The sequence below is a fragment of the Cryobacterium sp. M23 genome (assembly GCF_002929655.1).
Lineage (GTDB): Bacteria > Actinomycetota > Actinomycetes > Actinomycetales > Microbacteriaceae > Cryobacterium > Cryobacterium sandaracinum.
In genome coordinates, this window is sequence record NZ_PJJV01000071.1 from 1 (window position 1) to 56,652 (window position 56,652).

At 67.8% G+C, this 56,652-nt stretch carries 52 protein-coding genes (1 of these 52 only partly in view); 24 read left to right on the forward strand and 28 right to left on the reverse strand.

Annotated features, from left to right (window positions below; all coding sequences use genetic code 11):
* Nucleotides 1-210 precede the first annotated feature (210 nt).
* Nucleotides 211-840, reverse strand: coding sequence for an RNA methyltransferase (locus CXY82_RS09150; RefSeq protein WP_104170658.1), 630 nt, complete (start codon nt 838-840; stop codon nt 211-213).
* Nucleotides 841-955: 115 nt separating this feature from the next.
* Here CXY82_RS09150 and CXY82_RS09155 point away from each other — a divergent pair, with 115 nt between their 5' ends.
* The 4 genes from CXY82_RS09155 to CXY82_RS09170 all read left to right on the forward strand — a co-directional run bounded on the left by CXY82_RS09155 (nt 956) and on the right by CXY82_RS09170 (nt 4,796).
* On the forward strand, nt 956-1,648 hold the full coding sequence (locus CXY82_RS09155) for a DedA family protein (protein WP_104170659.1): 693 nt from the start codon (nt 956-958) through the stop codon (nt 1,646-1,648).
* Nucleotides 1,649-2,041: 393 nt separating this feature from the next.
* Nucleotides 2,042-3,298 carry an Nramp family divalent metal transporter gene (locus CXY82_RS09160; RefSeq protein WP_104170660.1) on the forward strand — a complete coding sequence of 419 codons (1,257 nt, stop codon included), beginning with the start codon at nt 2,042-2,044 and terminating at the stop codon, nt 3,296-3,298.
* On the forward strand, nt 3,298-3,942 hold the full coding sequence (locus CXY82_RS09165) for a metal-dependent transcriptional regulator (RefSeq protein ID WP_104170726.1): 645 nt from the start codon (nt 3,298-3,300) through the stop codon (nt 3,940-3,942). Before CXY82_RS09160 ends, CXY82_RS09165 begins: the two co-directional genes overlap by 1 nt.
* Before the next feature lie 53 nt (nt 3,943-3,995).
* On the forward strand, nt 3,996-4,796 hold the full coding sequence (locus CXY82_RS09170; RefSeq protein ID WP_104170661.1) for an HAD-IIA family hydrolase: 801 nt from the start codon (nt 3,996-3,998) through the stop codon (nt 4,794-4,796).
* Between the two features lie 426 nt (nt 4,797-5,222).
* Here the strand turns inward: CXY82_RS09170 and CXY82_RS17290 are convergent, their stop codons facing one another.
* The 3 genes from CXY82_RS17290 to CXY82_RS18295 all read right to left on the reverse strand — a co-directional run bounded on the left by CXY82_RS17290 (nt 5,223) and on the right by CXY82_RS18295 (nt 8,150).
* Nucleotides 5,223-7,034, reverse strand: coding sequence for a hypothetical protein (locus tag CXY82_RS17290; protein ID WP_158252158.1), 1,812 nt, complete (start codon nt 7,032-7,034; stop codon nt 5,223-5,225).
* A gap of 392 nt (nt 7,035-7,426) precedes the next feature.
* On the reverse strand, nt 7,427-7,975 hold the full coding sequence (gene pyrE, locus CXY82_RS09185; RefSeq protein ID WP_104170664.1) for an orotate phosphoribosyltransferase: 549 nt from the start codon (nt 7,973-7,975) through the stop codon (nt 7,427-7,429).
* Nucleotides 7,976-8,027: 52 nt separating this feature from the next.
* A complete protein-coding gene (locus CXY82_RS18295; protein ID WP_255408580.1) occupies nt 8,028-8,150 on the reverse strand; it encodes a hypothetical protein in 123 nt (40 codons plus the stop codon).
* A gap of 137 nt (nt 8,151-8,287) precedes the next feature.
* On the opposite strand from CXY82_RS18295, the gene CXY82_RS09195 reads away from it, so the two are divergent.
* Complete coding sequence (locus CXY82_RS09195; protein WP_104170666.1) at nt 8,288-9,211, forward strand: LysR family transcriptional regulator; 924 nt, start codon at nt 8,288-8,290, stop codon at nt 9,209-9,211.
* Here CXY82_RS09195 and CXY82_RS09200 read toward each other — a convergent pair.
* The 5 genes from CXY82_RS09200 to CXY82_RS09220 all read right to left on the reverse strand — a co-directional run bounded on the left by CXY82_RS09200 (nt 9,208) and on the right by CXY82_RS09220 (nt 15,529).
* Nucleotides 9,208-10,707, reverse strand: a complete 1,500-nt coding sequence (locus CXY82_RS09200) for a CoA-acylating methylmalonate-semialdehyde dehydrogenase (protein ID WP_104170667.1) — start codon at nt 10,705-10,707, stop codon at nt 9,208-9,210. The two genes, CXY82_RS09195 and CXY82_RS09200, sit on opposite strands and share 4 nt — an antisense overlap.
* A 56-nt stretch (nt 10,708-10,763) precedes the next feature.
* Nucleotides 10,764-12,098, reverse strand: coding sequence for an aspartate aminotransferase family protein (locus CXY82_RS09205; RefSeq protein ID WP_233199276.1), 1,335 nt, complete (start codon nt 12,096-12,098; stop codon nt 10,764-10,766).
* A 106-nt stretch (nt 12,099-12,204) separates the two neighbouring features.
* Nucleotides 12,205-13,221: a TIGR03842 family LLM class F420-dependent oxidoreductase gene (locus CXY82_RS09210; protein WP_104170668.1), complete on the reverse strand. Its 1,017-nt coding sequence runs from the start codon at nt 13,219-13,221 to the stop codon at nt 12,205-12,207.
* 12 nt (nt 13,222-13,233) lie between these two features.
* Entirely contained in the window at nt 13,234-14,670 is a 1,437-nt protein-coding gene (gene hydA, locus CXY82_RS09215) for a dihydropyrimidinase (RefSeq protein WP_104170728.1), read from the reverse strand.
* 10 nt (nt 14,671-14,680) lie between these two features.
* Nucleotides 14,681-15,529 (reverse strand): nitrilase-related carbon-nitrogen hydrolase, encoded by an 849-nt coding sequence (locus CXY82_RS09220; RefSeq protein ID WP_104170669.1) that lies wholly within the window; start codon nt 15,527-15,529, stop codon nt 14,681-14,683.
* A gap of 473 nt (nt 15,530-16,002) precedes the next feature.
* Here CXY82_RS09220 and CXY82_RS09225 point away from each other — a divergent pair, with 473 nt between their 5' ends.
* The 5 genes from CXY82_RS09225 to cofD all read left to right on the forward strand — a co-directional run bounded on the left by CXY82_RS09225 (nt 16,003) and on the right by cofD (nt 21,161).
* Nucleotides 16,003-16,788: a (S)-acetoin forming diacetyl reductase gene (locus CXY82_RS09225; protein ID WP_104170670.1), complete on the forward strand. Its 786-nt coding sequence runs from the start codon at nt 16,003-16,005 to the stop codon at nt 16,786-16,788.
* 319 nt (nt 16,789-17,107) lie between these two features.
* On the forward strand, nt 17,108-18,145 hold the full coding sequence (locus CXY82_RS09230) for a putative F420-0 ABC transporter substrate-binding protein (RefSeq protein WP_104170671.1): 1,038 nt from the start codon (nt 17,108-17,110) through the stop codon (nt 18,143-18,145).
* Nucleotides 18,146-18,283: 138 nt separating this feature from the next.
* Entirely contained in the window at nt 18,284-19,306 is a 1,023-nt protein-coding gene (locus CXY82_RS09235; protein ID WP_104170729.1) for a putative F420-0 ABC transporter permease subunit, read from the forward strand.
* The gene (locus tag CXY82_RS09240) at nt 19,297-20,163 is read left to right on the forward strand and encodes an ABC transporter ATP-binding protein (RefSeq protein WP_104170672.1); all 867 of its coding nucleotides are present in this window, start codon (nt 19,297-19,299) and stop codon (nt 20,161-20,163) included. The genes CXY82_RS09235 and CXY82_RS09240 overlap by 10 nt, the downstream gene beginning before the upstream one ends.
* The gene (cofD, locus tag CXY82_RS09245) at nt 20,160-21,161 is read left to right on the forward strand and encodes a 2-phospho-L-lactate transferase (RefSeq protein WP_104170673.1); all 1,002 of its coding nucleotides are present in this window, start codon (nt 20,160-20,162) and stop codon (nt 21,159-21,161) included. The genes CXY82_RS09240 and cofD overlap by 4 nt, the downstream gene beginning before the upstream one ends.
* Before the next feature lie 160 nt (nt 21,162-21,321).
* Here cofD and cofC read toward each other — a convergent pair whose 3' ends face one another.
* The 3 genes from cofC to CXY82_RS09260 are packed head-to-tail and all read right to left on the reverse strand — an operon-like array spanning nt 21,322 to nt 23,800.
* Complete coding sequence (gene cofC, locus CXY82_RS09250; protein WP_104170674.1) at nt 21,322-21,975, reverse strand: 2-phospho-L-lactate guanylyltransferase; 654 nt, start codon at nt 21,973-21,975, stop codon at nt 21,322-21,324.
* On the reverse strand, nt 21,972-22,796 hold the full coding sequence (gene cofE, locus CXY82_RS09255; RefSeq protein WP_199180925.1) for a coenzyme F420-0:L-glutamate ligase: 825 nt from the start codon (nt 22,794-22,796) through the stop codon (nt 21,972-21,974). The genes cofC and cofE overlap by 4 nt, the downstream gene beginning before the upstream one ends.
* A 2-nt stretch (nt 22,797-22,798) precedes the next feature.
* On the reverse strand, nt 22,799-23,800 hold the full coding sequence (locus CXY82_RS09260; RefSeq protein ID WP_104170675.1) for a TIGR03557 family F420-dependent LLM class oxidoreductase: 1,002 nt from the start codon (nt 23,798-23,800) through the stop codon (nt 22,799-22,801).
* Nucleotides 23,801-23,965: 165 nt separating this feature from the next.
* On the opposite strand from CXY82_RS09260, the gene CXY82_RS09265 reads away from it, so the two are divergent.
* Nucleotides 23,966-24,802 carry an exodeoxyribonuclease III gene (locus CXY82_RS09265; RefSeq protein WP_104170676.1) on the forward strand — a complete coding sequence of 279 codons (837 nt, stop codon included), beginning with the start codon at nt 23,966-23,968 and terminating at the stop codon, nt 24,800-24,802.
* A gap of 447 nt (nt 24,803-25,249) precedes the next feature.
* On the opposite strand, the gene CXY82_RS17035 is transcribed toward CXY82_RS09265, so the two are convergent.
* Nucleotides 25,250-25,750 carry a hypothetical protein gene (locus tag CXY82_RS17035; RefSeq protein ID WP_146069094.1) on the reverse strand — a complete coding sequence of 167 codons (501 nt, stop codon included), beginning with the start codon at nt 25,748-25,750 and terminating at the stop codon, nt 25,250-25,252.
* 149 nt (nt 25,751-25,899) lie between these two features.
* Here CXY82_RS17035 and CXY82_RS09280 point away from each other — a divergent pair, with 149 nt between their 5' ends.
* Nucleotides 25,900-27,267 (forward strand): hemolysin family protein, encoded by a 1,368-nt coding sequence (locus CXY82_RS09280; protein WP_104170731.1) that lies wholly within the window; start codon nt 25,900-25,902, stop codon nt 27,265-27,267.
* A complete protein-coding gene (locus tag CXY82_RS09285) occupies nt 27,260-28,300 on the forward strand; it encodes a hemolysin family protein (protein WP_104170678.1) in 1,041 nt (346 codons plus the stop codon). Before CXY82_RS09280 ends, CXY82_RS09285 begins: the two co-directional genes overlap by 8 nt.
* A gap of 73 nt (nt 28,301-28,373) precedes the next feature.
* Here the strand turns inward: CXY82_RS09285 and CXY82_RS09290 are convergent, their stop codons facing one another.
* Nucleotides 28,374-29,060 (reverse strand): TetR/AcrR family transcriptional regulator, encoded by a 687-nt coding sequence (locus tag CXY82_RS09290; RefSeq protein WP_199180926.1) that lies wholly within the window; start codon nt 29,058-29,060, stop codon nt 28,374-28,376.
* A gap of 114 nt (nt 29,061-29,174) precedes the next feature.
* Between CXY82_RS09290 and CXY82_RS09295 the strand changes: the two genes are divergently transcribed.
* On the forward strand, nt 29,175-29,876 hold the full coding sequence (locus CXY82_RS09295; protein ID WP_104170680.1) for a DUF4386 domain-containing protein: 702 nt from the start codon (nt 29,175-29,177) through the stop codon (nt 29,874-29,876).
* Nucleotides 29,877-29,924: 48 nt separating this feature from the next.
* Here CXY82_RS09295 and CXY82_RS09300 read toward each other — a convergent pair whose 3' ends face one another.
* Nucleotides 29,925-32,825 carry an AMP-binding protein gene (locus CXY82_RS09300; protein WP_370443696.1) on the reverse strand — a complete coding sequence of 967 codons (2,901 nt, stop codon included), beginning with the start codon at nt 32,823-32,825 and terminating at the stop codon, nt 29,925-29,927.
* Between CXY82_RS09300 and CXY82_RS09305 the strand changes: the two genes are divergently transcribed.
* Nucleotides 32,814-33,512: a CHRD domain-containing protein gene (locus CXY82_RS09305; RefSeq protein ID WP_158252160.1), complete on the forward strand. Its 699-nt coding sequence runs from the start codon at nt 32,814-32,816 to the stop codon at nt 33,510-33,512. The two genes, CXY82_RS09300 and CXY82_RS09305, sit on opposite strands and share 12 nt — an antisense overlap.
* 225 nt (nt 33,513-33,737) lie before the next feature.
* Here CXY82_RS09305 and CXY82_RS17295 read toward each other — a convergent pair whose 3' ends face one another.
* Nucleotides 33,738-33,887, reverse strand: a complete 150-nt coding sequence (locus CXY82_RS17295; protein WP_158252161.1) for a hypothetical protein — start codon at nt 33,885-33,887, stop codon at nt 33,738-33,740.
* A gap of 395 nt (nt 33,888-34,282) precedes the next feature.
* On the opposite strand from CXY82_RS17295, the gene CXY82_RS09310 reads away from it, so the two are divergent.
* Both CXY82_RS09310 and CXY82_RS09315 read left to right on the forward strand, forming a co-directional pair.
* Nucleotides 34,283-35,098, forward strand: coding sequence for an alpha/beta fold hydrolase (locus CXY82_RS09310; RefSeq protein WP_104170683.1), 816 nt, complete (start codon nt 34,283-34,285; stop codon nt 35,096-35,098).
* Nucleotides 35,099-35,222: 124 nt separating this feature from the next.
* Nucleotides 35,223-39,926 carry an SCO7613 C-terminal domain-containing membrane protein gene (locus CXY82_RS09315; protein WP_104170684.1) on the forward strand — a complete coding sequence of 1,568 codons (4,704 nt, stop codon included), beginning with the start codon at nt 35,223-35,225 and terminating at the stop codon, nt 39,924-39,926.
* 9 nt (nt 39,927-39,935) lie between these two features.
* Here CXY82_RS09315 and CXY82_RS09320 read toward each other — a convergent pair whose 3' ends face one another.
* Complete coding sequence (locus CXY82_RS09320; protein WP_104170685.1) at nt 39,936-40,754, reverse strand: GntR family transcriptional regulator; 819 nt, start codon at nt 40,752-40,754, stop codon at nt 39,936-39,938.
* Between the two features lie 114 nt (nt 40,755-40,868).
* Between CXY82_RS09320 and CXY82_RS09325 the strand changes: the two genes are divergently transcribed.
* From CXY82_RS09325 to CXY82_RS09335, 3 genes are all read left to right on the forward strand, one after another.
* A complete protein-coding gene (locus CXY82_RS09325) occupies nt 40,869-42,263 on the forward strand; it encodes an MFS transporter (protein ID WP_104170686.1) in 1,395 nt (464 codons plus the stop codon).
* Nucleotides 42,264-42,319: 56 nt separating this feature from the next.
* The gene (locus tag CXY82_RS09330) at nt 42,320-43,450 is read left to right on the forward strand and encodes a nucleoside hydrolase (RefSeq protein WP_158252162.1); all 1,131 of its coding nucleotides are present in this window, start codon (nt 42,320-42,322) and stop codon (nt 43,448-43,450) included.
* 105 nt (nt 43,451-43,555) lie between these two features.
* Nucleotides 43,556-45,226: an ABC-F family ATP-binding cassette domain-containing protein gene (locus CXY82_RS09335; RefSeq protein WP_104170688.1), complete on the forward strand. Its 1,671-nt coding sequence runs from the start codon at nt 43,556-43,558 to the stop codon at nt 45,224-45,226.
* A gap of 429 nt (nt 45,227-45,655) precedes the next feature.
* Here CXY82_RS09335 and CXY82_RS17300 read toward each other — a convergent pair whose 3' ends face one another.
* The 5 genes from CXY82_RS17300 to CXY82_RS09355 form a co-directional block, all read right to left on the reverse strand.
* Complete coding sequence (locus CXY82_RS17300) at nt 45,656-45,802, reverse strand: hypothetical protein (RefSeq protein WP_158252163.1); 147 nt, start codon at nt 45,800-45,802, stop codon at nt 45,656-45,658.
* 116 nt (nt 45,803-45,918) lie between these two features.
* On the reverse strand, nt 45,919-46,593 hold the full coding sequence (locus tag CXY82_RS09340; RefSeq protein WP_104170689.1) for a hypothetical protein: 675 nt from the start codon (nt 46,591-46,593) through the stop codon (nt 45,919-45,921).
* A 247-nt stretch (nt 46,594-46,840) separates the two neighbouring features.
* Complete coding sequence (locus tag CXY82_RS09345) at nt 46,841-47,554, reverse strand: GAF and ANTAR domain-containing protein (RefSeq protein WP_104170690.1); 714 nt, start codon at nt 47,552-47,554, stop codon at nt 46,841-46,843.
* Complete coding sequence (locus tag CXY82_RS09350) at nt 47,547-48,266, reverse strand: GAF and ANTAR domain-containing protein (RefSeq protein WP_104170691.1); 720 nt, start codon at nt 48,264-48,266, stop codon at nt 47,547-47,549. The genes CXY82_RS09345 and CXY82_RS09350 overlap by 8 nt, the downstream gene beginning before the upstream one ends.
* Nucleotides 48,267-48,358: 92 nt before the next feature.
* Nucleotides 48,359-48,901 carry a MarR family winged helix-turn-helix transcriptional regulator gene (locus CXY82_RS09355; RefSeq protein WP_134542770.1) on the reverse strand — a complete coding sequence of 181 codons (543 nt, stop codon included), beginning with the start codon at nt 48,899-48,901 and terminating at the stop codon, nt 48,359-48,361.
* A 173-nt stretch (nt 48,902-49,074) separates the two neighbouring features.
* Between CXY82_RS09355 and CXY82_RS17305 the strand changes: the two genes are divergently transcribed.
* The 3 genes from CXY82_RS17305 to CXY82_RS09365 all read left to right on the forward strand — a co-directional run bounded on the left by CXY82_RS17305 (nt 49,075) and on the right by CXY82_RS09365 (nt 50,473).
* The gene (locus CXY82_RS17305) at nt 49,075-49,335 is read left to right on the forward strand and encodes a hypothetical protein (protein WP_158250226.1); all 261 of its coding nucleotides are present in this window, start codon (nt 49,075-49,077) and stop codon (nt 49,333-49,335) included.
* 227 nt (nt 49,336-49,562) lie between these two features.
* The gene (locus CXY82_RS17310; RefSeq protein WP_158252164.1) at nt 49,563-50,294 is read left to right on the forward strand and encodes a glycosyltransferase family 2 protein; all 732 of its coding nucleotides are present in this window, start codon (nt 49,563-49,565) and stop codon (nt 50,292-50,294) included.
* Nucleotides 50,273-50,473, forward strand: a complete 201-nt coding sequence (locus tag CXY82_RS09365; RefSeq protein ID WP_146067630.1) for a hypothetical protein — start codon at nt 50,273-50,275, stop codon at nt 50,471-50,473. The genes CXY82_RS17310 and CXY82_RS09365 overlap by 22 nt, the downstream gene beginning before the upstream one ends.
* Before the next feature lie 21 nt (nt 50,474-50,494).
* Here the strand turns inward: CXY82_RS09365 and CXY82_RS09370 are convergent, their stop codons facing one another.
* Nucleotides 50,495-51,025, reverse strand: a complete 531-nt coding sequence (locus CXY82_RS09370) for a pyridoxal 5'-phosphate synthase (RefSeq protein ID WP_104170695.1) — start codon at nt 51,023-51,025, stop codon at nt 50,495-50,497.
* Nucleotides 51,026-51,100: 75 nt separating this feature from the next.
* Here CXY82_RS09370 and CXY82_RS09375 point away from each other — a divergent pair, with 75 nt between their 5' ends.
* Complete coding sequence (locus CXY82_RS09375; RefSeq protein WP_104170696.1) at nt 51,101-51,994, forward strand: NAD-dependent epimerase/dehydratase family protein; 894 nt, start codon at nt 51,101-51,103, stop codon at nt 51,992-51,994.
* 45 nt (nt 51,995-52,039) lie between these two features.
* Here the strand turns inward: CXY82_RS09375 and rbsD are convergent, their stop codons facing one another.
* The 5 genes from rbsD to CXY82_RS09400 all read right to left on the reverse strand — a co-directional run.
* Nucleotides 52,040-52,423: a D-ribose pyranase gene (gene rbsD / locus CXY82_RS09380; RefSeq protein WP_104170697.1), complete on the reverse strand. Its 384-nt coding sequence runs from the start codon at nt 52,421-52,423 to the stop codon at nt 52,040-52,042.
* Nucleotides 52,420-53,343 carry a ribokinase gene (locus CXY82_RS09385; RefSeq protein ID WP_104170698.1) on the reverse strand — a complete coding sequence of 308 codons (924 nt, stop codon included), beginning with the start codon at nt 53,341-53,343 and terminating at the stop codon, nt 52,420-52,422. Before CXY82_RS09385 ends, rbsD begins: the two co-directional genes overlap by 4 nt.
* Nucleotides 53,340-54,284, reverse strand: coding sequence for a substrate-binding domain-containing protein (locus CXY82_RS09390; RefSeq protein WP_104170699.1), 945 nt, complete (start codon nt 54,282-54,284; stop codon nt 53,340-53,342). Before CXY82_RS09390 ends, CXY82_RS09385 begins: the two co-directional genes overlap by 4 nt.
* 74 nt (nt 54,285-54,358) lie before the next feature.
* Nucleotides 54,359-55,330 (reverse strand): ABC transporter permease, encoded by a 972-nt coding sequence (locus CXY82_RS09395; protein ID WP_104170700.1) that lies wholly within the window; start codon nt 55,328-55,330, stop codon nt 54,359-54,361.
* Between the two features lie 10 nt (nt 55,331-55,340).
* Nucleotides 55,341-56,652, reverse strand: partial view of a sugar ABC transporter ATP-binding protein gene (locus CXY82_RS09400; protein ID WP_104170701.1) — the 3' portion only. It continues 203 nt past the right edge of the window; 1,312 of the gene's 1,515 nt are visible here — the last part of the coding sequence; the start codon falls outside the window, past its right edge; the stop codon is at nt 55,341-55,343.

The following is a 56,652-nucleotide window of genomic DNA, read 5'->3' on the forward strand; positions in this document are numbered from 1 at the left end:
CACCCGAATCGTGCAGGCCAGTTCGGCCTCCGCGATCGCCTCGAAATGCTCCCCGAGAGCCTCTTGCTCTTCAATAAATGAAGGCTTCATGACACACACGCTACGGGCACCCACCGACATTGCCCGCGGCATCCGCCCACCTACACGCACCCTGTGGATAACCCGATCAGACCCTGATTGTGGAGGGATCGGGGGTGGTGAAACAACCGCTCAGAACCGGTGCTGCAACACCCAGTTGTGCATGGTGACAGCCGCGGCGGCCGACGCGTTGAGCGAGCGGGTGGAGCCGAACTGGCTGATCTCGACGACGGCATCCGCTGCCTCGATCGCTTCGGGAGAGAGGCCGGGACCCTCCTGCCCGAACAGGAGCACGCAGCGCTCGGGGAAGCGGAAGGTTTCGATGATCACGCTGCCGGGCACGTTGTCGATGGCGATGATCGGCAAGGTCTCGGCGGCGGCCCACTCGACGAAGCACGCGACATCCGGGTGGTGCAGCACGTGCTGGTACCGGTCGGTGACCATGGCCCCGCGCTTGTTCCACCGCTTGCGCCCGATGATGTGCACCGTGTCGGCGGCGAACGCGTTGGCGCTGCGCACGATCGAGCCGATGTTCATGTCGTGCTGCCAGTTCTCGATGGCGACATGAAACGGATGCCGCTTCTCGTCGAGGTCGGCGACGATCGCCGCCATACTCCAGTAGCGGTAGCGGTCGATCACGTTGCGCGTGTCGCCGCGCTCGAGCAGCTCGCGGTCGTAGAACGACTCCTCGGGCCACTCTCCGGCCCAGGGTCCGACGCCGTGGGTGGACAGTTCGGGCGTGGGGTTCTGCGGTTCTTGCACCGATCCACCGTATCCCGCCGGGCACCGCCGGGCGTGCCGGGCATGCCGTCGGGTATTCTGGCGTGCAGGGTTCGCGTTTCGCCGGCTCGCACCCCGCCCGGAAGGAACCATCACCATGCATCCCACGCTCTTCGGTATCGACTTTCTCGACTCGGAGTGGCTGATCGGCTGGTTCGGTTCGTTCGTGCTCCTCGGCGTGGCCACCATCGTGTTCGTCGAGACGGCTTTCATCGTCTTGTCGTTCCTGCCCGGCGACTCGCTGCTCTTCACCGTGGGCCTGCTCACCGCCACCGGGGATGTGCCCTTCCCGATCTGGGTGACCTGCCTCGTCATCTTCATCGCCGCGTTCGCCGGTGACCAGGTCGCCTATTTAATCGGCCGCAAGTCCGGCCCCGCCGTCTTCACCCGCGAGCAGAACCGCCTGTTCAACCCGAAGAACGTGGAACGCACCAACGCGTTCTTCGCCAAGCACGGCGGCAAGGCCATCATCATCGCCCGCTTCCTGCCCGTGTTCCGCGCCTTCGTTCCTCTCGCCGCCGGTGTGGGACGGATGCACTACCGCACCTTCGTGTCCTTCAACCTGATCGGCGCCTTCGCCTGGGGTGTCGGAAGCACCCTGATGGGCTACCTGCTCGGCCAGATCGAGTTCGTGGCGACGTACTCCGAATTCTTCATCATCGGCATCGTGCTGCTCTCGGGCGTGCCGATCCTGTCCGAGCTCTACAAGGCCGGCCGCGAGAAGAAGCGCACCCGCGGCAAGGCCCCGGTCCCCGTCGCCACGATTCCCGAGGACCTGCGCGAGGAGTAACCGCCCGGTTCAGAGGCGGCCGCGTCTCGGCACAGGGTCAGCGCAGCGTCAGACCGGCCGGCGGGCCGGTGACCAGGCTGGCGCCGGCATCCGTGAACAGGTCGATCGCCGCCGAGATCTGGTACTCCCCCGGCGAGCGCTGCGGACAGCGCGGCCCGGTGGGCGATCCGGCTCCATAGGGGTGCGTTTCCGGCCCTCGTCGAGGTAGCCGCTGAAGATGGCCCGCCGCACGTAGGCCTCGGCCCCACCGACCGTGAACCCGTTTCCTCCCTCTGCTTAGCTACTAAAACGTACGACCGCGCCGAAACGTTGGTGTGCCGGGCCGCCCACACAGGCACTGATCTTTCGGTGTGCCTAAATCCGCCCTATCCTATCGGTGTGGCTAAAAACAACATGCGCACGGATGCGAGGGGACCGGTCCCTGAGATCGCCACCGTGGCATCCTCTCACCTGCTCTGGTTGCTCGGCCCTGCCCTCGTCGCGGGCGTGGCCTACCTCGACCCCGGCAACGTCGCCAGCAATATGACGGCCGGTGCTCGCTACGGCTACCTGCTGGTCTGGGTGGTCGTGGCCGGCAACGTGATGGCCTGGCTGATCCAGTACCTCTCGGCCAAGCTCGGCATCGTAACCGGCACGAGCCTGCCGGAAATTCTCGGGGTACGTATTCGGCGCCCGCTCACCCGCCGCCTCTACTGGGTGCAGGCGGAACTGGTGGCCATGGCCACCGACCTGGCCGAGATCATCGGCGGCGCGGTCGCCCTGAACCTGCTCTTCGGCCTCCCCCTGCTCGCCGGCGGCGTGATCACCGGGGTCATCTCGATGATCGTGCTCACGGTGCAGACCCGGCGCGGCCCGCGCACCTTCGAACGCGTCATCGTGGCGCTGCTGCTCATCATCACCGTGGGCTTCGCGGCCGGGGTGTTCTTCGCTCCACCGGATGCCGGCAGCGTCGTCGCCGGCCTCGTGCCGCGGTTCGAGGGCGCGAATTCGGTGCTCCTGGCCGCGTCCATCCTCGGCGCGACGATCATGCCGCACGCCATCTACGCCCACTCCGCGCTCACCCGGGACCGATTCCCCGTCGTGGCGGACGGCGCAGCAACGCGACGCCTGCTCTGGGCCACCAAATGGGACGTCACCATCGCGATGGCCATCGCCGGCACGGTGAACCTGTCGATCCTGCTGCTCGCGGCATCCGCTCTGCAGGGCGTCGCCGGGACCGACACGCTCGAGGGCGCCCACGCCGCCCTCGAGGCAACCCTCGGGCCCGTGATCGCGACGGTGTTCGCGGTCGGGCTGCTCGCCTCCGGGCTGGCGTCCACCTCGGTCGGAGCGTACGCGGGAGCGGAGATCATGCACGGCCTGTTGCACGTGCGCGTGCCGTTGCTGGCGCGTCGCGTGGTCACCCTCATTCCCGCGCTGCTGATCCTAAGCGTGGGTTTCGACCCGACCGAGGCCCTACTGCTCAGCCAGGTCGTCCTGTCGTTCGGCATCCCGTTCGCGCTGATCCCCCTGGTCTGGCTCACCATGCAGCGCGGGGTGCTCGGCGAGCATGTTAACCGCTGGTACACGACGGTCGCCGGCGCCGTCTGCGCCCTGCTCCTGGTGGCCCTGAACGTGGTGCTGCTCGTGCTCGTGTTCACAGGGGCGTGATGAAACACCCCACACCCGCGGCCGAGGACTACCTCAAGACCATCTACGCGCACACCGAATGGCAGCCGAACCCGATCACGCCTTCGGTGCTGGCCGCGCGGCTGGGGGTGGCGCCGTCGTCGGTCACCGAGATGGTGAAGAAGCTCGCCGTCGGCGGCCTGATCGAGCACGTCCCCTACGGGCCGATCACCCTGAGCCGGACCGGTTTCCTGCGGGCGACCGCGGTGGTGCGCCGGCACCGGTTGATCGAGACCTGGCTCGTGCGGGAGATGGGCTACGACTGGCACGAGGTGCACGACGAGGCGGAGGTGCTCGAGCACTCGATCTCGGACCGGCTGCTGGCGGCGATCGACGATCGGCTCGGGCATCCGTCGGCCGACCCGCACGGGGACCCGATCCCGGCCGAAGACGGCAGCCTGACCCGGCCGGACGCCATCCTGCTGGCTGAGGCCGCACCCGGCCACGTCGGGGAGGTCGTGCGCATCAGCGACCGCGACCCGGACATCCTGCGCGACCTTGCCGTGCACCGGGTCGGCCCGGGAACCCGGCTCACCGTTCTCGAACCCGGCGTGGTGCGGCTGCCGGGCGGCGGCATCCGTCGGCTGTCGTCTGCGGCGGCCCGATCGATCTGGCTCACCTCGTAACCGTCCGGAAACCTCGCGCCGCTAGGCTTATTCCCGAACCAAGGGAGCACCCAATGACACGCCGCGAAGACATCGAATGCTGGCTCACCGATATGGACGGCGTGCTCGTGCATGAAAACAGCCCGTTGCCGGGCGCGGCGCAGCTGCTGCAGCAGTGGAGCGACGCCGGCACGCCGTTCCTGGTGCTCACGAACAACTCGATCTTCACCCCCCGGGACCTCAGTGCCCGCCTGCGCGCCTCGGGCCTGAACGTGCCCGAAGACCGCATCTGGACCTCCGCGCTGGCGACGGCCGACTTCCTCCGATCCCAGGCGCCCGGCGGCACCGCCTTCGTGATCGGCGAGGTCGGGCTCACGACCGCCCTGCACGAGGCGGGTTTCATCATGACCGAGACGAACCCGGACTACGTGGTGGTCGGCGAAACCCGCAACTACTCGTTCGAGGCCATCACCAAGGCCATCCGTCTGCTCTTGAACGGTGCCCGCTTCATTTCGACGAACCCGGATGCGACCGGCCCCAGTGCGGACGGCCCCCTGCCCGCCACAGGTGCGATCTCGGCCCTGATCACCAAGGCCACCGGCATGGAGCCCTATGTGGTGGGCAAGCCGAACCCGATGATGTTCCGCTCGGCGATGAACAAGATCGGCGCGCACTCGGAGAACACGGCCATGATCGGTGATCGGATGGACACCGACATCATCGCCGGGATCGAGGCCGGGCTGCACACCATTCTCGTGATGACCGGCATCAGTGACGACGCTGAGGTGCACCGCTACCCGTTCCGCCCGGACGAGATCCTCTCCGGCGTGCACGAGCTGGTCTCCAAGGAGCCCGTGGAGTCCGACGCGATCTAGGTTCCGCCGCTCCCGTCGCAGCCGCGCTCTGCCGCATCCGTCGCTCCAGCACCCCTACAGCCGCGCCCGCCGCTCCTGCTCCCGCTCCTCCCCCCTTCCGCCGCTCCCCCTGCTCCCGCTCTCGCTCCCGCCGCTCCCCCTGCTCCCCCTCCCGCTCCCGCTCCCTGCTCCCGCTCCCGCTCCCCCTCCCGCCAGGCCCTGACGAATTCGACGGAGATTTTGCGCCACAACCCCGTTTCCGACCCAGAACTGACCATTTTCGGCAAAATCTCCGTCGAATTCGTTCGAACATCGGGCATGGGGGGCGACGGCGGATCCCGGTTGCACGGCTGGGGTTCCGCTGCGCTACAAGACAGCCAGACAGCCAAGCGGCAAGGCAGCCGGACAGCCAGGGGGCAGACGTCGATGACGAATGCTCCGGAACGCTTATGCGGCGGGTACCGGTCCGGGGCCCGCGATGCTCGCGTTCATCGGCTCGCCGGAGGCCCGGCTCACGAAGCAGTAGTAGGAGCGGCCGCCATCGGACCACTGTTCCTCGGTGATCGGGTAACTACCCTGCACCTGCACGTCGCCGTAGGCCGAGGCCGCGGCCAGGTCGATGACGCCGGTCGCGCTGCAGAGCAGGTTGATCTGCCCGGCCAGCTCGGCCTCGCCAGGGAAGGCTGTGGCGGCATCCCCGGCGAACACTCCGCGGTAAACGAGCTGAGCCGCATGCGGGGTGGCACAGTCGGCGACCGTGAACTCCTCTTCCCAGGGTGTCACGTACGGCTGCAGGCATTCGCCGCCGAACAGGGTGTCCCACTGGTGCACGCCAACCGGCTGGGGGCCGGTGGCCTCGGGCGGCGCCGACGGCGCCACACTCGGGGTGGCGCTCGGGGCAGGTGTAGCGCTGGACGTGGCCACCGCAACGGGGGCAGCGTCGCCGCCGACCAGGCTCTGCCCGAGGAAGAACAGTGCCGCCAGCGCGAGCACGACCACCAGGCCGCCGACGCTCCAGATCAGAAGCCGGGGCCTGCCGGGGCGGCTGCCTCCGGGCGGGCGACCGGCCGAGGCCGGCCGCGCGGCATCGGCACCGGCACCGGCATCGGACGGCGCCGCGTCCACTGCGGAACGCCGGCCGTTCGCTGCGACCGGAGTGGCCACGCCCGACGAGGAGTTCGAACCCGACGCGGGGCGCGGGGATACCGCACCGAACATACTGGTCGTGCCCGACGCGGGCCGCGGAGTGGTGTCAGCAGCAGCATTCGCACCGGCGTGGGTACCGGCCCCAGCCCCGGCTGGTGCAGGTTCGGGGGAAGCAGTGACGGCGGACGCGGGGGCGGCGGACGCGGACGCGGGCGCGGCGGACAGGTGGGCCGGCGTTGCGGCCAGTGAAGGTGGAGTCGGGGCGGCGGTGGGCGCGGCGCGGGCCGCGGCCGAGGCCTGCGCCGCCGTCTCGGCCAGCCGTGTGCCTGCACGGGCATCCGGTTCGGGGACGGCTGCCTCCGGCGCCGGGATGGCTGCCGCGGCTAACGGGGCACCTGAGGCGGCAACAACGGCCGCGGCTCCCGCCGCAACTCGGGCCTCGGCTCCAGCGATCCCGGCGGCGTCGCGGGCCTGGCCCGCGAGAGGGGCCGGAGCCGACAGTGACGCGGCCAGTCGTGCGCGCAGACGGCCGCGGGCGGAGACCGGAGCCGGCAGCGCGACCGGCTCGGGGTCGGGAGCAGGCGGCGTGCGCCCGGCCAGCAGATCGGCGGCCGCAACCTCCTCGGCGGTCAGCTCGAGCGGCGACTGCGTGAAGGTGGTCCACCACGGCGCCGGTGCGAGATCGGCTTTCTCCGAACGGATGCTGCCGCTCCGGTCAGACTCGTCCAGCCCGTTCCCGCCGGGCATCGGCAGGGGCGCGGGAGCCTCGACGGGTGCCAGAGGTGCCGGTGCCAACGCGTCGGGCGCCCACGGGGCGGGCCCCGAAGATGAGACCGAGCCTGTTTCGGCCGACGTCAGTTCCGAAGCCGAGTCATCCGTGAGCGCGGCGGACGAAGCCGCCGACCTGACAGCGGCCGAGGGCGCGAACGCGGCCGGCTGGAGCTCGGAAAACGCGGCCGCAGACGAGGACGCGGCCGCAGCCGCCGTAGCCGCCGCGACGGCAGCCGACTCAGCAGACGAAGCAGCCCCGGAAGCAGCGGCACCGACTGCAGAAACAGCACGCGCCGGGTTTGCGGGCGTCAGGACGAACAGGGCCGCGGTCGTGATCGGCACGGATCCTGTCACATTCGCTGGCCCCGCAGCCGAAGGCGTCGCTCCAGCCGAAGGCGTCGCTCCAGCCGATGGCGTCGCTCCCGGCGAAGGCACAGGAGCGGCAGGAGGCGCCGGAGCGGGACCAGCAGCGCCAGCCGCAGCAGCGGCGGCCCGAGCCGCGGCACCCTTGGCGAGCCGAGGGTCAGGCTGGGAGGTCGGCTTGAGCCCCCAGAGGAAGACGCCGGTATGGGTCGTCGGCTCGGCGGGTGCCGGTGGAACAATGCGGGAGGTTCTCGGCCACCGCGGCGACTGGCGGGGCGAATATTCGTCCGGCAGGGCCGGGCGCGCGCCGTCACCGAGCTGAGATGCCAGCCACTTCATTCCGTCCTCGCCGGGCACCTCGTCTGTGGGCACTAGTTCAGCCCCAGGTCCTCAAGACCGATCGCGGCGTAATAGGGGTAGCCCGCGGCTTCGATCACTTCGCGCGCGCCGGTGTTTCGGTCGACCACGACGGCGACGCCGGCGATGATCGCACCGACCTTGAGGAGCGCGTCGATCGCCGCCAGGGGCGAACCGCCCGTGGTGGACGTGTCTTCGAGCACGACGACGCGCTTGCCGGCGAGATCAGGTCCTTCGACCTGCTTGCCCCGGCCGTGGTCCTTGGGCTCCTTGCGCACGACGAAGGCGTCGTACGCGGCTCCGCGTGCCACGCCCTGGTGCAGGATGGCCGCCGCCACCGGGTCGGCGCCCATGGTCATGCCGCCGACCGCGGTGACATCCGGAATGTGCGCGATCAGGTCGAGCATGACCTGGCCGATCAGTGGAGCGACGCGGTGGTCGAGGCTGACCTTGCGCAGGTCGACATAATACGTCGCCTTCTTGCCGCTGGTCAGGGTGAAATCCCCGTGGAAAACGGCCTCGGCCGAGATGTGGGCGATGAGCTGCTGGCGTGTGTCCGTCACAGGACCAAGTTTAGGCCATCGGCCGGTCGGTGAACCTGAAGCAGGCGTTGCTCTAGAAGATGCGAACGAGCTTGCGCTCGGGAACGCGGCGGAATCCGTCCTTGTGCACGTCGACGACGACGGCAACGACGGAGGAGATGACGATGAGAACAAGAACGGCGAGAAGAACAAACACGGTCGTACCTTTCGGGAAATGGGGTTGAGTGTCGGGAAGACGGAGGCACCATTGCTCGAGTTCGACGTTCATAGTTCATCATCTTTAACTTTGCAGCACAATCGCATAGTTCTGCACGGAGTGTGTAGCGTTACTACATGGATGTCCAACGACTCGAACTTCTCCGCGAACTGGCCGAACGCCACAGCATCACTGAGGTTGCCCGCGCCACGCACCGCACGCCATCCGCTGTCTCGCAGCAGCTGAAAGTGCTCGAACGCGAGGCCGGCCTGCCGCTCACCGAGCGCAGCGGTCGCGGCCTCATTCTGACGGATGCCGGCCGCGCTCTGGCCCGCAGCGCGACGGATGTCGCGGTCGCCCTCGCCCGCGCCCGGGCGGTCTGGGACGAGTTCCGAAACGACGCCACGGGCGAGGTGAGCCTGGTCACCTTTCCGACTGCGGGCGAGATGCTGCTGCCGGGAGCGGTGAGAAGCATCGCCGCCGTGCCCGGACTCATCGTCAACTGCACCGACAAGGACCCGGAACTGAGCGACTTCCCCGCGCTCACGGCGGAGTACGACATCGTGCTCGCCTACAGCCTGCGCGGCCAGCTCCCCTGGGGCGGGCGCGGACTGACGGTGGTCCCGCTGATGACAGAGCCACTCGACGTCGGGCTGCCGGCCGACCACCGGCTGGCCTCCCGGTCGTGGATCACCCCGGCGGACGTGATCGGCGAGACCTGGATCGGCGCGCCGACCGGCTACCCGTTCGAGCGCATCCTGCACCAGATCGAGCAGAAGGCAGGCAGCCAGATCACCGTCGCCCAGCAGTTCGCCGACCTGCGGGTGATCGAAGCGTTCGTCGTGGCAGGCCTCGGCATCGCTCTGGTGCCCCGGTACACCTGGGGCGGCGACCAGCCGAGCCGCCTCGTGCTCAAGCCGCTCCGCGGGGTGGACGCCGAGCGGCAAATCGTGGCGCTGATGCGCCCCGATCGGGCCGAGCGCCTCGCCGTGCGCACCGTTCTGGAGGTGCTCCGCACCGAGGCCGCCCGCGTGCAGGCCAAGCACGCCCTCATCCCCTAGGCGTTCTGTGGGAAGCCCAGGTTGATACCGCCGTGGCTCGGGTCCAGCCACCGGCTCGTGATGGCCTTCTCTCGGGTGTAGAAGGCGATCCCGGCCGGGCCGTAGGCCTTGGCGTCGCCGAACAGGGAGTCCTTCCAGCCGCCGAACGAGTGGTAGGCCACGGGCACCGGGATCGGCACGTTGATGCCGACCATACCGACCTGCACCTCGTTCTGGAACCGCCTGGCCGCACCGCCGTCGTTGGTGAAGATGGCCGTGCCGTTGCCGTAGCGGCTGCGGTTGATCAGGTCGAGTCCCTCGGAGTAGCTGGCGACCCGCACGATGGAGAGCACCGGGCCGAAGATCTCGTCGAGGTAGACGTCCGAGTCCGTGCTGACCTTGTCGAAGAGGGTCGGGCCGAGCCAGAATCCGCTCGCGTCACCGTCCACCTCGATGCCGCGGCCGTCCACGACGACCTCGGCTCCGTCGGTCTGGGCGAGGTCGATGTAGGACGCCACCTTGTCACGGTGTACCTTCGTGATCAGAGGTCCCATGTCGCATCCGCGCATGCCGTCGCCCACCTTGAGGCTCTTCAGCCGCGCGGTGATCTTCGCGACCAGGTCGTCAGCGACCGGTTCCACGGCCACCACCACGCTGATCGCCATGCAGCGCTCACCGGCCGAGCCGAAGCCGGCGTTGACCGCGGCATCCGCGGCCAGGTCCAGGTCTGCGTCTGGCAGCACGAGCATGTGGTTCTTCGCGCCGCCGAGGGCCTGCACGCGCTTGCCGTGGTGGGCGGCCGTCTCGTAGATGTACTGCGCGATCGGCGTGGAGCCGACGAACGAGATCGCCTGCACGTCGGGGTGCACGAGCAGGGCGTCGACGGCTTCCTTGTCGCCGTGCAGGACGTTGAGCACACCGGCGGGCAGGCCGGCCTCGGTCATCAGGGCAGCCATCCAGTTCGACGCGGACGGGTCTTTCTCGCTCGGTTTGAGCACGACCGTGTTGCCGGCCGCGATGGCGATCGGGAAGAACCAGAGGGGCACCATGGCTGGGAAGTTGAACGGGCTGATGATACCCACCACGCCGAGCGGCTGGCGCAGCGTGTAGACGTCGACGCCCGTGGACACGTTCTCGGAGTACTCGCCCTTGCTCAGGTGCGGCATGCCGAGCGCGAACTCGACGACCTCGAGGCCGCGTGCGATCTCGCCGAGCGCATCCGAGGTCACCTTGCCGTGTTCGGCGGTGAGGATGTCGGCCAGCTCGCCTTTGCGCGCGTTCAGCAGTTCGCGGAAGTTGAACATCACGCCCTGGCGCTTGGCTTGGGATGTGTCGCGCCAGAGCGGATAGGCAGCGTGGGCGGAGGCGACGGCGGTGTCGACGTCGGTGGCACTGGCCAGGATTACATTCTTCGCGACGGCGCCGAGGGCGGGGTTGAAGACGGGCGCGGTGCGGGTCGAGGCTCCCCGGAGGGGAGCCCCGTCGACCCAGTGGGTGATGAGGGGCAGTTCGGTCATGGGCGTTCGTCTCTCTTCATTCTCTTCATCGAGTCGGGGTGAGGGTGCGCGGGGCGTCAGACAAGCCGGTCGAGGCTGAGGACCTCGTCATAGATAGTGAGCGCCTCGGCGACCTCGGCGTCGGTGACGACGCAGGGCGGCACCACGTGGATGCGGTTCTCGGCCAGGAACGGCAGCAGGTTGCGGGCCAGCAACTCCGATTTGATCCGGCCCATCACGGCGCCGCTGAGCGGCTGGCGGGTCTCCCGGTCGGAGACGAGTTCCATCGCCCAGAACACGCCGACCCCGCGCACCTCTCCGATGATCGAGTGCTTAGCCTGCAGCTCGGCGAGCCCGGGGGCGAGCACGTCGCGCCCGATCCGGGCGGCGTTCTCCACGATGCCCTCGTTCTTCATGGCGTCCAGGGCCGCCACGATCGACGCCATCGCCAGCGGATGTCCGCTGTAGGTGAGGCCGCCGGGATAGACCGTGGTGTCGAAGTCGTGGGCGATGGGGTCGGAGATGATCACACCGCCGGTGGGCACATAACCGGAGTTGACGCCCTTCGCGAAAGTGATCAGGTCCGGCACCACGTCGAAGCCGTCGAACGCGAACCAGTTGCCGGTGCGGCCGAAGCCGGCCATCACCTCGTCGAGGATCAGCATGATGCCGTACCGGTCGCAGAGGGCCCGCACGCCGGCGAGGTAGCCGGGCGGCGGCACGAGCACGCCGGCGGTGCCGGGGATGGATTCCAGCAGCACGGCCGCGATGCCCGCGGGTCCCTCACTCTGGATCACGTGCTCGAGGTGGCGCAGGGCCCGCTCCGACTCCTGCTCGGGGCTGGTCGCCCAGAACTCGCTGCGGTAGAGGTAGGGGCCGAAGAAGTGCACGTGCCCGCGGGCGAACTCATTCGGGATGCGGCGCCAGTCGCCGGTCGCGACGATGGCCGCGCCCGTGTTGCCGTGGTACGAGCGGTAGGTGGAGAGCACCTTGTCGCGGCCCGTGTGCAGGCGCGCCATGCGGATCGCGTTCTCGATCGCATCCGCCCCGCCGTTGGTGAAGAAGACCTTGTTGAAGCCCTCCGGCGCCCGTTCGACGATGCGCTGAGCGGCCTCGCCGCGGGTCAGGGTCGCCGTGGAGGGCGCCACCGTGGCGAGCCGACCGGCCTGCTCGATGATGGCCGCGGTGACGGCCGGATGCTGGTGGCCGATGTTCACGTTGACGAGCTGGCTGGAGAAGTCCAGATAGCTGCGCCCGTCATAATCCCAGACCCGGGAGCCCTGCCCGCCGGCGATCACCAGCGGCTTGAGGGCACCCTGGGCCGACCAGGAGTGGAAGACGTGCGCCCGGTCAAGGTCGTAGGCGAGCTCGTTGCGGCTGGCCGTGGCGCTTGGGGAAGTGATGTCATTCACAGATATCGGGTTCTTTCTCTCTGCGTTGAGATGGTGAGGCCGTGGATCGCCCACCTTCAGTGTGACCTCGATCGGCTTGAAGTCTGCACCATTCACCTGGATCGGGTCATTTCTTTGCCACGATGGGCTCGGTCATCGCCGGGATCACGGTCTCCCCGTAGACGCGCATCGTCTCTTCCTTGTTGTCGTGCTGCAGGTAGCCAGCGAACTGGTCGACGCCGATGGCGCGCAGGGCCTCGAGCTTTTCGATGTGGTCCTTCGCGGTGCCGAGCAGACAGAACCGGTCGACGATCTCGTCGGGCACGAACTCGGCGTGCGCGTTTCCGGCACGGCCGTGCTCGTTGTAGTCGTAATCCTGCCGGCCAATGATGTAGTCGGTGAGGGCCTTCGGCACATGAGATTCGGTGCCGTACTTGGCGACGATGTCGGCCACGTGATTGCCGACCATGCCGCCGAACCAGCGGCACTGGTTGCGCATGTGGCCCCAATTGTCGCCGATGTACATGGGCGCGGCCACGCAGAACTTGACCGCCATCGGGTCGCGGCCGGATTTCGCCGCGGCCTCCCGCACGGTCTTGATCATCCACTCGGCCACGTCGAGGTCGGCCATCTGCAGGATGAAACCGTCGCCGACCTCGCCCGCGAGCTTGAGCGCGAGGGGCCCGTAGGCCGCCACCCACACGTCAAGGGTGGAGCCGCGGCTCCACGGGAACTGCAGGGTCGCGCCGTTGTATTCGACCGACCGGGAGTTCGCGAGTTCCCGGATCACGTGCACCGACTCGCGCAGCGTCTTCAGGGTGGTGGGGGTTCCGTTGATGACCCGCACCGCCGAATCCCCGCGGCCGATGCCGCAGATGGTGCGGTTGCCGTACATCTCGTTCAGCGTCGCGTAGGTGGAGGCCGTGACCGTCCAGTCGCGGGTGCCCGGGTTGGTGACCATGGGTCCGACGATGATCCTGTCCGTCTCCGCGAGGATGCGGCTGTAGATGACGTAGGGCTCCTGCCAGAGCAGATGCGAGTCGAACGTCCAGACGTGGCTGAAGCCGTGCGCCTCGGCAAGTTTGGCCAATTGCACGGTGCGGGCGGATGGGGGGTTGGTCTGCAGCACTGCTCCGAAGTCCATCTGGGGTCCCGTCTAGATCAGGTACTGGCTCAGGCCGCGCTTGACGAACCGGCCGTCACCCTTGGAGCCGAGATAGGAGCTGTCGTCGATGATGACCTTGCCGCGGGACAGAACGGTGTCGACGTGACCGTCGATCTCGTAGCCTTCCCAGGCGGAGTGGTCCATGTTCATGTGGTGGATCTTGCCATTCCCGTTGACGGGCAGGCCGATCGAGGTGTGGCCGTTCGGGTCGTAGATCACGATGTCGCCGTCGGCGCCCGGCTGGATGACCCCCTTTTTGCCGTACAGCCCGAACATCCGTGCCGGGGTGGTCGCGGTGATCTCCACCCAGCGTTCGAGCGAGATGCGGCCGTTGACGACGCCCTGGTAGAGCAGGTCCAGGCGGTGCTCGACCGAGCCGATGCCGTTCGGGATCTTCGAGAAGTCGCCGAGGCCCAGCTCTTTCTGCCCCTTCATGCAGAACGGGCAATGGTCGGTGGAGACCATCTGGATGTCGTTGGTGCGCAGGCTCTGCCACAGGTGGTCCTGGTGGCCCTCGGCCTTCGAGCGCAGCGGCGTGGAGCAGACCCACTTCGCGCCCTCGAACCCCGGTGCCCCGAGATTCTCCTCGAGCGACAGGTAGAGGTATTGCGGGCAGGTCTCACCGAACACGTTCTGGCCGTGGTCCCGGGCGGCGGCGATCTGCTCCACGGCCTGCTTGGCGCTCACGTGCACCACGTAGAGCGGCGCCCCGGTGAGGTTCGCGAGCATGATCGCGCGGTGCGTGGCCTCCTCCTCCAGCTGCCAGGCGCGCGCGACACCGTGGTAGTAGGGGTCGGTCTTGCCCTCTGCGAGCAGCTGCGTGACGAGCACGTCGATGGCCGGGCCGTTCTCGGCGTGCATCATGGTCATCAGCCCGGTCTCGGCGGACTTCTGCATGGCGCGCAGCACCTGCGCGTCATCCGAGTAGAAGACGCCGGGGTAGGCCATGAACAGTTTGAAGCTGGAGATGCCCTCGTCCAGCAGCCCGTCCATCGCCTGCAGCGAGTCCTCGTTGAGGTCGCCGATGATCTGGTGGAACCCGTAGTCGATGGCGCAGTTTCCGGCCGCCTTCTCGTGCCAGGCCGCCAAACCGTCGAAGACCCGCTGGCCGTAGCTCTGCACCGCGAAGTCGACGATGGTGGTGGTGCCGCCCCAGGCCGCGGCCCGGGTGCCGGTCTCGAAGGTGTCGCTGGCCGCGGTGCCGCCGAACGGCAACTGCATATGCGTGTGCGCGTCGACGCCGCCGGGGATCACGTACTTGCCGGTGGCGTCGATCACACGGTCGACGGATGCGGCGAGGTCGTTCCCGAGGAGGGCCGAGCCAGGTGCCAGCACGGCGACGATGATCTCGCCGTCGATGAGGACATCCGCCTGCACACGGCCGGTCGCGCTGACCACGGTGCCGTTCTGGATCAGGGTCGTCACGATGCGCCCCTGGCTACGGCCGGGCGATCGGGCCGTAGGAGTCGGGACGGCGGTCCCGGTAGAACTGCCACGAGTTGCGCACCTCTCGGATGACGCCCAGGTCGAGGTCGCGGATGACGACCTCCTCGGTGTCGGTGGAGGCCACCTCGCCGACGTAGTTGCCGCGCGGGTCGACGAAGTAGGAGCTGCCGTAGAAGGTGACGGCGTCGGCGCCGAACTCCTCGGTCTCGGTGCCGATGCGGTTGTTGGCGCCGATGTAGTACTGGTTGGCGACGGCGGCGGCCGGCTGCTCGAGCTCCCAGAGCCGGTTCGAGAGGCCGGGCTTGGTGGCCGAGGGGTTGAAGACAATCTCGGCGCCGTTCAGGCCGAGCACGCGCCAGCCCTCCGGGAAGTGCCGGTCGTAGCAGATGTAGACGCCGATCTTGCCGACCATGGTGTCGAAGACGGGGTAGTCGACGTTTCCGGGGCGGAAGTAGAACTTCTCCCAGAACTGGGGCAGGTGGGGGATGTGGTGCTTGCGGTACTTGCCGAGGTAGGTGCCGTCGGCGTCGATCACGGCGGCCGTGTTGTAGAGCACGCCGGGCTGCTCCTCCTCGTAGACGGGGAGCACGATCACCATCGTGTGCTCGGCGGCGAGCTTCTGGAACCGCTCCACGAGCGGTCCCGGCACGCTCTGCGCGTAGTCGTAGTACGTGGAGTCCTGCACAATGCCGAAGTAGGGGCCGTGGAACAGCTCCTGGAAGCAGATCACCTGCACTCCCGCTTCGGCGGCGGTGCGTACGAATCCCTCGTGCTTCTGGATCATCGACTCCTGGTCGCCCGTCCACTCGGTCTGGGTGATTGCGGCCCGAACTACAGTCATCTTGTCTCCACATTCGCCAGTGACGGAACAACGTCAAGCCGAACGACAGCGTCCGGGCTTATTAGTCTTCGACGCAAACATTTGGTGCTGTTTTTCTGTGTGATTGACGCGTATATCATCCTGTCGAGCGAATCTGCCGGTGGCAAGGGTTCATGCAAACCGTTATCGTCGCGGTCGGGCACAGGGTCACTGGCCGACCGAATATCACTCGATCGCGCCTACAATGGGGGTAATGCCTCGTCAGCTGCTGGAGTTCTTAGGCAACATCGATACAGAAAACGGGGACGTCTCAGATTCACCCCGAGAGGTTCACCCTCGGGGCCACTCATCCACCGCGACGACGCCGGAAATTCTCGGTGCGCGCCGCGCTGCTGGCGCCGTGCGTATCGGATCAGTAAAACTCCTGTCCTGCTTTGACATGACGTCATCGACTCGCCGGCAGGTTGTGAATAATCGAGATTGGAATCAATACCATGACACGCACAGAAAACGGAAAAGTCGCACTCGTTACCGGTGGTGGACAGGGAATTGGTCAGGCCATTGCTGAGCGACTCCACGCTGACGGCTTCAAGGTCGCCATCGCCGACCTGAACCGTGCGACCGCAGGCGCGGTTGCCGAATCCCTGGCAGGCAAGGAGGGCGGAGCACTGGCACTGCACGTCGATGTCTCCGACCGAGACAGCGTGTTCGCCGCGGTCGAGCAGGCCGTCACGGAGCTCGGGGGCTTCGACGTCATCGTCAACAACGCCGGCATCGCCCCCACGTCTCCAATCGATGACATCACCCAGGAAAGCATCGCAAAGATATTCTCCATCAACTTCAACGGCGTGGTGTGGGGCATTCAGGCAGCCACCAAGGCGTTCAAAGATCTCGGCCACGGTGGAAAGATCATCAGCGCTGCGTCCCAAGCCGGTCACGTCGGGAACCCCGGCATCGCGTTGTACTCGGCCACCAAGTTCGCCATTCGTGGCTTGTCCCAGACAGCCGCCAAGGACCTGGCTCAATTCGGCATCACGGTCAACACCTTCGCCCCCGGCATCGTGAAGACGCCCCTCATGGAGGAGCTCGCGAAAAAGGTGGCAGCCGACGCGGGCCAGTCGGAAGAGTGGGGCTGGGATCAGTTCACGAACGGCATCGCCCTCGCCCGCCTGTCCGAAGCGTCCGAGGTCGCGGGGGTCGTTTCGTTCCTGGCTGGCCCCGACTCCGGCTACATCACCGGACAGTCGATTCTGGTCGACGGCGGAATGGTCTTCAACTAAGCAGAGGACGAAACTGACTCTCCCCGGCCCGGCGACTGGCCGCATCGTGTCCCGGGCGCGCCGGACATCCGTCCCCCATCGCCCCGCTCGCCCGGGATGGGCCGCGCCGAAGTTCTGGCCTAGGCTGAACGAAGACCGCCGGTTGGCTCTGACCGGTTGAGCCGGCCCCGACTTGGGCGGCAGGTCGCCGACACGTGCTCGGTCGCACCTTTCCTGCCCCGCAGTTCTCCCTGTGCTCGCCAGAGCGGGTGAATCGTCGCCATGGCGTGCTCATACCGACGATTTACCAGCTCTCGCGGCCCTGAACCGGATCGGTAACATGTCCCAATTACGTTCGTTCCGTGGTCCCCTGCTGGTGGTCGTTGCGGCGGCTGCCCTGCTGTCGAGCGGATGCGCTGCGGCGAGTCCCGTCGCCGCGCCCAGTGCCGCGCCCAGTGCCGCGCCGGGCGCGAGCGCCGGCACGGGTGGGGGCTACCCGATGACGATCGACAACTGCGGCACCGACGTGACCGTGGAGTCCGCGCCCGAACGGATCGTGACGATCAAGTCGTCGACGACCGAGCTGCTGCTCGCATTGGACCTCTCCGATCGCATCGTGGGCTCGGCGTTCCTCGATGGCCCGCTGCCGGCATCCCTCGAGAAGGCCGGCGCAGGCCTGTTCGTGGTCAGCGACTTCGTGCCCGGCCAGGAGGCCGTGCTCGGACTCACGCCCGACTTCGTCTACGGCGGCTGGGAGTCCAACTTCTCGGCCGAGGGCGTGGGCGAACGCCAGAGCCTCGCCGACCTCGGCATCGGCAGCTACGTTTCCCCCTCCGCCTGCAAGGGCGAGGGCTACATGCCTGACCCGCTCACTTTCGACTCCGTGTTCGCCGAGATCACCGAGGCCGGCGCGATCTTCGGCGCCGAAGAGGCCGCGGCCGACCTGGTCGCCGATCAGCAGAAGACCCTCGCGGCCCTTGACCCCGCCGCCGCGGAGACCACCGCGCTCTGGTATTCCAGCGGCACCGACACTCCCTACGTGGGCGCCGGCATCGGCTCGCCCAACATGATCATGGCGGCCGCGGGCCTGAATAACGTGTTCGCCGACGTGCAGGACACCTGGACCTCGGTGGGCTGGGAGTCGGTCATCGAGGCGAACCCGAGCGTGATCGTGCTCGTCGACGCCACCTGGAACACCGCGGAGTCGAAGATCGCGAACCTCGAGACGAACCCGGCCACGCAGCAACTCGACGCCGTGAAGAACCAGCGCTACATCGTGCTGCCGTTCTCGGCCACCGAGGCCGGCATCCGCAACGTCGAAGCCGCCGCGTCAACTATCGAACAGCTCGACGCGCTCGAGTCGACGACGGCCGGCTAGCGACCGGCGCCAGAGCACGACGCACGACGCAGGACACGACAGGACAGCACCAACGGGACAGACACGACGGAACAGGCGAGGCAGGTGGATCGGGTGGAGCTGCAGCAGCCGGAACGCACGGCGGCCCAGAGCCGTCGCGTGGCCGGGCGCGCGCGCTACCTGGGCTGGCTCGCCCTGTCGGTCCTGGCCCTCGTGCTCACGGCGGGGCTGGCCGTGACCATCGGTCCGGCCGACGTGAGCCTGACGGATGTCGCCGCGAGCCTCGCCGGGCACCTCGGCCTGCCGGGCGCCGCCGGGGTAGCCCCGCTGACCGACTCGATCGTGTGGCAGCTGCGCCTGCCGCGCGTGCTGACCGCGGCCGCTGTCGGCGCGGGGCTCGCGCTCTGCGGCGCGGTGATGCAGTCGGTGACCCGCAACCCGCTGGCGGACCCCTACCTGCTCGGGCTGTCGAGCGGGGCCTCTCTCGGCGCGGTCTGTGTGATCGTTCTCGGCGTCGCGGTGGCGCTGCCGGCCGCGGCGTTCCTCGGCGCGCTGGCAGCCCTCGTCGCCACGCTGAGCATCGCGCGGGTCGGCAACACGATCACGCCCGGGCGCGCGGTGCTCTCGGGCCTGGCCATCGCGCAACTGGGTGCGGCCGGTACGTCCTTCATCATCTTCTGGGCAGCCAAGGGCGACTCCTACCGGGAGATCCTCAACTGGCTGCTGGGCTCGCTGGCCGGCAGCTCGTGGTCGAGCGTCGTCATCTCGGGCACCGCCCTCGTGGTGGTCGGGGCCGGGATCGTGCTCTCGGCCACCCGTCTGGACGCGTTCACCTTCGGGGATACCGCCGCGGCATCCCTCGGCATCAACGTCAACGGCACTCGGTGGATGCTGCTCGGCGCGGTGGCGCTACTGACCGGCGCCATGGTGGCCGTGAGCGGGGCCATCGGCTTCGTCGGCCTGATCCTGCCGCACCTGGTGCGCGGCCTGAGCGGGCCCGGCCACCGCCGCCTGCTGCCGCTGACCGTGGTGCTCGGCGCCCTGTTCCTGATCGTGGCCGACACGGTCGCCCGCACGGTGTTCGACCCGCGCGAGCTGCCCGTGGGCATCATCACCGCGCTGATCGGCGTGCCCGTCTTCATCGTGCTGATCAAGAGCAGAAAGGCCGCCACATGGTCGTGATCCTCGACCGGGTGTCGTTCCAGGTCGACGGCACCCCGATTCTGACCGATGTGTCGGCGGTCGTGCCCACGGGCGCAGTGACCGGCCTGCTCGGACCCAACGGGGCCGGCAAGTCCACCCTGTTGCGCCTGATCGCAGGGCTGGAGACACCGGATGCCGGCGGCGTCGAACTCGACGGAGCGCGATCCGGCAGAGGGTCCGGTCTGTCGCGGCGCGAGACCGCCCGGCGGGTGGCGCTGCTCGAACAGAACGCCGCGCCCAGCGTCGACCTCACGGTGCGCGAGGTCGTGCTCCTCGGCCGGATCCCGCACCGCAGCCGGGTGCTCGGCAGCTTCGGCGGCGACGACGACCACCGGGTGGCCGAGGAATCGCTGGCCGTGGTCGGCGGCAGCGACCTCGCCGACCGGGCGTGGCATACGCTCAGCGGCGGCGAGCAGCAGCGCGCGCAGATCGCCCGAGCGTTGGCGCAGCGGCCGAGTCTGCTGCTGCTGGACGAGCCGAACAACCACCTCGATGTGAGCGCCCAGCTCGGGCTGCTCGGGCAGGTGCGCGGGCTCTGCGCGGGCCCGGCCGGTACGGGCCTGACCGCGATCATGGCCCTGCACGATCTGAATCTGGCCGCCGCGTTCTGCGACCAGATCCTGCTGCTGCACCACGGGCGACTGGTCGCGGCCGGCACCCCCGAGGCGGTGCTGCGGCCGGCGACCATCGCGGAGGTCTACGGCGTGGACTGCGACGTGATCCCACATCCGCGCGGCGGGCATCCGGTGATCGTGTTCGCTCCATCCACGCCGATTCCGGCCTTCCCGCCTCCCCGTGAACCCGAAGTCACCCAGCATGGAAGAGCGCACAGATGACGACCATCACCGTTCTGGCCGGCGGCATCGGCGGCGCCCGGTTCACCCGCGGGCTGCTGAAGCACCTGGCGGAAACCGAGCCGGAGGCGACGGTGACGGTGATCGTGAACACGGGCGATGACATGTGGCTGGACGGGCTGCGCATCTGCCCGGACCTCGACACCGTGATGTACACCCTCGGCGGAGGCATCAACGAGGAGCAGGGCTGGGGGCGGCCCGAGGAGTCCCGCCGCGCCTCCGCTGAGATCGCAGCCTACGGGCGCGGCTGGTCCTGGTTCACGCTCGGCGACCTGGATCTGGCCACCCACATCGTGCGCAGCGACCTGCTCCGGAACGGCTCCACGCTGAGCGAGGCCACCGAGTTCCTCTGCCGCCGCTGGCAGCCCGGGGCGCGCCTGCTGCCGATGAGCGACATCCCCGTCGAGACACATGCCCGACTGGCTATGGATGCCGATGAGCACCGGGCCGGCGAGCTGATCCACTTCGAGGAGTGGTGGGTGCGCTACCGCGCCGGCGTTCCGGCGACCGAGTTCGTGCAGGTCGGACTTGAGTCCGCAGTGCCCGCGCCGGGCGTCGTCGACGCCATCATGACGGCCGACCTGGTGATCCTGCCGCCGTCGAACCCGGTCGTTTCGGTCGGCACGATCCTCGCCGTACCGGGCATCCGGGACGCCCTTTGTTCCAGCGCCGCCGCGGTGGTCGGCGTCTCGCCGATCATCGCGGGCGCGGCCGTGCGCGGCATGGCCGACGCCTGCCTGCACACCATCGGCGTCGAGACTACGGCCGAGGCCGTGGGCCTGCACTACGGCTCCCGCGCCGCGGGCGGCGTGCTCGACGGGTGGCTGGTGGACGAGACGGATGCCGGCGCGCTGCCTGCGCTGGCGGCGGCCGGCATCCATTCGGTCGCCGTGCCGCTCTGGATGCGGGATGCCGCGACAACCATGCGGCTCGCGGCGGATGCGCTCGCCCTCGCTCGCGGCACCCTCTCCGTCGTCTGAGCGGCAGTAGCACAGCCGCGGCAGCTCCATCCATAGCGGCAACAGTTTCGACTCCCTGCCGCAACGGGCGTGCACGTAACCTCGGAGATTTTTGCGACACGCCGTTCACGGCGCTCACCCGGCGTTTTGCGAAAAATCTCCGACTGTAGCGACGCGCCGATCAGCGCGCGGCGTCCGACCCCGGGGCCTTGACGACCAGGAGGGTGTGCGGCCCGACGCCGAGACGCTGCGCCACCGCAAGGTCGGCGGCGGTATCGACGTCGTGACGGATCGAAACGGATGCCGCCAGCACGAGCGGCACATGGCCGGCGGCCTCATGGGCGGCCCGAGACCCAACCCCGAACCGAGGCTCGATCGGGACTCCGGCGAGCGCGAGCAGAGTCGTGGTGCCGGTTCCGGCCGCGTCGGGCACCAAACTGCGATCGTGCGCGGCGGCGAGGTGCAGAGTGCGCTCGACATCCGCGGGCGTCAGCGCCGGCAGATCGCCGGTCAGCACGGCCAGGTTCGCCTCCGGAAATGCCCCGCGGGCAACCATCAGTCCCTGCCGGATTGCCGCGTTCAACGGGTCTGCGGGCAGGATCGATTCGCGCACCGGGGCCTCGCGCACGATGTCGACCCCGAGCTCGGCCAGCCGACCCGAAAGTTCACCGTCGCCCGTGACGACCAGCACCCGGTCGACACCATGCGCCGCCAGCAGAGCCGCGACCGTGTCGAGAGCGAAGGCATCCGCCAGCCCGGCCCGATCGGGCCGCTCGCCCAGCCGGCTCTTCGCCCCGGGGTTGCCCTTGACGGGCACGATCGCCACCCAGCTCATTCGGTGACGGAAACGACGGATGCCGCGTCGACGGCGGCAGCGGCCAGCCCCGCCGCGTACCCTTCCGAGAAACCCTCGGCGTGCGCCTCGGCGCTCCCCAGCCGGAACATGTCGTTCTCGCTCGGCCGCAGCAGCCGGGTCGCTCCGCGCGCATCCGCTTCGTCGAGCTCGCCCACGAGGCGACCGAGCCCGCGCACGACCGCGACCGGGTTGCCGCTGGTCTTGCCCTTCACCAAATCGGCCGCGCCGGCGATCTCATCGGCGACCGCGGCGACGGTCACGTCGAGGCGCCGGCCGGACGCATCGGTCGTGCCGCGCAGGTCGTCGAGAACCGTGACTCCGGCGGCGCCGATCGCGATGTCGGTCTGGCCCTCACGCCACGGGCGCCCGACGGTGTCGGTGATCAGCACGCCGAGCCGCAGGCTGGTGCGTTCGTGGAGGGCTGTGCAGAGGGCGCGCGCGGAGGCATCCGGATCGACGGGAAGGAGCAGCACGAACCCGTCGGGGGTGTTGCTCGCGTCGACGCCGGCCGCCGCCATCACCAGGCCCTGGCGGTTCTCGACGATCCGCGTCATCCCGCCGGGAAAGGTGCGGGTCGCGACGACCCGCACCGTCTCGTCGGTGATCGCCTGCTCCCGATCGGCCGCCCGCACCTGGCGGCCCTCGGCCTTGGACACGATCTTGCTTGTCACCGCGAGAATGTCGCCGTCGCGCAGGCGGCTGCCTGCCGCGTCGGCGATGAGCGCAGCGAGGTCTGCGCCGGCCTCGACCTCACCGATGCCCTCCAGCACGAAAACGTGCAGGCCGGTTGGTTCTGGCACCACTAGCGCACGAGCTTCGGCAGCACGGATGCGCCGAAAACGTCGATCCACTGGCGCTGGTTGCGGCCCACGTTGTGCAGGTAGATGCGGTCGAAGCCGAGGTCGACGAACTTCTGGATGTAGGCCCGGTGGTCGTCGGGGTCGGCTGAGATGATCATGCGGCCCTCAAAGTCCTCGGGGCGAACGAGTTTGGCGATCTGCTCGAATTCGAACGGTGAACGGATATCCCCCTTCGGGAACTTCATCCCGCCGTTCGGCCACTCGACCAGGGCGTTCCGCATGGCCTCCTCGTCGGTTTCGGCCCAGCTCATGTGCAGCTGCAGCACCTTGGGCATAGCGGCCGGGTCCTTGCCGCCATCCCGGGCGCCGTCGTCGAACTTGCCGAACAGCATCGAGATCTTTTCCAGCGGGGCTCCGACCGTGATCAGGCCGTCGGCGTGACGCCCGGCGCGCTTGGCCGTGACCGGGCCGGCGGTGGCGACGAGAATCTCCGGGGCCACCTCGGGCATGGTCCAGAGCCGGGTCGACTCGAGCTTGTAGAACTGGCCGGAGTGCTTGACGTCCTTGCCTGCGATGGAGGCGGTGAACAGCTTGGAGATGATGTCAATGGCCTCGAACATGCGGTTGATGCGCTCGGGGGCTTCCGGCCAATATTGGCCGATGATGTGCTCGTTCAGAGCTTCGCCGGAGCCGAGGCCGAGCCAGTGCCGGCCGGGGTACATCGAGGCGAGCGTCGCGGAGGCCTGCGCCACCATCGCCGGGTGCCACCGGAAGGTGGGCGCGGTGACGCCGGGCCCGAGGTCCCCCTTCGTGCGCTCACCGATCGCCGCGAGCACGCTCCAGACGAACGAGGACTCACCCTGGGCGGGCACCCACGGTTGGAAGTGGTCGGCCGCCATCACCCCGGTGAACCCGTGTTCCTCGGCGTAGGCCGACAGGGCCACCGCCTCCGCGGGCGCGAACTGCTCCAGCATCGCCGCGTAGCCGATCTGCAAATCCGTCATGGGTACCGCCCTGCCTTTCGTTGTGGTTCGATCCTGTCACTCCCGGCTCCGAGAACTCCCCTCCCCACTTAGAAACGCCCGAGCGGCATCCGCCACGCGCGTAACGGCGCAGCACCGGCGTGGCCGGGAATCCGTCACAGCGCATCCGTCAAATAGGCTGGAAGCATGCGCATCGCCACCTGGAACGTCAACTCCATCCGTGCCCGAGTCGGCCGGGTCGTCGACTGGATGGTGCGCGAGGACATCGACGTGCTCGCGATGCAGGAGATCAAATGTAAGCCTCCGCAGTTCCCGGCGCAGGCGTTCGAGGACGCCGGCTACGAGCTCGCCGTCCACGGCCTCAGCCAGTGGAACGGCGTCGCGTTCGCCAGTCGCCTCGAGATGGCGGATGTCGCCACCGGCTTCCCCGGCATGCCCGGCTTTCTGAAGGGCCAGGAGGGTCCCGGCCTCCCGCTCGAGGCCCGGGCGCTCGGCGTCACGGTGGAGGACCTGCGGTTGTGGAGCCTGTACGTTCCGAACGGACGCAGCATCGACGACCCGCACTTCGCCTACAAGCTGGACTGGCTGGAGCGCCTGCGCGCGCACGCCCGGGACGAACTGGCTCGCGACCCGCACCTGGCCCTCGCACTGATGGGCGACTGGAACGTGGCCCCATTCGAGCGTGACATGGGTGACCCGAGCTTCGTTCCCGGCAAATCCACTCACATCTCCGAGCCCGAGCGGGCCGCGTTCCGCGCGTTCGAGGCGGAGGGCATCCTCGATGTGGTGCGCCCGCTGGCTCCGGAGGGTTACACCTTCTGGGACTACAAACAGCTGAGGTTCCCCCGCAACGAAGGCATGCGGATCGACTTCATCCTCGGCTCCCCCGCGTTCGCGGATCTGGTGACCGCGGCGAGCATCCACCGCAATGAGCGCAAGGGTGATGCGCCGAGCGACCACGTTCCCGTGGTCGTGGAGCTGGCCCTCGAGGGCGAAGACGACGACCGCCCGATGATCTTCTAACCGGCGCACCGAGCCGGAAACGTGCCGGCAACGGCGCGTGCGAGCGCGAGCGCGGCGGCGCTACTCGCACAATGTCTTCCGTACCCTGGGGGCGCCACAGTATCGCCACAAGATCGCCACAAGCGCGCCCAGCGACCTTCGTCACCGTCTCCGTCACCCGCCGCGTCGAGCCGACCCGCATCTCTGAGGCCACGCGCTGGGCTCAGCGGGGCCAGGACCTTCCTGGTCATGCCCCAGATCACCCGGATGCTGCACCCCTGGCTGCGACGGCGGCCCCCGGAGCTAGATGAGTGAGTCCGAATCGTTTGGTTGTGTCGCTTTCGCAAGGTCAGAGCTGACCGCACCGAGTGGCCTCGGTTCATCGAAGGCGGAACGCTGTGCCCGGCGTCGAACCAATTCGACGGAGATTTTAGGTCAAGCACCCGTTTTTGAGCCGAGACACGCTTTCTAAAGCAAAATCTCCGTCGAATTCGTTCGGAACGAGGCGCAGGGCCTCGGACTCAGCTCGGCCGGCATTCCCTCGCGTTGTGGTCCGGAGCCGTGTTCGGCTTCGAGCGATCGATGTCGTGCTCGGCCATCGGCCGGCCGGCCGCTAGATCGGGGCAGGCAGCGCCGCGACGGCCACCACCGCGAACAGCTCCGCAGCGTCCAGCCGGAGACGAACCGGCCGAAGATGTAGGCACCACCGGCATCACGACCCCCTTGATGACGGATGCCGCCGCCACGCGTTTGCGCCCCGACCCCGCCTTGAGCAGGCGCTCCCCGTGCAACGACATGCCGAACGTCAGGAGCAGCCGCACCCAGCACGGTTTCAGCCATCGGAGTGTGAAAGAACACCCGGTTGATGGCCAGCCCGGCGCCGACGCCGATGATGCCGAGGAGCTCGACGAGATAGCGTACCAGGATCACGAATCCGATGATGGAGAAGCCGACCAGAACACCGCCCACGCGACGAGCTTAGGGAGGCCGGAACCGAGAGTTTCCCAGCCACAGCCGGGCACCGCCCGATAGTCTTACCCTCCTCATGGACCCTGATAAACCCTCGCCCATCCAGCCACGCCTCGACATCCTGCGCCCGAATCTGAGAGGGCCACATGCTGTTTGAGTGGGCGATGGTGGGGGTCGGGCTTCTCCTCACCGTCGGAACGGGCATCTTCGTCGCCGCCGAATTCTCCCTGGTCACCCTGAACCGCAACGAGCTCGAGGCCCGGCAGGAACGCGGCGAGAAACGCCTCGGCCCGACCATCAAGGCCCTGAAGATCACCTCCACGCACCTGTCCAGCGCGCAGCTCGGCATCACGCTGACCACCCTGTTGACCGGGTTCACCTTCGAGCCCGCCATCAGCTCGCTGCTGACCGGGCCGCTCACGGGCGCCGGCGTGCCCGAAGGACTCGTGCCGCTGCTCGGCACCATCATCGCCATTTCGCTGGCCACCCTGTTCTCCATGGTGATCGGCGAGCTGGTGCCGAAGAACTTCGCCCTGGCTGTGCCGCTGGGCACGGCAAAGATCGTGGTGCCCCCGCAGGCCCTGTTCACCGCCGTATTCAAGCCCGTCATCCTGCTGTTCAACAACACCGCCAACGCCCTGATCCGCCTGGTCGGCATCGAGCCGAAAGAGGAACTCTCGGGTGCCCGCAGCGCCGAAGAGCTCAGCTTCCTCGTGCGCCGGTCCGCGACGGAAGGCGTGCTCGACAACGACCACGCGGCCATGCTGCACCGCACGCTGCGCTTTGCCAACCACACGGTCGACGACGTCATGACCCCCCGGGTACGGATGTCCTCGGTCAAGGTCACCGACTCTGCCGAGAGCATCCTGGCCCTGTCCACGGCCACCGGCTACTCCCGCTTCCCCGTGATCGACAGGGATTCCGACGACATCGTCGGGGTGCTGCACGTCAAGGCGGCCTTCGCCGTCGAGCTGGCGCAACGCGACCAGGTCACCGCCGACGAGCTGAAGGTGGAGGCACTGCGTGTGCCCGAGTCGATGGCCGTCGACACGCTCCTGGGCCTGCTGCGCAGACAGGGCTTCCAGATCGCGGTCGTCGCGGACGAATACGGCGGAACGGCGGGCATTGTCACTCTCGAGGACCTCGTCGAAGAACTCGTGGGCGAGCTGGAAGACGAGCATGACCGGGCGAAAGCCGGCGTCATCCGTTCGGGGCGTTCCGTGGTGTTCGACGCCGGCTGGCGGCCGGACGAGCTGTTCGATCGTACGGGCGTCACGGTTCCCGAGGACGGCGACTACGAGACCGTCGCGGGCTTCATCGCCGATCAGCTCGACCGCATTCCCGAACTCGGCGACGAGGTCCCCGTCGACGGGGGCATCCTGCGGATCGACCGAGTCGATGGCGTGCAGGTTCAGCGCGTGCGCTACACCCCGGAAGACCCCGAGCACGATCCGAGCCTGGCCACCAGACACGACCGAATCGTCACCCGAATCCAGAAGGACCTGACCCATGAGTGAGTACTGGCCGGGCCTGATCTGGCTCGTCGTGTTGTTGACCGTCAACGCGTTCTTCGTGGGCGCCGAGTTCGCTGTGATCTCGGCCCGCCGGTCGCAGATCGAGCCGCTCGCCGCCCGCGGCAACAAGGCGGCGAAGACCACCCTCTGGGCGATGGAACACGCGACCCTGATGCTGGCGACCAGCCAGTTGGGCATCACCGTATGTTCGCTGCTGATCCTGAACGTGTCCGAGCCGGCCATCCACGGCCTGCTGGAGTACCCGCTGGCCCTGACCGGACTCTCTGAGCGCGCGATCAGCGTGATCGCCTTCGCCATCGCGCTCGCGCTCGTGACGTTCCTGCACGTGGTGTTCGGCGAGATGGTGCCCAAGAACATCTCCTTCTCCGTGCCCGACCGCGCCGCGCTCATCCTGGCGCCGCCGCTCGTTCTCGTCGCCCGCATCTTCAGCCCGGTGATCGTCAGCCTGAACTGGCTGGCGAACGGGGTGCTGCGCCTGTTCAAGGTGCAGCCGAAGAATGAGGCGACCAGCGCATTCACCCTCGACGAGGTGGCCGGCATCGTGGAGCAGTCCACCCGAGAGGGCCTGCTGACGGATGCCTCGGGCACCCTCTCCGCCGCGTTCGAGTTCACCTCGAAGCGAGTCTCCGACGTGGAGGTGCCGATCGGCTCAATGGTCTGCCTGCCGGCATCCGCGTCACCCGCCGACATCCAGCGGGCCGTCGCCCAGCACGGCTACTCCCGGTACATCCTCACTGACGTCGACGGGCAGCCCACGGGCTACCTGCACCTGAAAGACGTGATGGACCTCACCTCCGGGAGCACGTTCACGGAGCCGGTGCCGGCCAAACGCATCCGTCGCCTGGCCTCCGTGTTCCGGGGCAGCGAGCTCGAGGATGCCCTGGCGTCAATGCGGCGCCTCGGTGCGCATGTCGCCACATCGTTCGACGCTGACGGAGTCGCCACGGGCGTTCTGTTCCTCGAGGACATCATCGAGGAGCTCGTCGGCCAGGTCGATGACGCCACCACCGTGTAGGTGACGGCCGGGGCGCGGCTGCCGCGTGGAATGTCAATGGGTGCCCGTCACGTGTGTCTCATGACGCCCTCATTCATTCAAAGGCCTGATCGGTGTCTCGCATGGTCTCGAGTCCGTCGAGCATGAGGTCGAGCCCGACCAGGAATTCATCCCCATAGGAGTATCCGGGCTTCAAGACGTGGTCGGCCGTGAGTTCAGCCAGGTACGGGTACTCGCTTGTGGGCAGCTGCGCCAGCATGATCGCGGCCATCACTGCCGTCTCTTCCGGCGTGCTGAAGGGCAGGCTCTTCTCCTGCATCGCGAACCCGTAGATATAGCTGTCGACAGCGGAGAACGCGTGGGCCGTCTTCTCGATCGAGAAACCGCCGTTGCGGAAGGTTCCGATCACCCGGTCGTGGTGCCGGAGGGTGCCCGGTCCCGGGTTCGTTCCGGAGTCACGAACGGTCGTAGCCCAAGCATGACGGGCGAGGACATCCCGGAATGAGATCGAGCGCTTTCGGATGGCCGGCTTCCACTCATCGCTGTGTGACGGCAATTCGATCTCGCTGAAGATCGCATCGGCCATGGCGTTGATGAGGTCATCCTTGTTGGCCACGTGGTTATAGATCGACATGGCCTTCACGTTCAGGTCCTCGCCCAGACGCCGCATCGTGAGTGCTCCAAGCCCCTCAGTGTCGGCGAGGCGAACGGCGGTAGCGATCACCCGCTCGCGGTTCAAACGAGCTCGGGGTGCGGGTGCTGCTTCACGTGCTGCTGCCAAGTTTCTCTCCTGCACTCATAGCCGTTGACAAACCTTACCACGTACATATATTTTACTTACATTATAAGCATACGTCGTAAGCTTTAGCCGCAGATACAGTAAGGATTGCGAGCCATGACCACTCACCTTCACCCCGCGCCCAGCACCACAGCGCCGGCTGTCACCCTCAACCCCTTCCGCTGGGCGCAGCGAACCGGGGCCCTCGTAACGGGCACCGCCCTCACGGCCATGGTGTTCCTCTCGATCTTTGGTTATTTCATCGCCATCAACGGCCTCGTGACCGCCGGTGATGCGGAAAAGACGACCGACGCCATTTCCGCCTCGCCGGCGCTGTGGCTCGCCGGGATCGGCGCACTGTGTGTCGTCGTCGTGCTGGACGTCGTCGCCGCCGCCGGCACCTACGCGCTCTTCAAGCCCGTCAGCCGTGTTGTCTCCGCTGTTGCCGGGTTGATCAGAATCGCTTTCGCCGGGTGGTTCATGGTCGCCCTCAGCCGGCTCGTGGTCGCCTTCAACAACCTCGATACCCCGGAAGCCGCGCTGGACGACATCGACTCGTTCTCGTCGATCTGGAACACCGCCCTGGGCCTGTTCGGGGTGCATCTCCTCCTGATCGCCTATCTGTCGATCCGCTCCGGCTTCATGCCGAAGGTCTTTGGAATCCTGATCGGTCTCGCCGGCATCGGTTACATTGCCGACCTCATCGGCCTGGTGGTGGCACCCGCTTTCACCCCGACCTTCGGCCTGTTCGGCTTCGTGGGCGAGACCGCCATGATCTTCTGGCTGCTCATCGGGGGACGACGTCTCCCGCGTTCCTAACCGCACCCGACCTCGCCCCGAACTATGCCCCGCTCATCCAGCCCAACGTCACCGCCGGCGACCGGCCGACGTTCTTGTCGCGAATACATTGGTCATAAGCGTGCGGGTTGCGACCGCGGGATGACGAGTCCACCAAGCGCTCAGTGCGTAATACCCTCGCCAGGCGAGGATACCCACCGCGAAGGAGGCGAGGGTGGCGAGCAGCGGTACGTCGTTCCCGAAAAGCGGGAAGACCTGCCAATGGACGAGATATACGAACAACGATGCCGAGGCCACGACGCTCAGCACCGGCACCAGAATCCGCGGGAGGGGCACGGCCGGAAGCCAGAGGAGAAGAAGCAGTCCCGCTATCGTGGTCGCCTCGCGGGCCGGGTCGCCGAAGAAGCCCGGAACGGAGAGCACGACGACCGCCGAGCTCAGCACCCGCCGCGTGACGTCCGTGGAACGTGCGATGAGCCAGCCGAGAGCGATGAGCCAGAGCACGATCGGCAGCGAATACCGTTCGGTCGGCCCGGCCTCGACCCCTCCGGTCAGCAGCAGGCGAAGCAGAAGCGCCCCCGCAAAGAAGGACGCCGCGAAGACGAAGGGGTATCGGCGCTCGATCCGGTCGAGCTGGGGCACGCAGAAGAGAAGCGCCAGGCCGAGGATCGTCCACACGACAGATTCCAGGAACCAGTACTGCCATTGCACCGTCCAGCGTTCGTCGCCGCCGAGCAGGTTGTGCAGCATGAAGACCGTCGCGGGTTCGTACATCCCTCCAATCAGGGCAACTCCACCGATCCACAGCACGGCCGGGACGAAGATCTGGACGGCGCTGCGCAGAAGCTTCCCGAGCCGCATCGGCCGAGGTACATCGGCGAACTGGAATCGGGCCAGGTTGTAGCCCAGGATTCCGAGCAGCAGGTGAGCACCGCCCTGTATGTGGAAGAGGTTGGCGTGCGTCCCCGTGATGAGCGCGATGGCGATAGCCCGCAGCAAGACGGATGTCTCCATGCGCGCCAGCGACCGTCGGGGTCGCGCCCCGGACGGTGCGGTTCGGCGGTTGGCCAACTCCCGGGCCGATTTCGCGGGCCAGTCCCTGGGGAGCGTGCCGAGCATCTGCTCGAGCCGCACCGAGACCTCGACGTAACTGAGCGAGTCGCCGTGCAGCGCGACGAAGCTGTCGTCCAGGACCGCATCCGGGCGGTCGAGGAGGGTTGAGTAGAGCGCCCGAATATTCTCCGCCGTCACGGTCCCTCTGCGATCCACCAGCGGGACTTTGCGCTCGAGGAGCGCCGCCTCCCGGAGCAGGCTCGCGGTGTCTGGCTTGCCGCTGGACGTCAGGGGGAACTCCGCGACAAGGTGCACCCGGACGCTGTGATCGGGCAAGCCAAGCGCCTCCGCGGCGATCGGCGCGACGAGCCCGAGGGCCCACCGCTCTCGCACGAAGACCACAAGGCGTTCCTCATGGTTCACCGCCCTCGCTTCGACACCGTCGTCGTCAAGGAGCCGTTCGACCCGGTCGAGGTCGATCCGCAGGCCGTATATCTTGACGAAGCGACTGCTCCGCCCGACGATTTCGAAGAGTCCGTCGTCGTGCTGGCGGGCTAGATCGCCGGTGCGCAGATCCCCCACTGTCGGTCCAGCGGCGAGTTCCTCCGGGCTCTCCGCGTATCCCATCATGACGTTCGGCCCGGTGTACACGAGGTCACCGACCGAGTGCTCGTCGGCGTCGTCGATGCGGAACTGCCCGCCCGGTATCGGGATTCCGATGGATTCAGGCCGGGTCGCCGCCAACTCCGGCGGCAGGTAGGCCATCCGTGCGGTCGCCTCCGTCTGTCCGTACATGACGACGAAATCGAATCCACGTTCCTGCCCCAGCCGGGCGTAATCGCGCACCCGGTCGGGGCCGAGCCGGCCGCCGGCCTGAGTGATGTAGCGCAGGCTCGAATGTTGGCGCCCAGCGAATCCGGTCGAATCGAGAAGGTCGAAGGTGTAGGGAACGCCGGCGAAGGAGGTGGCCCCTGCCGCGTCGAACTCGTTCCAGAATTCAGACTCGACCACCGAACGCTCGGTGAGGAGCAGGCTCGCCCCGGAGATCAAATGGCTGTTCACGACTGAGAGGCCGTAGCAGTAATGCATCGGCAGGGTTGTGGCCGCCCGGTCCTGCTCGGTCAGGGCGAGGTAGTCGGCGATGCTTCTCGCGTTGCTGCGCACATTCTCGCGTGACAGCCGAACGAGTTTCGGCGATCCTGTCGAGCCCGAGGTGCTGAGCAGCAGTGCCAGCTCAGGGTGCAACGTGTGCCGGCTTCCCTCGCGTCGCTCATCCAGACGCCATTCGCCGCCGACGGGCGCCAAAACCACGTCGGGGTCGTAACGCTCAAGGAGCCCGTTCCTGTTCCGCTCCTGGCTCGGCTCGTCCCCGTCGCCTGCGATGAGGAGAACTGGATGCCCCGCCGCGAGCGCGGCGAGATAAGTCACCAGGGGCTCCAGGGCGTTCGCGCACGACACCATGACAAGTCGGCGGCCGTCTCCCAATAATTCCCGCCGGTCACGGACCAGTTCGTCCAGTTCGGCGTAGTTTATGGTTCCATTCGCGGTCACAAGGGCAGTCGCGGACGGATCACCGGAGAGGAGTCGGAGGGCCTCAAGACCGCCCGCCGGGTCGCGTTGGGTGCTCCTCAGTGGTTCTACCGCACATATTTTTGCGGGCGGGAATGCATCGTATGTTTTGTCGGTGCGCACGGCTGTCTCTGGTCGAAGTTTTCCCCCGCAGTCAAACTGAGGCAAGGCTAACCTTAGTTCAAGAACCCTGTGGATGGACCGGCAAAACTGCGACCTGCTCGGATGACCGACACGCACCCGGCCTTGTCTACATGACCAAACCTCATTACTGTCCGCTCCGAACCACCCATGATCAACGGGATCTCCTCGTTGACCGCTGACCAAGGAGTAATCGTGAAACGACATTCCATCGGAATTCTCGGAGTTTCGACTGTTGCGTTGTTCGCCGCAGCCGTACTCGGGTCCGGAGCAGCTCAAGCGCAGACCACGCAATCCGAACGCACCCCCAAAACGGTGACGTTGACCGCGAACCTCACGGAACTCAACGGCTCCGGGGCATCCGGAACTGCAACCGCGACAGTTCGCAACCAGAAGATCAAGCACATTGAAGTGCACGCCTCCGGGCTGACGCCCGATGCCCCGCACGCTCAACATATTCACTACGGCAACCAGGCGATGAAGGAGTGCCCCACCATCGCACTGGACAGCAACGGTGATGGCCGCCTGAACACCGTGGAAGGGATTCCCGCCTACGGACCGGTCGTCGTCTCACTGACGACGACAGGGGACACCTCACCGGCCAGCTTCCTGGACGTCACCCGTTTCCCGGTGTCTGAGAGCGGCAGCTACCACTACAGCCGCGACAATCTCCACATCACCAAGGTGGCGGGAACCGGATACCCCGGCCCCAGCGAAACGGGAACGGCGAAAGAGATCGCTGATTCCATCCGCGAGGGCGAAGGCGTCGTCGTGATCCATGGCGTCGACTACAACGGCAACGGCGAGTATGACTTCAGCCAGGGTCCAAGCGAGCTCGACCCGAACCTGCCTGCAGAAGCAACGGATCCGGCCGCCTGCGGCATCCTGGAATAGACAACACCCTCAGCACGACTCTGGGTTGAAAGCGCCTATGGCCCATCCTGCCGGATGGGCCATAGGCGTGCCGGAATCACTGTCGCGGGGAGAATGGCCATGAGTTGCCTGGAACGGCGGGTCGGTCGGGCGCACGTTCGCGAGCGAACCGGCCAGGGTCATCCGGCTGGTCTCGGGGACAAGAGAGAGGCACCCGGTAGGGGCCCGGCGAACGTATAGTTCGTGTCAGCTGTGGGACGCGTATCGACCCTCGGTCAGGTCTGACCGAACGGTGCTCACGTATCCATTCGGTGCGACGATGCGGCCGCTTGATTCGGTCACGTAGGTACCGACAGGAAGGACCAGGTTGGTGGTGGTCGTGATGTACGCGTTCATGGTGTTCTTCGTATATTTCGGCCACGCGAAGCGAGCAGGAGTTCGCGGGGCAACCGGGACACAAGAGTCCTCGGACTTGCCCGCTCAGTCCCGGCGCAGGTGACGGGGCATTGATGGGGGCGTCGCGCGACTCTGGGGCGAGCGCCATGGGGTTGATCCGCTGGTCCCAGGTCGTGGGTCCAATTCATGGGGCCACGTCGTGGCCCAGAGCGGCAGACAATCAACTAATCGATCGGCGTCGATATATCGAGTGTGACTCTTGCCCCGATGGATGTCAATTTGTCCACCTGCACACCCGTCACCCGGGTTGGGGTCGCCGGCATTCAGCGGTCACAGATTCGTGCGCTGACGGTAATTCCCTTGCCGCGGCGCCCGCCGCACGCCTACGCTGAATCATGCCTCACCTCACCGTTCCGGGCGCGTCGCTCCACTACGAGACGGCCGGCCACGTATCGTCACCGGCACTCCTCTTGCTGCATGCCGGCATCGCCAATCTGCGCATGTGGGACCCGCAGATCGACGCGCTGGCTGCCGGCCACTTCGTCATCCGTTTCGATAGCCGCGGATGCGGCCAGACGACCACCGAGAACGTGGAGTTCTCGCCGCGCGCGGACGCCCTCGCGGTGCTCGACCACCTCGGGGTGGCGTCGGCCACGCTGATCGGGTGCTCTCGCGGAGGCGGGACCGCCATCGACCTGGCCACGGAGAGCCCCGACCGCGTGGACGGCCTGGTGACCGTGGGAGCCGGGCCCAGCGGGTTCCCCGAAGTTGAACTGACCGATCTCGAGGACGCCCGGTTCGACGAACTGGATGCCGCGTTCGACGCCCAGGACTGGCACCGTCTGGTGCGCCTCGAGGTGGCGCTCTGGGCGTTCGGCCCACTGCGCACCGAGGCCGACCTCGACCCCGAATTCGTGGCCACCGCCTACGCGCTGGGCCGTGTCAACGCCGCGCATGCGGAAGAGTCCCCGACGCCGATTCCGCTCGAGCCGCCCGCTTTCAACCAGGTCAGCGACATCGAGGTACCCGCGTTCGTCTCGGTCGGTGAGTTCGACATCACCCCGCATCTCGCCGAATATGAGTACGTCCTGTCGACGCTCCCTGACGTCACCGGCTTCACCTTCCGCGATACCGCCCACCTGCCGAGCGTCGAACGGCCGGCGGATTTCAATCGGGTGCTCGTGGATTGGCTGGCGGAGCACCGGCTCTAGTCCGGCGCTGCCGGGGCGCACGAAGGCCGCGCCGGCCGGGTTTTCCCCCGGTTGACCGCGCACGAACCGGTCGGGACGGCCGGCCAGTACCCTTGGGGGAGTTCTCATCCAGCGAGGGGCAACGATGTCACGGACCGATTCAGACGACTCCTTTGCGGAGTTCGCGGGCACTGTCATCTGGCCGCGGAGTGCGACCGAACTCACCGATACGACCCGGTGCCCGGCGTGCCGCGCCCTGCTGCATTCCTCCGTCTGTTCGAGCTGCGGGCTCGACCTCCGGCACCCGGCCGCGGTGCAGGTGCTGACCGCATCGACGGATGCCGCCGCCTCGCTCGACCGCCGCCGGGAACTGATCGGGCGTATCCGGTTCGACCTCGCCGAAGCGCGGACGGCTGCGCAGCGCCTGGCCGACAGCGCCCCGGCTGCCACCGCAGCGCTCAGCACTCCAGTCGCTCCGGCCACCCCGGTCACCCCACCCCGGCTCGCGATCCCGCCCGCCGCGCCCACCGCGCCCACCCTCACGCCTTCCCGACCGCCGGCCGGCGCGCGCTCGCCAGCCCCGGAGTCCGTTCCCGCCGCTCCGCGGCGCTCGAGCGTGCAGGTGCTGCTACTCCTGGTCGGTGTGACTCTGGTCTCGGTGGCCGCGATCTTCTTCCTCACGGTGGCCTGGATCTTCGCCGGACTCGAGGCGCGCTCGGCGATCATCGCGCTGTTCACCGTCGCCGCGCTCGTCACATCCGGCGTTCTGCGGCGCAGACGGCTCGTCGCCACGTCGGAGGGAATCGGCGTGCTCGCCGTGGTGCTCGTGCTCCTCGACGCCTGGGCGCTGCGTGCGAACGACCTGTTCGGTCTCGCCTCCGCGGACGGCCCGGCCTACTGGGGCGTCACGCTGACGGTCTGCACCGCGCTGTTCCTCGGCTGGCACGCGGTGTCCGGACTCCGGGTCGCCAGCGTGGCCGGTTTCGCCGTCGCCGCACCGGGACTCGGCCTGCTCGTCGCCGGTCTCGCCGCCGGACAGCCGGACGAAACCCGCCTCTACCTCGGGTTCCTGGGCGCCGCGGTGGGTGCGCTGCTCCACCGTTTCACCCTGCCGAGCCCGGCCGCCGTGCCGGCCGCACCGGATGCGCATACCGCACCGGCCGCACCGGCCGCTGGCGCGGGACACCGCTACTGGCCGTCGGTCGATCGTGCACCGGAGCGCCTGGCCCTCCTCGTGCTGACCGCGCTCGCACTGGTCGGTGCCGGCACCACCGCCCCGTTCGTCGACGAGGCCATCGTGCTCGCCCCGCTCTGGACCCTGGGCGCCGTCGCGGTCGCGGCCCTGCTGCACGTGCTCGTGATCCTGCCTCGGGTGGATGCCGCGGCGAGCTACCGCGGGTTCGCCTACGGCTTGGCCGCCCTCGCCGCCCTGGCCGTCACCACCATCGCCCCGATCGGGGCCGGCCGCGCCGAGAATCTGACCCTGATGCTGATCCTGCCGATCCTGATCGCGGCGGCGCTTTCGCTCGCCGCCGAACTCTACGCGCGGCGTCGTGCCGTGGGTCCGACCCGCCTGGCCGCGATCTGGGCCGGGGTGACCGCCGCCGTGGTCGCGGCAAACGCGGCGATCCTCGTCGTCGGCTATGCGGCCTGGCCGCTGGGAGTCGCACTTCTGAGCGGGCTTGCCGCCAGCGACGAGCCGATGGAAGTGAACGTGGCACACAACGCCTGGGCACTCGGCACCCTGGCCGCCGTCGGAGGGCTCACCGGTCTCACCTGGGCGCTGGGCGGCATCCTGAAACCCCGTCGAAGGGTGGTCGCCTCGCTGTTCATGGGTGTCACGGTGTTCCTGGTGCCCTTCATCGGCCCGCTCGCCGTGGTGACCGGGCTCTACGCGCTCCTCGGCACGCTCGCGCTGGTCGTGCTGCTGTTGAACCGCCGGGGTCGGCTGCCGCTCGGCACATTCCGGCCCGTGATCGTGCCCTTCCTGATCCTGGCCGAGACGTTCGGCTACATCATCAGCTGGCACAGCAGCAGCACCTGGTGGATCGGCTCCGTCTCGGCGATTCTGGCGCTGTTCGTCGCCCGGCTGCTGCTTGGTCGCGGCACGGCCGCCGTCGGCCGGGGCATCCTCCTGGCCGGGGCCGCCCTGCTCACGCTCGTCGCCGCCGTCGTCACGCCGTGGGCCCTGACGCTGGCGGCCCCACCCTCTGAAACGGCCCTCATCGTCGACGGCCTGCGCGCCCTCGCACTCGCGACCGCCCTGCTGCAGCTCGCGGTGTCATTCCCCGCGGGCCGCATCCTCACCGACACCGAGCGCCGCTGGGCATTCTGGGCGCTGCTGGCCCCGACCGTGGCGGCCGTCGCCCTACCGGTCACCGGTCTCGCGGAGACCCTGCCGGCCGGCGTTCGCGCCGCGCTGCTGCTGGGCTCCCCCGCCGTGGCGGTCGTGCCCACGGTGATCCTGCTCGGCGCCATCGGAATCTGGTGGCGGCTGCACGTCTACTCCGGCACCGCACGGATCGAGCGTGTCGTGGCCCTCGGCGCAGCCGCGCCAACGCTGCTCGCGCTGATCTGGTCCGTGCGGCAGACCACGGATGCCCCCGCGCCCGTGGACGGCATCGCCGTCGCGACCGCGGCATTACTCGTCTGCGCCCTCGGTCTCGTACTCGACACGGTGGGGGCACGTGACACGGCCTCGAACACCCAAGGGCGGACGGACCGGCTCGCCCTCGAGGCCGGCGCGGGCCTGATTCTGGTTCCCGGCACTCTCCTGACTCTCGCCGCCGGGAGCCCCCTCGCCTGGCTCGTGCTGCTGCTGGTCGGCGCGACCGCCCTCGTCACGGCGATCGCCCCGGACGGGCTCTTCGGCTCCCGGTCACCGCGACGCCATCTTGGCTGGCTCGCCCTGCTGCTCGGCACGGCCGGCCTCTGGGTCGGGCTGAACCACGTCGGCACCGAGGCCCCTGAGCCGTACGTGCTCCCGGTCGCCGGCATGCTGCTGGTCCTGGCCGTGCTGATCCGCCGGTTCGGCCGCACCCCTCGGGCTGCAGCGGCAAGCCCGGCCGCGGCGCTGCTCACCCTGGCCGGCCTGCTCGTGGCGATCGTGCCGCTGGCGCTCGCCTCGGCCTCCGGCTCGCCCGCGCGTCCGATCGTCATGGCCGCGGCGTGCGGCGTGCTGCTGCTGGGCTCTGCCGCCGCGCGCTGGGGGCCATCACGATCGGCGTACCTTGCCGCCGCCTGGACGAGCGGAGCAATCGGGCTCCTGGTGACCAGCATCGTGCAGCTGATGCGCGTGCTCGGCGCACCCGGCGCACCCGATGCGCGGCTCGAATGCTGGTTGTTCCCGCTCGCTGCCGCGGCGGCGGGGGCGTTCCTGATCGGCGCCCGCACCGACCCCGCGACCCTCCATCCGCGCACCATCGCGAGCATCACGCTGCTCGTGCTGGCGCTGGCGACCGTGACGACGGCCGAGATTGCCGCCTTCACCGGGGCCGATATGACCGATGACGCCGCCGTGACCGCGGTGCGTGCATCCGTTCTCGTGCTCGCCCTCGGGGTCGTGCACGTGCTGGCCGCGTGGCGGCTGCGCGCGCCCTTGACCATGGCCGTCGGCTGGGTTGCGGCGGGGCTGGCCGGGTTCGCCCTGGTGAGCGCCGTGGGGACGCAAGCCACCGAACCGTTCGAGTTCGTGACCGTGCCGCTCGGCCTCGCTATCGTCGTCGGCCAGGTGCTCGCCGGGCGCGCGCGACCGGCCGACACCGAGGCGCCGGTCGCCGTGCGGGCCGGCTGGATCACGGCCGGACTGGCCCTGACCCTGCTGCCCGGCGCGGTGGTCGGCGGCACGGGCGATCTCCTCCGCCCCGTGCTGGCCCTGACCATCGGCGGTGCGTTCGCCGTCAGCGGGGCGCTCCTCATGGTCCGGCCGCGCTGGGAATCCCTCGCCTGGCCGGCCCTCGGCGTCGGCGCGCTCACGGTTGTGCTCACGGCCGCATCCCGCATCCAGCCGCTGCTCGAGCTCGCGCCGAACGGCCCCGACACCCGGCTCGAGGCATGGCTGCTGCCCTCGGCGCTGATCCTGGCGGCCGTCGGCACAGGTCTCGTCACCGTCACCCGGCGCACCGATGAGGGTACCGGCCCGGGCCGCGGCGAAGCGACGGATGCCCCCACGCTGCGCCTCGGTTACGTCCTGTTGGTCCTGGCGATCGTCGGGGTTCTCGCGGCCGAGGTGGCCGCACTCGGCTACGAGCCGCTGGCGACCATCCGGGTGATCCTGCTCGTCTGGACTTTCTCCGCGCTGCACCTGGCGGCGTTCTGGTACGACGACAGCCGACTGGGCCGGATGGTCGCCTGGGTGGCAATCGGGGCTGGCGGCGGCGCCGTGGTCGCCGGGTCCGCGTACGCGGCGCCGGCCACGGTGGAGATCGTGAGCGTTCCTCTGGCCATCGCCCTGCTGGCCACCGGTTGGTTGCACCTCGACGTCACGCCGGCCGCGCGCAGCCGGCGCTGGCTTGCTCCCGGGCTGCTCGTGCTGCACGTTCCGTCTGTGCTGCTCGACATCACCGAGAGCCCGCTCTGGCGGGTGGTGGGCCTCGGCCTCGTTGCCACCGTGGTGATCGTGGTCGGTGCCGTGCGCAAGTTGCAGGCTCCGTTCGTGATCGGCGCGATCGTGCTGATGCTGCACGCGGTCGCGCAGCTCTGGCCCTGGATCTCGCTGGCCTACGGCGCGGTGCCGTGGTGGCTGTGGCTGGGCGTGGGCGGCGTCATCCTGATCGTGCTCGCGGCCCGCTACGAGCAGCGGATCGCGAACTTCAAGGCGATCTCGATGACTATCTCGGCGCTGCGGTAGCGGCCCGGCTCAGGACTGCACCGCGTGGCTGATCGTCAGCTGCACGAAGTCGGTGTTGATCAGGGCCTTCGAGAGATAGAACGGGCGCCCGTCGTGGTCGAGAGTCTGGGTGAGGATGAGCACCGGACTGCTGGCGGGCAGCCCGAGCAGCTTGCCGCGTGTGGCACCGGGAACACCGAGCGTGATGTCGGTTTCGCCGGGCCCGAAGATCGGACCGAGCACCGCGATCAGCGCGGCGAGCGCACTGTGTCCCGCATCTCCCGCGTCACCCTGTGCGTTCGCGTCGACGCCTGCCTCGGACACGGCCGCCACCGCCGCCTCGCCGAGCCGGCTCAGGCGATCTCCCGGCACGTGCTCCTGGATCAGGGCGATGGGTGCACCCTCCCGGGTGATGACGCTCTCGAGAAACCATGAGGCCTCGTCGGTGCGGATGCCGACGGCGTCCGCAGTGAACGCGGGCGACGCGGACTGCAGCGCAGTCTGGGTGCGGCGAACGTGCACGGTCGGTCCGGTCTCGCTGAGAAGCTCCTCGATCGGACGGATCTTCTGCAGCCCGAGGTGAGGCAGCCGGTCGGCGACGAAGCGCCCGATGCCCCGGCGCGAGCGCACGAAGCGGTCCTCCTCGAGAAGCATGAGGGCCTCCCGCACGACCGTGCGGCTGACGCCCATCGCCGTGCCGAGCTCGGACTCCGATGGGAGTAGGGAGGCGATCGGCAGGGATCCGTTGCGGATCGCCTCGGTGATGCGCGAGTACACCGCCACCCGCAGCGGCAGACTTCCATTGGTCTCGAGCGGACCTGCCAGGGCCGCGTCCGTGCGTCGATCCATTCGTTCTCCCCTGGTCGGTGAGTCGAGCCTATCGTGTGATCTCACGCACTTGTATAACAAGCATGTACACTGAGCGTGTCGACCTTGTGTTTGCTCCAATGAAGGAGTCATGTCATGCTCGTGCTTTCCTCCGAAGCCGCTCCCGTAATGGGGCGCGCCCGCGCTCCCCGGGCTCCCGGGGTGTTGATCGGCACGCTGGTCCTGGCGATCCTGACGTTCCAGCTGAATGCCACCCTCCTCTCCGCCGCCTTGCCAGCCGTCGGCGCCCAGTTGGGCGAGAGCATGCAGGATGTCGCCCGGGTGCAGTCGGTGTTCTTCCTTTCCGGCGCCGTTTTCGGCATGGTCTTTTCCCGCTGGAGCGATTTCCTCGGCCGCAAGCGCAGCCTCGTGATCGTACTGACGCTGCTGCTGATCGGCACCGTCATCTGCGCCCTCGCACCGAGCCTCCCACTGCTGCTGCTCGGCCGGGTGCTGCAGGGCGCGTCCAACGCCACCTTCACGATCTCCTTCCTCCTACTCTCGGAGCGCCTGAACAGCCGCCTGTTCGGCATCTCGGTCGGCATTATCACCTCGGTCAACGGCGGCCTGTTCGGCGTCGACGGCTTCCTCGGCGGCTTCGTGACCGACACCATCGGCTGGCGGTTCCTCTTCGTGATCACCCTCGGCCTCGGGCTGGTCGCAATCAGTTGCGTCGCACTCTTCATTTCGCAGGATGAGCCGCGCACCCAGGACGGGTCAATGGACTGGTGGGGTGCCGGCATCCTGTCCCTGTTTCTGGTGCTGCTCACGAGCCTGATCTCGCAGGCGTCGTCGTCAGGCTGGGCCGACCCGCTCACGCTCAGTTACCTCGTCGGGGCGGTCGTCAGCGCGGTCGTCTTCGTGCTCGTTGAGAGGCGCACCCGACGGCCGCTCATTCCCATCCACGCGCTGCGTTCCCGCCAGGTGTGGCCGCTCCTGCTGTCCACGGTGCTCACCCTGGGCGGGGTCTTCTCCGCGCTCAACTTCACCGTGGTCTTGCTCAGCCAGAACAATCAGGTGGGTTACGGGCTCTCCGCCTCGATGTCGGCGCTGCTCTACCTCACCCCGACCGCGTTCGTCGGCGTCACCGCGGCGATCTTCTCCGGCTGGATCGCCGTGCGGATCGGTTGGATCACCGCGCTGCGGCTGAGCAGCGGCGTCATCACCCTGATCACGGTCGGCCTGGCCGTGTTCGCGATGGACCGCTGGCTGGTTTTCAGCCTGCTCATCGTGATGGGCGTCTTCTACCTCGGCCTGTTCCAGAGTTCGGTCAACGGCGTCTCCGTGCTCAACTCGCCGCCCGAGGCCCGCGGGGCCCTGCCCGGCCTGAACGGCGCCTGCTTCGGCATCGGCATCGGCATCGGCATCGCCCTCGTCGCCCCGGTCGTGGCCGCGGGCACGGTCGCCGGCTTCCAGACGGCCCTGTGGATCTCCGCGGGCCTCACCCTGGCATCCTTCCTGGCCTCCCTGATTCTGCGCCCCGCCGCATGAACTCCCGCATCACTTCTGAACCCCTGAACCAGCACGATGAGAACGGATGGTCAACGATGACTCCCACGACGGCTCCCCACCCCCGCCCGATCTACCTCGACTGCGACACCGGGATCGACGATGCGATGGCGCTTGCGTTCTTGCTGGCGACACCGGGCATCCGTCTGGTCGGGATCGGCACGGTGAGCGGATGCGTCAACCCGGCCGTCGCCGCGGCGAACACCCTGAGCCTGCTCGCGACCGCCGGGCGTGACGATATCCCGGTCGCCGTCGGCGTCTGGGAGCCCGTCAGCGGGATCTCCCGGCGCGGGACCGCCCACATGCACGGCCGCAACGGGATCGGGGACGTGCTGCTGCCCCGCTCGCGGCGGCACCCAGTCGACGACAGCGCCACGGAGCTGCTGATCCGGCTGGCGCACGAGTATCCCGGCGAACTGGAGGTCATCGCGGTCGGCCCGCTGACGAACCTGGCCGAGGCCCTCTGCCTCGACCCGGAACTTCCCCGGCTCGTGCGTCGCGTCACCATCATGGGCGGCGCCGTCTTCGCGCCCGGCAACGTCGGCAAATTCGCCGAGGGCAACATCGCCGCCGACCCCACGTCCGCCGCGGACGTCTTCGCGGCCAGCTGGCCGGTGACCGTGGTCCCGCTCGACGCGACGGCGCCGCACACCTTCGACGAGACCCACCGGCGGGCACTCGCCTCGGCCTCGGGGCTGACCCAGCAGGCACTGGCCGCCATGATCGGCACCTGCCTGACGCAGTGCGGCACGCAGTTCAGCACGCGGCGTTTCGCCCTGCATACCTCCATCGCCGCGGCCTTCGCAACCGGCGCTCTTGAGGCCGAGCGGGCGCCGACACTGCGCATCTGCGTGGACATGAGCGCCGGCCCGCGCCACGGCCAGACCCACTTCGCCAAGGTGGAGGCGGGGGCCGGGGGGCCTGTCACCGCGGGGCCTGCCGGGCAGAATCCGCACGAGGCCCGGGTCGTGCTGTCCATCCGGCGAAACGCCGCGACGCTGCTCCTGGAACGAATCCTCACCCTCGCCCCCGCTGCGACTTCGGCTCAGGCTTTCGTGCCGGCTGCCGCTGACGCCGTTGTTGTTCCGGGTCAGGCTCAGGCTCCGTCCGGAGCCCGAGCACAGGCGCGCGCTCGGACCCGTAGGCAGGCGGAACCGGTACCAGCCTGAGCCGCCGTCTGCATCCGTCGGCATCCGTCGAGCCGCTCTTCTTGAAGACTTTCGCAACACGCCGTGACGCGCGCAACCGCAGTGCCAGTCTGAGAAAATAGACGAATGACCGCAACACTCGTGGCCAAGGGCCTGAGCGGCGGGTACGCGCACCGCACACTCTTCGATTCCCTCGACCTCACCGTCGCGCCCGGCGACGTCGTGGGTGTCGTCGGTGTGAACGGATCGGGCAAGTCCACGCTGTTGAGCTTGCTTGCGGGCCTGGCCGAACCGCAGTCCGGCACCGTCAGCCTCGCCCCGGCCGATGCCTTCGTCGGCTGCCTGCCGCAGGAGCACGAGCGTGTGCCCGGTGAGACCGTGGCCGGTTACATCGCCCGGCGCACCGGCTGCGCCCAGGCGACCCTAGAGATGGACGACGCGGCATCCGCTCTCGGCGATGCATCACCGAGCCCGCGACCCGACGGCCTCGACCCGGCCGACGCGTACTCGGCCGCCCTCGAGCGCTGGCTGGCCAGCGGCGCCGCCGATCTCGATGAACGGATGCCTGTGGTGCTCGCCGGCCTCGGTCTCACTTTCGCCACCGAGCTCGCCGAGCACACCCTGATGACGTCTCTGTCCGGCGGGCAGGCCGCGCGGGTCGGACTGGCCGCCCTTCTGCTGTCGCGCTTCGACATCGTTCTGCTCGACGAACCCACCAACGACCTCGACCTCGACGGCCTGGAACGCCTGGAGTCCTTCGTCACCGGCCTCCGCGGCGGCGTCGTGCTCGTCAGCCACGACCGTGAGTTCCTGGCGCGCTGCGTGACGCGCGTGCTCGAACTCGACCTCGTCCAGGGGGCAAACCGGGTCTTCGGCGGCGGCTACGACTCCTATCTGGAGGAGCGCGAAACGTCCCGCCGGCACAAGCGCGAACACTACGACGAGTTTGCCGAGAAGAAGGCCGACCTCGTGGGCCGGGCTCGCACCCAACGCGAATGGTCAAGCCAGGGCGTGCGGAACGCCATGAAGAATGCGCCCGACAACGACAAGATCCGACGCAAGGCATCCGCCGAATCCAGCGAGAAGCAGGCGCAGAAGGTGCGGCAGCTGGAGAGCCGCATCGCGCGCCTCGAGGAGGTCGACGAGCCGCGCAAGGAGTGGCAGCTCGACTTTACGATCGGGTCCGCGCCCCGCTCGAGTTCGGTGGTGTCCACGCTGAGCAACGCGGTGCTCCGCCAGGGCGATTTCACCCTCGGCCCGGTGTCGCTGCAGGTCAACGCGGGTGAGCGCATCGGCATCACCGGGCCCAACGGGGCCGGCAAGTCCACGCTGTTGCGCGCGCTGTTGGGGCATCAGGTTCCGGATGCCGGCACGGCCAGCCTCGGTGCCAGCGTCAGCATTGGCGAAATCGACCAGGCCCGGGCCCAACTCGATGGCACCCGGCCCCTCGCCACCAGCTTCGAGGAACTCGTGCCCGATCTGTCCACGGCCGAGGTGCGCACCCTGCTCGCAAAATTCGGCCTCAAGGCCGACCACGTCAACCGTCCGGCCGCGGACCTCTCCCCCGGCGAGCGCACCCGTGCCGGCCTGGCGCTGCTGCAGGCGCACGGCATCAATCTACTGGTGCTCGACGAGCCCACCAACCACCTCGACCTGGCGGCCATCGAGCAGCTCGAGCAGGCCCTCGAGTCCTACGAGGGCACGCTGCTGCTGGTCACCCACGACCGACGGATGCTGGCCAACGTGCACACGGACCGGCACTGGCGGGTGGACAACGGCCAGGTGACCGAGGCGTAGGTGAGTGGCCCCTATCCGATTGGCGGAGTCGCTCCCGGAAAGTCAGAGCTGACTGCACCGAGTGGACGCGGCTGAGCCTAGGCGGAGCGCCGTGTCCGGTGTTGAACCAATTCGACGGAGAATCTGCCGGAAAACTGCATTTTCAGGCTCTATGGGGGCGATTGGGCCAGAATCTCCGTCGAATTCGTTCGAGGAGAGTCACTGTCAGACCTCGCGGATAACCGCCGCGAACCCAAATCCGCGATCCCTCACGGCTGTCAGGCCCCTCGCATCAATTACTCAGTAGCCGTCGGCCGGTCCTACCGGGGTGGCGCCAGCGATGCTCCAGTGCCGACCGCTGTCGACTGTCTCAGCATCTTCCCAGTTTTCGTCACCGTCAGCGGCGTCTGCCAGGTGCAGGGCCGGTGGTCGCGACGCAGACGGATTTCTTCAGTATCCCGGGCGGGTACTGCCGACGTTCTTCGGCCGGCGGCGCGACGAGCGAACCTTCTGAATCGCGGCCTTCCCCTGCGGGCTGCGCAGGTACTTGGTGACCACGGTCAGGATTACGGGGATGTACTTAAGCAGGCGAGCCATGGCGGTCTCATTTCTGTTTAAAATTTTGGGTACGAGAGTGCGGTAGCGGCTGGGCAGACCTGCGCCCGCCCAGCCGCCCGGTGCAGGTGTTGGATATGGGTGTTAGGTGCTGGACGTCAGCGGCCGAGTGCTTCGCGGTCGACGCGGCGGTGGAACCGCATTCCGGCGAGTCCGCCGACGATTGCGCCGACGAGGCTAATCAGGACGATGACGATCGCGGTGATGATGCTGCCTGCCGTGAGACCGTCCGGATTGAGCGGGATGCTGGGCAAGCTGTTCAGGTTCCCCAGAACGTTGAGTTCACCGCCGGCAATGACCCCGAGGATCCCGGCGACGACAGCGATCACGATCGCCCAGACCCAGACCGCGATTCCCTGCTTGATTCCGTTGAAGCGGGCCATCCGACCGGCGACGTAGCCGCCGCAGAAATATGACACGAAGACCACAACCGCGAGCACAATCGCTCCGACCAGTGCCATGGTGCCGGCGTTCTCGGCAGCAGTTCCGGCAGCTTGGTCCGTGGAATCGGCCCCGTCCAGGCCGACTGCGGCTCCGACCGCAGCGAACAGGGCGGTGAGGATCACCGCGGTCCCGGTGGCGGTGAGCCAGCCGAAGAAGGCCGATCCCCACTTGATCCCGCCGAAGCGGGCCTCGTCGCGGCCGACGGCCTTATCACGGCCGGCGACCTCGTGGCGGTTGGTCGCCCCATCGCCCGCGGAGACCGCAGCATCGGAGCCGTGGTCGTCGATGTTTCGATTCATGTTCAAACCGGATGAGTCGTATGTTGCCATGTTGATATCTCCTCTACTGATACAGGTATGAACCTCAGAGAGTCAGGACGACTTCGCTCAGCCGCGTCACAGGAGAATCGATGGAATGGACGCGATCGGAGCGTGTCCCGCCGAGATAGAATCTGTCCTCAGCGAGAATCTCTTAACATGTAGTCGTATTTCAGAGGGTGTTCGTCACAGAAATCAAGCAGGGAATTTCGCGCTCCTGGAGGATTCAGGCGCTCTGAGAGGCGAGGGGGTCTCCCGGCTAGATGACAAGGGTCTGGTCGACCAGCCCCTGAGCAACCTGGGACAACAACAAGTGGTTACTGCGAGCGTGATTCCTCAGCAACGCGAATGCGTCCTCCATCGAGACGCCGCGGGAATGCGAGATCACGCCTTTGGCTTGCTCGATGAGGACTCGGGAGTTCAACGCAATCGTCAATTGCTCCCGCACCGAGTTGCTTTCTCGGAGCGTGCGTTCCTGCAGAATCCCGATCGTGGCCACATCGGCCAACGCCTGGGCCGCGCGCACATCCTGTTGACGCAGGGCGCCGGGAACAGTGGACAACAAGTTGAGGGCGCCGATGGTAGTCTCACGCAGCCGCAACGGAATCGCATGGACCGCAGCGAAACCCTGCTCCCTGGCGCTGTCCCGAAACCGCCGCCACGCGAGCGGGCTGTCCTCCACGTCCGTCAGGGACACGACCGACCCGGTAATGAAACACTCGACGCACGGGCCCGCCCGAGCGCTCAGTTGCATCACCTCGACAAGCCTGCTGGCTTCGCTGGTGGAAGCGACAACTTCGAGCTCTCCGTTTTCGTCGGCCAGGAGAATACCTGCCGCCGCAATATCGAAGAGCCCGGCGCAACTCTCCACCAGTGTCTGGAGGAGCTCCACCACGTCATAACCGGCAACCAGGGTGTCAGCTAGGGTCGCGAACGTTTCGATCAGGCGGTCTTCTCTCGTTTCATCAATCATGAGACCCTTCGATCTGGTTTTCATTCACCGCAAAAGTCAATCGCCGGTCGATGATCTCCTCCGCGATCTCCTGCACAGATCGGCCGACGGCGAAGGCATGGCCCTGGATGATCAGACGGGCGTCCAGGGCAGAAATCCCCAGTTGGGCCAGCACCATGCCTGTGGCCTGATGCACCTCACGTCGGGAGAATTGTTTGCGCGTGTCGGTTTCACCCTTAATCTCGCTCTGGGACAGCCGGATGGCACGAGCGAGAACGAGCCGGCTGACGACGGTCGCGAGGGCTGCAGTGTGCTGGATATTCAGATCACTGAGATGACTGGGCCGACTCGTGTACAGGTCGATCGCCCCGATGCGCAACGGCCCCAGCGACAAAGGAAAAGCAAAAAGCGCGCCCAGATCATCGGCGATGATTGCCTCCGAGAACGCCGGCCAAACCCGGTTCGGCCGTTCGCGAATGTTCGGCTCGAAGACCGGCGCCCCGGTTTCTAGAGCATCCCAACTCGGACCCTCGCCCAGATCGAATTGCAGCTCGTCCAGCCGCATCGATTGGGCGTCGCTCGCCGAGATTGTCTCATCAGGGAGAAAGTCACCGAACGTCGAGATTGACACCCCATCCACTGGCAGTACCCCCAGGAACGGCTCGAACAGACGGGACTCGCTACCTGCCAAAGCGGACAATGCCTTTTCGGCAACCGCGAATTGATCACGCATGGCAATCCCTCCTGCGATTCTCGCTGCTGCTCCTTTTCAGACGTGGCCAAGTCATCTTCCGAACGTACCCCGCCACGTCCGAAACGGGAGGCTCAAGAAGCCTTCACAACCGATATTTGAGTTCCAGCAAGTCTTTCTTCCAGGTCGTAGCCGAGCGCCGCAGCGATATTCAGCAGCTGCGCCTCGAGCAGTTCCTGTTCAGCACACGACATTTTCCTCTGAGCTTCGCCGATCCGTGCACGAAAATCACCGTAGATGCTATCCATCAACGTCCCGCCCGTCGCAGTCAGCTCCAGGAACAGGCTCCGCCGGTCATCCGGGTTGGCAACTCGGCGCACGACATCCCGGGCGACCAACCGGTCGGAGATCGCGGTGACCGCACCCATCGAGAGATCTGTGGAACCGGCCAAAATCTTCGGTGTCACCCGGCCCGCTTCCGAAATTCGAAAAAGAACCCGTATCTCAGAACCCGTGAAGCCATCCTTCGCCGCCATCCCGGCACGCGTCTTGTCCAGCGCTCGAAGCAGAACGACCACCGCAGCAGCAACACCCTCGAGAACCTGGACGGAGCCACTTTCCTTGAACATGGTTTCCTCCCGACAACAACGAAAAGTACTCAGCTGGATCTGCGGCACATTTCCGCCTCCACCCTATCGACGACGTGCATCATCTTCCAACATAAAATAGTTTGAAATTCAAACTGATCGCTATATATTACTTCCCGACGCCAATTCTTAGGGCATCGTCCGATCTCTGCTGAACCACCACGTGGCGCTTCAGGGTCCGCTGAGAGACAGGGTCTATTTCCATGAACGAGTACCGTCTGACCGTGAATGGCGACCGTTACGTTGTCGACACCGACGATGACCTGGCAGCATGGAAAACCTCCGTGGCCGACGCGGTGCAGCGCGGTGGAGGATTCATCAATGTGATCAATTCCGCCGGGTTCTTGACTACGCTTCTGATCACCCCGAACTCGACCGTCACGCTGCAACAAGTCCGCTCCCAACGACCGGAGCCCTGGACCCAGCTTCTCGCCGAGGAGGCCTTCACCTACGAGGACTTCTAGCTCTCCGAACTGGTGTCTTCGGCAACTCCTCAGCGGGCCCGTCGCGGCGTACGTTTGTAGTAACAACCCGGGGGCCAGATGCCGCAGCCGTGAGTCACACAGCTCGCACCTGGGGCTCACATGACCGCGCTCCAACCGCGCCGGCACCGCCGGCATCGCCGACAACGCGCGCTGAGCCCGCTGCCCTCCACCGGACGCCCGGGCGCCGGCTCTGTCTCCCCGTCGCCGTGAAGTTCTGGCTGTCCGTTCTGTTCGCGCTCAGCTGGACCGACGCATCCGTTTGGATCTCGCTACCGTGGATCCAGGACCTGACCCGCCTGACCGGCGAACCGCCGACGTGGATCATCGTCTCCCTGGTGGCATTCCTGCCTGGCTTCGTGGTGGCGTTTCTGAGCCTGTCGCTCCTGCTGGATCGCCAGCCGCCGTTCCGGGTCCCCGATCCGGTCACCCCCCTGACCATCATCGTGGCCGCCCGAAACGAGCAGGACGGTCTCCGGGAGACGATCCGCTGCATCGGCGGGAGCGATTACGCCGGCGAGGTGACGGTGATCCTCGCCGACAACGGCTCCGATGACGCTACGGCGCGGTTCGCCAACGTCGCCGCCATCGAATCCGACGTGGACCTGCTGGTCGTGCGGCAACCTGTCCCCGGCAAGTCGAACGCGCTGAACTCAGCACTGACCCACGTGACCACGCCCTATCTGATCACGGTCGACGCGGACACGCTGCTGCACCGGAAGGCCCTGCACCACCTGATCTCCCGGCTTGAATCCGCCCCGGCAGACACTGTTGCCGTGGCCGGCGCGGTTCTCGTGCGCAACTCCCGCATCAACCTGCTCACCCGCATGCAGGAGTGGACGGGCTGTTCTGGGTGCCCGGCCTCGTGCTGTTCGCCGTCTTCGGCAACACGGCCGTGGTCTCGATCTGGGCGCTGGCCGTGCTTCCGATCACCCTGGTGATCTACGGAAGTCTGCGCATGTTCCAGAGCCGCCGGGTCTTCGGTCCGCTCGGTCTGGAAGTACGACGCAACCGGTTCGGCTACCTGGCCTATCTGCTCGGCGACCAGGTGCTGTGCTCCTACGCGTCACTGGTTGGCTATGTGCAGTTCCTCACCGGGTCCGCCCGCCGCTGGAAGTAGTCCCCCTCAGCCCCAGCGCGCTCAGCCCTCGGCGGGAATCAGGTAGCGGTGGCGCACGTGCCGGCGGCCGGGGTCGGCCTGCCAGAATTCGACCTCGACCGGGCGCAGGGCGTACAGCTGCCAGGTGGGGTTCTCTGATCCGTCGGCGCCGGGCCGTTCGGACCAGTCGGCCGCCGAGGCATCCGTCGACAACTCGGTGACCGGGCCGACCACGCGCACCTGGCGGCCCAGCGCCGACCAGAAGAAATTCATCGCGGCCAACGGATGCTCCGTCAGCTCCCGGCCCTTGCGCGACGCCCGCGAGGTGGCAAAGTGCCAGCCCTCGGCGTCGAGATTCTTGAGGATGAGCATGCGCGACGACGGCATGCCCTCGGCGCCGACGGTCGCCAGGCTGAAGGCGTGCGGCTGGGAAACCCCGGCCGCCAGGGCCTCATCAAGCCAGGACCGGAACAGTACAGCCGGGTCGAGTGGCGCCGACGCCGGGTCGAAAATCGGCAGATCGATGGGGAAATCCGGCAGGGAACGCAGCATGCTGCGGAATAATTCGCTCACCCCCACGAGCCTACTGCGCCGACTGTCAGCGTTCAGAGAGTGCCGCTAGCGTTGGAAACAGACAAGAGGAGCGAGATGACGGTACTCATTGCAGGATGCGGGGACCTCGGCACGGAGGTGGGCCTGCGTTTCGCGGCGCTCGGGCACCGGGTGGTGGGGTTGCGCCGCAACGCGGCCGTTCTCCCCGCCGGTATCGAGGGCCAGTCCGTCGACCTCAGCGCGCACAAGCCGGTCGTGCCGGCCGACACCGAGATCGTGATCGTGGCGATCGCCGCGGGCAACCCCAGCCCCGCGGTCTACCGGGCGGCCTACGTCGACGGTCTGCAGAACCTCCTCGACGCGCTCGACGAGGCCGGCGTCACGCCCCGCCGCGTGCTGCTGGTGTCGTCGACCGCCGTCTACGACGTGTCCGACGAGAGCTGGGTCGACGAGCAGACGCCCGCCAACCCGAGGCCGGGCACCGACGCCATTCTGCTCGAGGCCGAACGGATGCTGCACGCCCGCATCCCCGCGGCCGTCGTCTTCCGCCTGTCGGGCATCTACGGCCCCGGCCGGGAGCGCCTGATCACCCAGGTGCGGAGCGGCCGCACCACCGCGTCGGCCTCGGCCCGCCACACGAACCGCATCCACCGGGATGATGCCGCGGCCGCGATCGTGCACCTGATGCTGCGGGAGGAAGCACCGGCGACCCTCTATCTCGGCGTCGACAGCGCGCCGGTGCGCCGCGGTGAGGTGCTGGCGTTCCTTGCCGAGGAGCTTGGACTGCCGGCCCCTAGGCCCGAGGCACCCGGCGCTCCCGGCGCAACGACTGCCGCGCCCACTCGGCCCGTCCCGCGGGACAGCCAGCGCGGAGGCGACAAACGCCTCCGCAACCAACTGCTGCTGGGCACGGGTTTCACGTTCAGCTATCCGACCTACCGCGAGGGCTACCGGGCCGTGCTGGCCGGCCGGGGCATCCGTCACCCGTAGCTCAACCGGGTTCGGTGTGAACCAATTCGTTCGGGAACGAGACGTTTAGAACGAGACGCCGCAGACCAGCGCCGCGTTCGCGAACGGCGTCGCCTCCCCCGAACGGATGAATAGCTTCGCCGAGGCCGACAGGTCCTTCAACTCGGCGTGGCTGATGTACTCGATCGCGTCGAACCGGTCGGCCAGCCAGACCCCGGCGGGGGCGGTTTTCGCCTCCTCCGCGGCCACGCAGCGCTGGAACACCATCTCCTCGAGCAGGGCGTCGAGCACCTGCTCGAAGCGCGGCACACCATGCACAAGCGCCAGGTCGATCACGGGAACGCCGGCCGGGATCGGCATGCCGCAGTCCGCGAGGAGAACGACATCCGTGTGCCCGAGGCGGGCCAGGGCGCCGGAGAGGTCGGCGTTCAGGATGCCGCGGCGCTTCATGCGCGTACCAGCGGCAGCTCGTCGGCCAGGGAGGGATACGACGTCTGCGTGCCGCGCGACTGCACTGCGAAGGCACCCACGCGCACGGCCCGGCGCACGGACTCGGACAGGCTCGACCCGGCCGCGAGCTGCGCGCTGAGGGCGCCGACGAATGCGTCGCCGGCGCCCGAGCTGTCCACGGCAACGACCCGTGGCGACGCCAGACTGTGGGTACCGTCCCGGTCGGCGCAGATCGCGCCCTTCGCACCGCGGGTGAGCACGACCGAGGGAACGCCCCAGTCGAGGAGCCGGGCGACGAGCTCGGCGTCCTCGGTGGGGATGACCATTTTCGGGGCGAGCTGCGCGAGCACGAGGGCAGCCTCGTGCTCGTTGACGACCAGCGGGTCGGCCCGACGGATGCTCGCGGCATCCAGTTCGATCACGGGCGCCAGGTTCAGCACCACCCGGCCGGTGGCCAGCCGCATTGCCGCCACGATGCCCTCCGCGGGGATCTCACCCTGGAGCACCACCACGGCGGCCTCCGCGATGACGGTCGCGCTGGCCTCAACGGCCTCCGCGCCCAGCAGTGCGTTGGCGCCGGGGATGATCACGATGGTGTTTTCGCCGTCGGCGGCGACCGTGACGAGTGCCAGGCCGGTCGGGCCGTCCACCGCGCGCACATTCGACAAGTTCACTCCGGAGCGGGTCAGGATCGCAGTCGCGACCTCGGCCTGCGGATCCCGGCCGACCAAGCCGACCATACTCACCGCGGCGCCCAGCTGGGCCGCCGCGACGGCCTGGTTGGCTCCTTTTCCTCCGGGGAGGAACTCCATCGACGTTCCGATGAGGGTCTCACCGGGCAGCGGGTGGCGTTCGATGGTGATCAGCTGGTCGACGTTGATCGACCCGACGACGACGACCGTGCTGGCGGAGTAACTCACTTGGCGAAGTCGCCGACATTCGTCTTCGTGACGGAGACGACCTCGACCGGAACGGTCTTCTCGATCGTGTCGCCGGCGATGGCCTTGATGGCCAGTTCAACGGCGAGCTTGCCGAGTTCGGCCGGCTGCTGAGCGATGGTGGCAACCAGGGTGCCTGCCTCGATGGCGGCGAGTCCGTCTGCCGTGCCGTCGAAGCCGACGACCGCGACCTCGGTGCCGGCCCGCGACCCGAGCGCCTGGATGGCGCCGAGCGCCATTTCATCGTTCTCAGCGAAGAGGCCGGTCGCGCCGGGGTCGGCCTGCAGCAGGTTCGTGGTCACGTCGAGCGCGGCGGCGCGGTCGAAGTTGGCGGTCTGCTTGGCGACCACGGTGATGTTCGGGTAGGCCTTCATGCCCTCTTCGAAGCCCTGGCCGCGGTCACGGCTGGCCGAGGTGCCGGAGACACCCTGCAGGTGGATGACGCTGCCCGTTTCGCCCATGGCCTCGGCGAGGGCGTCGGCAGCCTGACGGCCACCGGCCACGTTGTCGCTGGCGACGAGTGAGTTCAGGTCGGCGCCGTTGACCGTGCGGTCGACCCCGATGACCGGAATACCCGCGCTGAGGAGGTCGTTCACGGCGGAGGAGGCGGCGTCGGAGTCCACCGGGTTCACGATGACGGCCTTGGTGCTGCCGGAGGCGGCGGTGGCGAGCTGATTGGCCTGCGTGGCCGAGTCGTTCTGGGCGTCGACGATGTTCAGCTGCACGCCGGCCTCGTCGGCGGCAGCCTGCGCGCCGTCGCGCAGTTCCACGAAGAACGGGTTGTTCAGGGTGGAGACGGCCATCACGATCTTGGTGCCAGACGCCTCAGACCCGCCACCACGGCCGCAGGCCGTAGTGCCCACCAGAATCAGGGCGGCGGTGGCGGTCAGCGCCGCGATTTTGCGAAACGAGGAGGACTTCATTGTGTATTCCTTTGTGGTTATTGATGGGTGAGGAGAAAGGTAGAGGGGGTGACGGATGTCGGCCGCCGGCCTGGTCAGCTGCTGCGGGTCTTGCGGCGGAGCACGTCGACGCCCACGGCGAGGGCGATCACGAGTCCGATCACAACCTGCTGCCAGAACGACGTCACGTTGAGCAGGTTCAGGCCATTGCGGATGACGACGAGCACGAGGGCACCCACGAAGGTGCCTGAGATCTTGCCGAGGCCACCGGCGAGGGAGGCGCCGCCGATCACGACGGCCGCGATGGCGTCGAGTTCGTAGCCGGCCGCGGCCTGCGGCTGCGCGGAGTCGAGGCGCCCGGCGAGCAGGAGCCCGGCAAGTGCGGCGAAAAGTCCGGCCAGGGCGAAGACGGTGACCAGGATGCGCTTGACCGGCAGTCCCGACAGCCGGGCGGCTTCGGCGTTGCCGCCGACCGCGTACATCGAGCGGCCGATGACAGTCCGGTTGAGCAGGAAGGAAGCGGCCAGGGCGGCGAGCACAAGGATGATGATCGGCATCGGCACCGGGCCCAGGTTGCCGCCGAGGAAGGAGACCTCGGCCGGCGTCGAGATCGGACGGCCGTCGGAGATGACCAGGGTCAGTCCGCGGGCCACGCTGAGCATGGCGAGCGTGGCGATGAACGAGGGCAGCTTGCCGTAGGCGTTGGCCAAACCGTTGATGGTGCCGGCCAGGGCTCCGACGAACAGACCACCCAGGAGGGCGATCCAGCCGGGGAGGCCGGCGCTGGCGAACATCCAGCCCGACGACATGGCCGACAGGGCCGCCACGGCACCCACCGAGAGGTCGATCCCGCCGGCCACGATGACGAAGGTCATCCCGAAGGCCAGCACGGCCACCGTGGACACCTGGATGCCGATGTTGAGCAGGTTCTGCGCGGTCAGGAAGTCGGGAGTCGCGATGAACAGGGCGATGCAGAGTACGACGAGGCCGACGAGGGCGCCGTTGTTGGCGAGGAACTTCTTGTAGTCGAGGCCGCGGCGCTTCATCGGCAGAGTTGTGGTGGACATGGTGGCTTCCCTATCTCTGTTCGTACTTCTCGTCGACATCGCGGGCGGCGAGTGTCATGACTGCGTCTTGGGTGGCCTCGGCGGCGGTGAGCTCGCCGGCGATCCGGCCGTCGCGCATCACGAGGATGCGGTCGCTCATGCCGAGAATCTCGGGCAGTTCACTTGAGACCATCAGAATCGCTCCCCCGGCCGCCGTGATCGCGTTCATCAGTTCGTAGATCTCGACCTTGGCGCCCACATCGACGCCGCGGGTGGGCTCGTCGAGCAGCAGCACCGTGGAGGCGGCGATGATCCAGCGGCCGAACACGGCTTTTTGCTGGTTGCCCCCGGAGAGTGCGCCGATCGACTGGTCGATGGTGTGCATCCGGATGCGCAGTTTCATGGCCACCTCGGCGGCCCGGCTGCGTTGGCCGGCGAAGTCGACCAGACCCAGCTTCGCGGTGGCGGCGAGCGTGGCGTAGCCGAGGTTGTCGTTGACGGATGCGTCGAGCACCAGCCCCTGTCCCTTGCGGTCTTCGGGCACGTGCCCGATGCCCGCTGCGATTGCCGCCTGGATGCTGCCGTTCGGCAGCTGCCGGCCGCGCACGGCGACCGTGCCGGAGGTGTACCGGTCGGCGCCTGCGATCGCGCGGATCAGTTCGGTGCGCCCCGCGCCGACCAGCCCGGCGATGCCAAGCACCTCGCCCGCCTTGACGATGAAGCTGATGTCACTGAACGAGCCGGCCGAGGTGAGCTTGTCGACCGTGAGGATCTCGGTCGCCTGGCTCATGTCGCCGGCCGACCGCGGGAAATGGTCTTCGATGTTGCGGCCGACCATCAGCTTCACGAGGTCGTCTTCGGGGGTGGAGGCCGGCACCTCGGCGATGAACTCACCGTCGCGCAGCACGGTCACGGTGTCGCCGACCTCGGCGATCTCGTCGAGGTGGTGGCTGATGAACAACATGCCCACCCCACGGCGGCGCAGGTCGGTCATCACGGCGAACAGGCTCTCGGTCTCGTGGCGGGTCAGGGCCGCGGTGGGCTCGTCCAGGATCAGGATGCGGGCGTTGATGCTGAGCGCCTTGGCGATCTCGACCAGCTGCTGCCGGGCGATGCCGAGGTCGCCGACCAGGGTGTCCACGTCGACGTCGAGGCCGATCAGGGCGAGGGCGGCACGCGCCCGATTGCGCAGGGCGCTGCGGTCGACCAGGCCGTGCTTGGTGGGCATCCGCCCCAGCATCACGTTCTCGGCGATGCTCATGGTGGGAACGAGGTTCAGTTCCTGGTGGATCGTGGCGATGCCGAGTTCCTCGGCCGCGCGGGCGGTGGGCAGGGTGACTGTC

What these genes read in the sequence shown, in the direction of transcription:
- cofD (WP_104170673.1), top strand. Translation starts at nt 20,160, where the DNA reads ATGACGACCATCACCGTTCTGGCCGGCGGCATCGGCGGCGCCCGGTTC.
- CXY82_RS09220 (WP_104170669.1), bottom strand. Translation starts at nt 15,529, where the DNA reads ATGACTGTAGTTCGGGCCGCAATCACCCAGACCGAGTGGACGGGCGAC.
- CXY82_RS09395 (WP_104170700.1), bottom strand. Translation starts at nt 55,330, where the DNA reads ATGTCCACCACAACTCTGCCGATGAAGCGCCGCGGCCTCGACTACAAG.
- rbsD (WP_104170697.1), bottom strand. Translation starts at nt 52,423, where the DNA reads ATGAAGCGCCGCGGCATCCTGAACGCCGACCTCTCCGGCGCCCTGGCC.
- CXY82_RS09265 (WP_104170676.1), top strand. Translation starts at nt 23,966, where the DNA reads ATGCGCATCGCCACCTGGAACGTCAACTCCATCCGTGCCCGAGTCGGC.
- CXY82_RS09195 (WP_104170666.1), top strand. Translation starts at nt 8,288, where the DNA reads ATGGATGTCCAACGACTCGAACTTCTCCGCGAACTGGCCGAACGCCAC.
- CXY82_RS09155 (WP_104170659.1), top strand. Translation starts at nt 956, where the DNA reads ATGCATCCCACGCTCTTCGGTATCGACTTTCTCGACTCGGAGTGGCTG.
- CXY82_RS09170 (WP_104170661.1), top strand. Translation starts at nt 3,996, where the DNA reads ATGACACGCCGCGAAGACATCGAATGCTGGCTCACCGATATGGACGGC.
- CXY82_RS09335 (WP_104170688.1), top strand. Translation starts at nt 43,556, where the DNA reads ATGACCGCAACACTCGTGGCCAAGGGCCTGAGCGGCGGGTACGCGCAC.
- CXY82_RS09285 (WP_104170678.1), top strand. Translation starts at nt 27,260, where the DNA reads ATGAGTGAGTACTGGCCGGGCCTGATCTGGCTCGTCGTGTTGTTGACC.
- CXY82_RS09375 (WP_104170696.1), top strand. Translation starts at nt 51,101, where the DNA reads ATGACGGTACTCATTGCAGGATGCGGGGACCTCGGCACGGAGGTGGGC.
- CXY82_RS09325 (WP_104170686.1), top strand. Translation starts at nt 40,869, where the DNA reads ATGCTCGTGCTTTCCTCCGAAGCCGCTCCCGTAATGGGGCGCGCCCGC.
- CXY82_RS09320 (WP_104170685.1), bottom strand. Translation starts at nt 40,754, where the DNA reads ATGGATCGACGCACGGACGCGGCCCTGGCAGGTCCGCTCGAGACCAAT.
- CXY82_RS09225 (WP_104170670.1), top strand. Translation starts at nt 16,003, where the DNA reads ATGACACGCACAGAAAACGGAAAAGTCGCACTCGTTACCGGTGGTGGA.
- CXY82_RS09295 (WP_104170680.1), top strand. Translation starts at nt 29,175, where the DNA reads ATGACCACTCACCTTCACCCCGCGCCCAGCACCACAGCGCCGGCTGTC.
- CXY82_RS09350 (WP_104170691.1), bottom strand. Translation starts at nt 48,266, where the DNA reads ATGCGTGATCAATTCGCGGTTGCCGAAAAGGCATTGTCCGCTTTGGCA.
- CXY82_RS09230 (WP_104170671.1), top strand. Translation starts at nt 17,108, where the DNA reads ATGTCCCAATTACGTTCGTTCCGTGGTCCCCTGCTGGTGGTCGTTGCG.
- CXY82_RS09310 (WP_104170683.1), top strand. Translation starts at nt 34,283, where the DNA reads ATGCCTCACCTCACCGTTCCGGGCGCGTCGCTCCACTACGAGACGGCC.
- CXY82_RS09160 (WP_104170660.1), top strand. Translation starts at nt 2,042, where the DNA reads ATGCGCACGGATGCGAGGGGACCGGTCCCTGAGATCGCCACCGTGGCA.
- CXY82_RS09260 (WP_104170675.1), bottom strand. Translation starts at nt 23,800, where the DNA reads ATGACGGATTTGCAGATCGGCTACGCGGCGATGCTGGAGCAGTTCGCG.
- CXY82_RS17305 (WP_158250226.1), top strand. Translation starts at nt 49,075, where the DNA reads ATGAACGAGTACCGTCTGACCGTGAATGGCGACCGTTACGTTGTCGAC.
- cofC (WP_104170674.1), bottom strand. Translation starts at nt 21,975, where the DNA reads ATGAGCTGGGTGGCGATCGTGCCCGTCAAGGGCAACCCCGGGGCGAAG.
- CXY82_RS09330 (WP_158252162.1), top strand. Translation starts at nt 42,320, where the DNA reads ATGACTCCCACGACGGCTCCCCACCCCCGCCCGATCTACCTCGACTGC.
- CXY82_RS17300 (WP_158252163.1), bottom strand. Translation starts at nt 45,802, where the DNA reads ATGGCTCGCCTGCTTAAGTACATCCCCGTAATCCTGACCGTGGTCACC.
- CXY82_RS09210 (WP_104170668.1), bottom strand. Translation starts at nt 13,221, where the DNA reads ATGGACTTCGGAGCAGTGCTGCAGACCAACCCCCCATCCGCCCGCACC.
- CXY82_RS09240 (WP_104170672.1), top strand. Translation starts at nt 19,297, where the DNA reads ATGGTCGTGATCCTCGACCGGGTGTCGTTCCAGGTCGACGGCACCCCG.
- CXY82_RS09165 (WP_104170726.1), top strand. Translation starts at nt 3,298, where the DNA reads ATGAAACACCCCACACCCGCGGCCGAGGACTACCTCAAGACCATCTAC.
- CXY82_RS09200 (WP_104170667.1), bottom strand. Translation starts at nt 10,707, where the DNA reads ATGACCGAACTGCCCCTCATCACCCACTGGGTCGACGGGGCTCCCCTC.
- CXY82_RS09345 (WP_104170690.1), bottom strand. Translation starts at nt 47,554, where the DNA reads ATGATTGATGAAACGAGAGAAGACCGCCTGATCGAAACGTTCGCGACC.
- CXY82_RS09340 (WP_104170689.1), bottom strand. Translation starts at nt 46,593, where the DNA reads ATGGCAACATACGACTCATCCGGTTTGAACATGAATCGAAACATCGAC.
- CXY82_RS17295 (WP_158252161.1), bottom strand. Translation starts at nt 33,887, where the DNA reads ATGAACGCGTACATCACGACCACCACCAACCTGGTCCTTCCTGTCGGT.
- CXY82_RS09315 (WP_104170684.1), top strand. Translation starts at nt 35,223, where the DNA reads ATGTCACGGACCGATTCAGACGACTCCTTTGCGGAGTTCGCGGGCACT.
- CXY82_RS09300 (WP_370443696.1), bottom strand. Translation starts at nt 32,825, where the DNA reads ATGTCGTTTCACGATTACTCCTTGGTCAGCGGTCAACGAGGAGATCCC.
- CXY82_RS09390 (WP_104170699.1), bottom strand. Translation starts at nt 54,284, where the DNA reads ATGAAGTCCTCCTCGTTTCGCAAAATCGCGGCGCTGACCGCCACCGCC.